We start from the raw sequence: 51,874 nt of genomic DNA on the forward strand, positions 1-51,874 counted from the left end.
TATGAAAAAAGCAATTTTATTTCTGACTTTCATTTTTGGCATCACTTTTGCTTCACTTAGTCAAAAGTACGGGTATATCGATTCCAAATACATTTTGGACAACTTGCCTGAGTATGCCGAGAACAAAGAAAAGCTTAACAAGTTTTCAGAACGATGGCAACAGGATATCGATAACCGATACGAAGTACTAAACAAAAAGAAGGATGCCTTTGCCCGTGAAGAAGTACTGCTTCCGGATGAGGTTCGGGAAAAAAGAAAGGAGGAAATAGATGTATTGGAAGAAGAAATTATGGCACTTCAACGCGGATATTTTGGTGTAGGAGGAGAACTGTTCCAGAAACGTCAGGAACTTATTAAACCAATTCAGGACCAAATCTATGATGCGCTTGAAAAAGTAGCCTCAAAAGGAAATTATAGCTTCGTTTTTGACAAAGCTAACCAATCAAATCTTATATTCGCGGATTCGAAGTATGATTTGAGTGACCGGGTTCTTCGAGAACTGGGTATTTCAACAAAATAAGTAGTATAAAAACCAAAGAAAGAAAAAATGAAAAAGTTACTTTTTATCCTAATGCTTGTGATCAGTGGAACAGCTGTAAATGCTCAATCTAAAATTGCTCATGTAAATTCTCAGCAACTTTTGGATACTATGCCTTCACGTAAGCAAGCTATAAAAGAGATTCAGAAATTCCAACAAGACGGAATGGCTGAACTTCAGGAACTGGAAGAGCAACTGCGTAAGCTATATAAAGAATATGAAACCGCTCAAACGAACGGAGAGTCACCATTAATGCTTGAAATGAAAGCTAAGAAAATTCAGGCTAAAGAGCAGACTTATCAGGAACGTCAGGGAACACTTGAGCAGGATCTTCAAATCTTACAGCAACGCTTCAACGAACCTATTCTGGCTCGTGTACAGGAAGCTGTAAAAATTGTTTCTGATCGTAAAAAACTAAATTATGTTTTGGATGTTTCTTCTGCTTTGTACGCAAACGGAGAGGATATCACAAACGAGGTAATGGTAGAATTGTTAAAACTTGAAAAAGAGTCCGAGACAAAAAAACCATAAGTTATCCCATAAATAAATTAGAAAGGTCTTCGTCGTTACGAAGACCTTTTTTGTACCTTTAAAAGATGGAAAGGAAGAAAAAAATAGGTGTTTTTGATTCAGGTTACGGAGGTCTGACTGTCCTTTCCGAATTGCAACGCATCCTTCCTGATTACGACTATATCTATCTGGGAGATAATGCCCGAACTCCCTATGGAAACCGTTCCTTCGAAGTTGTCTACCGGTTTACACTGGAAGCTGTAAAAAAACTATTTGAACTGGATTGCGACCTGGTTGTTTTAGCCTGTAATACGGCATCTGCAAAGGCTCTGCGTTCCATACAACGCAATGATTTACACACTTTAGGTATGGACAAACGTGTTCTTGGAGTTATCCGGCCTACAACAGAAGTCGTCGGAAAATTTACAGCATCAGGACATATAGGGATATTAGGAACCAAAGGAACCATAAAATCTCGCTCCTATCTGATTGAATTAGAGAAATTCTACCCCGATTTATCCGTCACACAGTTAGCTTGTCCCCTTTGGGTTCCCCTGATTGAAAATAATATGCACGAATCAGTTCCGGGGCGCATGATCATACAACAGGATGTTGAAACACTCCTTAGCAAGGATTCTTCTATTGATACAATACTTTTAGGCTGTACACATTATCCTATTGTACAATCGGTTATTGAATCATTTATTTCCCCCGATATTCAATTGGTTCCTCAGGGAGAAATTGTTGCATTAAGCCTTAAAGATTACCTGCACCGACATCAGTGGATGGAGAATAAATTGCGAAAAACCGGGCAAACCGAATACTACACCACAGAAACTCCTACAGACTTCGATGAAAAAGCCGAAATTTTTATGGACTGCCCTATTAATGCGCTAAAGATTCAACTTTAGTGATTATTTAAACCACCCGGAATATTTTACATAATTCGTAGCTATTCGTTCTATCTCCCCTTCTCTCAATCGTTTATCCACTTCTTTTCTGAACTTTGCCGGAACTCCTGCATACAAACTCCCCGCTTTTACATGAGTTCCTTCTGTTAAGACAGCCCCGGCAGCAATAATACTCCCCTCTTCGATATAACAATTGTCCATAACAATCGCTCCCATCCCAATCAATACATTGTCTTCGACTGTACATCCATGTACGAGAGCATTGTGCCCGATAGAAACGTTATTTCCAATAATCGTTTTCGTCTTTTCATACGTACAATGGATTACTGCTCCATCCTGAACGTTGACCCTATTTCCGAACCGGATACTGTTGACATCTCCCCGAACCACTGCATTGAACCAAAACGAACACTCGCTACCGCATTCAAAATCACCAACAAGGGTTGCATTCGGAGCAATCCAACAATTTCCGCCTACTTTTGGCGTTTTCCCGTTACAGGGAATAATCCATCCTTTTTCCATAAAACAAAGATAAAGGAACCATTCAAAAAAGTAACTTCGTACTATGAAACAAAAATTGGCCTACCTATGCGGTTCTATGAGTTGGGGAGGATTAGAAATGAACCATCTCAAATGTGCACTTTGGATGCAGGAAAGACAACATTCGGTTGTTATGCTTTGTCGGAAAGGATCTCCTTTGTACACAGCTGCAAAAAAGGCCGGTATTGACGTTCTTCCACTAAAAAAGCACAGGAAATATTACGATATTCCAGCTGCTATTCGCTTAAAGAGAATTATCAAACAAGAAGGTATTACCCACGTATTACTTCGGGATACAAGGGACATTAGTCTTTCCGTACTTGCCAAACGACTCTCTTTTCGTCCTTTTCATCTCTCCTACTTCATGGCTATGCAACTTGGTGTTTCGAAACGTGACGTGCTACATACGATCAGATACAGAGGATTAGATCTTTGGTCGTGTCCACTTGAGGGACTCGCCAATCAGGTGAAAGTACGAACTCGTATGCCACATGATCGTATACAGGTTATTCCGGACGGAATTGTTTTATCAGACTACATCGAAAAAGATCCGATCAACTGCCGAAAACAACTGGACCTGCCAACAGAAGGAACTATCTTAGGCCTGATCGGACGTTTTGATCAGGGGAAAGGGCAAGACCTTTTACTTAAGGCTTTTAATATGCTACAATCTACTCCTAATCTCTATGTATGTTTGCTAGGTGAACCCACTAAGGGTGAAGGAGAATCCGAAGGACAAATATACTATGAAGGACTTCTCGAATTCATTCAACAAAACCATCTGGAGAATCGTGTTCTTATTCGTCCGTTCAGACAAGATGTTGACGTTTTCTATCACGCTATAGATGCTCTTGTTATGGCATCCAAAGCCGAAACATTCGGAATGGTAACCATAGAAGCAATGGCATCCGGTAAACCTGTTATCGCCAGTAATGCAGGGGGAAGTCCTGAGTTGTTAGAATTTGGACAAAGTGGTTACTTATTTGAATCTATGAATGCAGAAAGTCTGGCAGAAACAATTTCACTATGGCTAGAAAACAAAAACCGCATTCCGAAAGAAATTATCCGGAACGCGGTTCAAAAATTTGACCATCAACTCAGTTGCTCTATCGTCGAGCAAGCCTTATCTCTGGAGAATAACGAGATCTACTAATGGTCGTGTCCATCCATCCCACCCGGCTGACAGCACAAGGGTAATTTAGCCATAGCTTCCGGATCTGCTTTCACATCATCTGCATCGTACCCCAGATCGGAGAGAATCTTACGAATTTCATCAGCCGTAATCTTGTTGGCTTTATACTTAACCGTTAACTGTTTGGTCGGTACATCCAATTCCGAAAAAATAATTCCAGAAGTATAATTGAGTTTTTCTTCAACTCTGTCTTTACACTGTCCGCATTCCGCAGATGTTTGAATAACTATCTGAGGTTTCTTTTCCTGTCCGTACGCTAACGATGTCAGCAATAAACTAAATACAATTATAACTGCTTTCATACCTGTTAATGTTTATGTTCTTCTTTTTTATCTTTTCTCTTAATCTTATAACGCACACCAATATACACATTAGCACCAGCTATCGGAGCATATACACGGGTAGCGTCAAAATAGTTACCAAAAGGCTCATCTGCTCCAACAATAGCATTCTTCTGAATATAATTCGTCAGGTTTTCACCTCCCAGATAAAAATCCCACTTCTTGTACACGTAAGTAATTTGCGCATTAATCGTGCCAAAAACATCAGATCGTTCCGGGAAATCCGCAGCATACGCATCCGGTACCGGATTCAAACGCATCATTCCCATCAATGTTCCCGTAAGGTCAAATTCCCATTTTTTATTTCGGGTTATGTAAGCAAAGTTTACCATTCCACGGTGTACGGGTACCATCATTTTCTGCTGGAACTCTCCCCCAAAATTGGCTTTTACATCGGTAAGTTTATAGATCACTTTGAAATCAAACCCATTAAATGGTTCATAGTTGAATTCCGCCTGCAATGTATTGGAATAAGATGTCCCCTGCATATTGTAAAACTGTACTGTGTACGGATCTTCCAGATCCATAATCAACTGGTCTACAAAACGTGTGTGGTAGTAATCAACTGTTATACCTGCTGTTTTTCCGAACAATTTGAATCCCTGAACAACTGAGCCTCCCATATTCCAGCTTATCTCCGGTTGAAGGTTTGCATTGTTTACCCAGATTCGGTTCGTTGCCATCATGTATACATTATCCGCTACATAATTCGGAACACGCCATCCTCTTCCTCCGGTAATACGAAGGTCTGTATGTTCCGAAAGTCGCCACTTTAAATGAACGCGGGGAGATGTCTGAAAGCCGAATAGATTGTGGTAATCTCCACGTACTCCTAATACAGTTGTAATACGCTGCCCAGTATAGGTATATTCGGCAAAAGCACCCGGAACAATTTCTTCACGGGTAATCGGAACCTGGTTAAACTTCTCATCCATATCCACATACACAAAACTCAATCCGGCATTGATCGTATTATTGGTATTACCAATGATATCAGAGTAGATTGCATTAAAATAAAACCGCTTCTCTAACCCGTCATAACTTTCATTTCCGAACCGTGTATTCATTTCGAATAACTTCGCATTGTAAATAAGTCCGATCGAACCAAAGCGTCGCTTTTTCAGGAAGAAACCTGTTTTCAAATACGCTTCCAGATTTCGGTTCAGAATATCCACTCCGTATCGGGAAAGGTCGTTGCTTCCCGGAGAGTAACCTAACTGACCACCGTACTTCTGATCATAACTACCGGTAATCATAAACTTCATTTCCATTTTTTCTCCGGAATAACTCCATCGATTCATTACACTGGCAGTCTGACTCAAAGGAATATCTCTGAATCCATCTTTGTTGTTATCATTCTCGGCAAAAAGTCCGGAACCATGTACAAACCATCCTGTTGACCACTTATGAGATTTCCCTACATAATGTCCTCCATGGAGATTTACTTCTGCTCTTCCGAATCGATTTCCGTAGGCGTTAAAGTAAAAAGTCTCGGCTGTCTCTGATTTCTTTAACTCTACATTAATCAATCCTGCCATCGATTCATATCCGTTCATTACACTTCCAGTTCCTTTGGTAATCTGTATAGACTCGACCCATGTACCGGGAATACTTGTTAGTCCAAATGTATTGGAAAGCCCCCGGAATACCGGTACATTCTCCAGTTGCACCTGCGTATATACACCATCAAGTCCCATCATTTGTATACGACGGGCTCCGGATACAGCATCCGTGAAATTCACATCTACTGATGCATTCGTTTCAAAAGATTCAGATATATTACAACAGGCTGCTTTTCGCAACTCTCCCTCGTTCAATTGCTCTACCTGAAGTGTCTCCATACGTAAGATTCCGGAAGGTTTCTGCCTACCTTCGGCAACGATCTCTTTGAGGAAAATATTAGAATATAAGGTGACTTCTATTTCAATCGCCTCTTTCGAAGTGATAATCATAGTGTCTGCTTCAAAGCCTGTGAATTGAAATACTAATGTATCAGGAATTTGTTTGGGGATAGCTAAACTAAATTTCCCCTCAACATCTGTTATGGCTCCTGACTGAGCCCCTAAGAAGTAGGCTTGTGCCCCTACCAATGCTTCTTTACTGCCATCTGACTCTCCATAGATCACCCCGGAAACCTGCCCGAAAGATATTTGTCCGAAAGTCAAGACTAACAGTAGTGCAAAAAAATATTTTTTCATTTTACTGTTTTTTAAATACTAAAATCAACTGAACTCAATAAGGTTCGGTCAATTCTAGATTCTCCAAACAGAAATTACAGGAAGTAAGTTTTTTCCGAAATAACGGGGGGGTGGTCTGACGCGAATGCTGCTTTTATCAGGGCAGTTAACCAAATTATACGACGCAACAACTAAAGGGGAAGACAAAGGAGTAAATACAATATCAGAAAATCCAAAAGCAATATACTGCTGACTGAAAGGAAGATCTATCCGAATAGTTATTTCTTCTTCACTACAACACCCGTCTTTTGCACCTTCTTCCACCTTACAAACAGAAGATACTTCTGAACAACATGACGTAAGGTTTTGCTCCTCCATAATGAGGCACAGATCATTACCTGATGTAAGAAAAGTTTCCACTTCTCCCCTCATATCGCAATACGAACGATATAAGTTAACTCCGATACTTCCTGTAAAAACAAAAAGTATCATTAGAGTGGCTAGTATGGCATATACTCTTCTCACAAAGCAAATATCATCAATATTTTGATTCCCTCAAAATAAAAGCACTCTGATTATTGGAAATCTATTACAGCATCTTTATAATCTTCAATCTATCTTTTGGCGTATTATCCTTAACTTTGTATAAAATATGAATACAATGAAAGTTCCGGTAACGATATATGCAGAAATGACCCCTAACCCGTCAACAATGAAATTTGTTGCCAACAAACACATATTACTATCAGGTGAATCAGCAGAGTTTCTGAGTCAGTCAGAAGCTAAAGGATATTCTCCATTAGCTGAAGAATTGTTCAATTTCCCTTTTGTTAAGAGTGTTTTTATTGCGGCAAACTTCATCACGATTACGAAAACGGATACAATCGGGTGGGATTACATAACCATGGAGTTACGGGAATTTATCCGTGATTTCATTGGAGACGGGAAAGAAATTCTTATCCAAATGCCTGCCCCGCGTGAAGTAGTAGAAGAGAAAGAAGATGAACCTCGAAAAGAAATAACACCTTCCGAATATGATGATGCTATTCGTACGCTTTTAGATGAATATGTTCGTCCTGCTGTAGAAGGCGATGGAGGAGCAATTGACTTCAGAGGATATGATAACGGTGTAGTGACTGTTATTTTAAAAGGATCATGTTCCGGTTGTCCCAGCTCAACTGCCACACTTAAAATGGGAATCGAAAACCTTCTGAAACAGCATCTTCCGGAGGTAACAGAAGTTGTCGCTGAAAACGGATAATTACTTTTTTCTTATTTTTTCCCGTTTTTATTTATGGAATAGTGACTCCCCATACATCCCAATACCAAAATCTAAGTTATGAAACGAATTATTTTTGGCTTAGCGTTAACATTGGGAGTAATGGCCAACGCACAGGAAAACTACGGTGAAATCGTCGGTAAAATCATTGAATCGGAGGAAGAACCAATTATTGGAGCCCGCGTATGGGTAAATACGGGAACCGCTATACTGGGATCTGTTTCAGACCACAACGGACGCTTTAGAATTTCTACTGTCCCTCCGGGAACGTATGAGGTAAATATCTCTTTTCTGGGAGATACGATGACGTTACAGAACAACTATGTTAGCCCAAATGGGTATTGCAAAGTACCAGATGTCATTTTTGACCCTAAAATGCTAACAACTGTAATTTTCATCTATAACAATCCCAACGAAATAAAGCTAGATCCGGGAAATGAGCACATGATTACCTTAACCCCATTGGATCTGAAACATAATGTTAACATTCAGAATCCGGCTGACTTGATTTCGAATATGACTTCTGATATCCAAAAAAGTGAGGATGGAGAATTATATTTCAGAGGAGCCCGAAAAGGAGAGATGGTTTATCTCATTGACGGAGTGAAAACAAGAGACATTTCTAAAGTACCCGGAGTGGCAATCGGAGGAGTTTCAGTATACACCGGAGGAATTCCGGCTAAATATGGAGATACAACAGGCGGTGTGGTCGTTATGGAAACGAAGAGTTATTTCGACTTGTACCGCGCCTGGAAGGCTACACAACTGTAACCTGAGATCGCAAGATCAAAAGAAAAGGCCGGATACTCATCCGGCCCGCTTCTGTTTCTATTTCGGCATAATATCCATCTTATCTGCAAAATGATAGCAATAATCCCGGAGATCTTCTACAATTGCCTGTTCTCCTGTCGCTTTCTGAAATGAATCAGCCATTGTAAGTAAGGTCTGATGAAAAAACACCTTCATTTCTTCAACGGACATCTCAGTCGTCCACAAATCAATTTTCATGGTGTTTTGCGAACGGGGATCCCAAAGGGCTAATAACATAGCTCTGGCTTCTTCTCGGTTCACTTTCCCGTCTTCAGCACTCCAGTGAATTTCCTGTGGAACATTATTTTCATTAATTCCGACCTCTATTTCTATCACTGATTTTTTCTTTATAGGATTGCTCATCTTTACTCCGGTTTATACGTTTTTAGAATTGTTTTATAATCTATACTTATCATTTCCTTCAGCTCCACTGTATCGTTTTCGTCCATATACTGTTTTACAATTTTCCAACCAAGAAACTGCCCCAATCGTGGTGGTGCTTTTTCCTCAATGGGAAGTCCGGGCGTGAAGGGACCATCTGAAAAAATATTTCTGGCTACTTTTTGCTCTCTTTTAAACAGGAAATTCTCCTCTACCAAATACTTCCAGAAAGCAATTTCGTTTTCCCCTGCCCACTTGTACTCTTCATCATCATACCTAAGAAGAACAGCTTTTGATTCCTGTGGAAGCATAGCCTCAACCAGATACAATAACTTCCCCCAATGTACCAGTTGCTCTGCTATAACAAGGTTATCATCCACTTCCGTAAAGTGGTTACTTCCTATCCAGCTCATCATTGCATCACGAACCATAAACTTTCGTTCCATCTGCTTTTTTATGTACTGAAAGAAGACCTGTTCAGGGAGTTTCTTTATAAAAGGATCATCAGCTCCCAAATAGCGCTCCAGACCAATCCCGATTTCATGTGGGGAAGATATAACACTATTCGAAAACGCCGAATTATACGTCACCAGCTTTTCAGGAAGCGCACTCTCAGGAAAATAATAGGCATAGTACCTGAATCCGTTTTTTATTAGTTCATACTCAGGAAAATCAGAAAATCTATTCACCAATTCTGAATTCAGCCCGCTCATAAAAGTATCCCGGAGAAACAAATACAAATTTTCATGCACCAGAGAATCTTCCATTCTTCCTGCCTGAAGACATGCTCCCAGGTAATACGCATACAATTCAGGAAACGACTCTTCGTATTGTTCGTGTTTCATCTGCGCATCTTCTACAGAAGCAATTTTCACAAAATCCTGCTCCATTCGAATCAGCTCAATAACAACCTCTTTATCAGGAACTGTAATATCCAGACGATCGGATTTGCAGGCAGTCATTGCCAGTAAAACACACAAAAAGCCTACTTGTTTATACCACCTCATAGTACAGTTTTTAGCAAAACTAATCAATTTCGATCAGCCTGTTTTCATCAAATGCACCATTTTATCGCTCGATTTTACGTCTTTTGGGTAGAGCCGAAGGTAAAAAATCACTAATATTGCAGTCTAAAGTTCTTGCAACCTATTAACGGAATGAAACATCAAAACATGAAAAGAATAGTTTCTTTATTTTTGGGAGCGACCTTAAGTCTTTCCGCACTTCATGCTCAGGATGCTGAAGAAAAAGTTGTTCAGGCAGGTTTTGTGTTTAATGGAGGTATGTTGAGTACTTCTTTTAAAACGAATCAAATCGAAAGTGATGGATTAGGAAGTTCTTTCGGTGTCGGAATGGGCTTGCATTACAACTTTAAACCACATATCGCATTATATACAGGGCTTGAATTTAATTTCCAGAGCTTCTCCTATTCTCCAACTTCCGGAAACAATTTCTTTTACGATTACAGCGATCGGGAAATCTATCTGAACAAAGATGATGAGAGTAATGCAGAAGGTACTTTCCTTATTGCTACAAGGAAACAAAAGCCTATTACTCTGACCATCCCTACGATGCTGATCTTCAGAACTAACTTTATTGGCTACTTCCGGTACTATGGTAAGTTTGGACTCAGAACAAGTTTTGTTATCAACCAGACGGTGAATGATGAAGGAACGAATTTCGAAGGTATTTTACCGCAAACAGGGGCCTCCATTGAAAAGATGAAAGCGAAAAATGATTTGCTTTTCATCCGTGCTGCCGGGGGAATGGCTGCCGGAGCAGAATGGAACTTTATAGGAACGACCAGTTTATTCCTTGAAGCCGGATTTTATTATACTTTCACTCCTTTGTTTTCCGGAAACGGAAAGTCAGACAGAAACGGAAGCTCTTTGTACAATATCAACTCAGATCTCTCCAAGACGTATCGTTCGTTTAAAGCCAGTCAAATGCTGATAGAATTCAAACTAGGAATTCTATTCTAACTAAAAACATCAGTACGATTTGAATTACCAGGGAGTTGAAGAGCATATAGTCGCTTGGCTTAAAGATTATCTGAATCAATCAGGTTTACAAGGTTTCATCATTGGAATATCGGGAGGTATTGACTCTGCAGTCACGTCTACTCTTTGTGCCAAAACAGGAGCTCCGGTAATTTGTTTGAATATGCCTATCCGGCAAAAACGGGAACACTACCGTTTAGCTGCTGCTCACATCAGGGATCTTGAACAAAAATTTCCGAATGTAAGTTCCTTCGAAATTGAATTATCCAGTGTTTTTTCTCATTTTGAAAGTGCACTTCCAAAGGACGTAGCTTCGGATCAATTATCTATGGCCAACTCCCGTTCCCGCCTGCGCATGATGACGTTGTATGCCATCGGTCAAACCAACCGACTTCTTGTAGCAGGGACTGGAAATAAAGTAGAAGATTTTGGAGTAGGCTTTTATACCAAATATGGTGATGGAGGCGTCGACCTTTCTCCTATTGCCGACCTTATGAAAACTCAGGTTTATACCCTGGGAGAGCACATGGGAGTTATCGATGAGATACTCAATTCACCGCCTACGGATGGTCTGTGGGAAGATGACAGAACAGACGAAGACCAGATTGGAGCCACTTATCCGGAACTGGAATGGGCTATGGAGTTTAACGAAAATGGTGAAACAAACAACAACCTTTCAGAAAGACAAAAAGAAGTTCTGAATATCTACAAAAAACTCAACACTATTAATAAACACAAAATGGTTGAAATTCCGGTATGTTTTATCCCGGAACAACTCAAATAACCTTCGAATGAAAAAACTCACTTTAATCCCTTTGTTTACCCTGGGACTGTCTTTATTTGTTACGGCCCAAAAAACGGACTTTAGTAATTTCACTCCGATACAATCCAGAGGAGATATGCCGGATGACTTTGCTTTAATGACCTTCGAAAAAGTCAATGAAGAAAAAGACATCGTAATTGACGGCTTAGGAAAGAAAGAAAGTAAAGAGTTTATCAAGGGAATTCATTATGGCATTGATGAAATCCTACGTTCCGGAAGAGTTATCTACGGCGATGAAATGACCGAATATGTCACACGGGTAGGAGAAAAAATTACAGGAAAAAATTCAGATATCCGCTTCTACATTCTTCGTTCAAATGTAGTAAATGCGTTTTCAACCAAACAGGGAATTATCTTCGTAACGGAGGGACTTTTGGCACAGCTTTCCAATGAAGCGCAGCTTGCCTTTGTACTCGCTCACGAAATTGCTCACTATCAAAAAGAGCACGTTGTTGAAGGGTATAAAGAAAATGTTGAAATTGCACGATCAAGAGTAAACAACGACAGTAAGATTAAGCAACTCAGCCAGTACTCCAAAGAAAAAGAGTTTGAAGCGGATGGTGTGGGAATTGAATTATACAATGCTGCAGGATATTCTAAAGAGGAACTTTTTGATGTCTTCGATGTATTATTGTATTCCTATTTACCTTTTGATCTGAAATCGATTCCTTCAACTTACTGGAATACGGATCATCTGGTTATTCCGGAGAGCTACTTTGAAACTGAGTTTCCGGATATCTCTGTAGAAAAAGATTATGATGACTCCAAAAGTTCTCACCCTAACATTCAGTCCAGAAGTGAAATGATTCTTGACATCATTGAGAATATTAATAATTGGGGCGAAGCCCGATTCCTTCTCCCGGAAGAAGATTTTTATCATGTACGAAACATTGCTCGATTTGAAACTGTTCGTAATGACCTGTACGCATTCCGTTACGGAGATGCTATTTACAGTATTTACCTGCTTGAACAGGAATTTCCGAATAATAAGTATCTACAGATTTGTAAGGCGAAAGCCTGGGCAGGGTTACTTGCTTTTAAAGTAGAAGGCCGGTACACTTCAGTAACAACTTCTCCGTCAAAGGTACAGGGAGACCCTCACCAACTTCATCAACTTCTGAAAAAACTGGACAAAAAACAACTTGTAACCGTTGCGTTCCGACAAGTAGCAGATATAAAGCAACAATTTCCGGAAGATGGTGAAGTTGAAGCGATCTACCAATATGCCATACAGCACCTGGCTCGCGAAAAGAATTTTAAAATCAGTGATTATTATGAAATTAGCTATCAGGAAGCTTACGATGCTTTCCAAAAAAGTCTGGATGAGTTAAACCAGGCTGATAGTCTTACTTCCACTGATACTACAGCAGTTATAAAAGAGGAAAAAGAACTCTCTAAATACGAAAAAATAAAAAGAAGTACAGGAGCAAAAGAAGTAGCAACTTCTAAAGATGATAAATTCGACGAGGATGACTTTTATCTGTATGCGTTAAATGATATCATCAAAGATGACCACTTCAAGCAATCCTACGACTCCCACAAGAGTGATCTGGAGGCGAAAGAAGAAGAGGAAGAGAAAAAACGTCAGCTTGCATATTCAGAAAGAAAACAATTAAAGAAGCAGGAAGAAAAAGAAAAAATTCAGATGGGGCTTGAAGAAATTATCCTTTTAGAACCTCGTGCCATTCAGGTGAAAGGAAATGATATTGATATTGAAAAGTCAGAAAAACTGGAAATTGATCTTCGTGAAGTAGTGGAAAGGTTTCATGGAAATTCAAACGTAAGTGTATACAAGGTTGGATCGCTTGAATATAAATCACACGGAACCTATATGTACAATCAGAAAGCGGCTTTGGTTAACAGTCTTTCTCACCTTATCGAATACGAAGAAGTGAGTGTTTTTCCGGTTGATTACAATCTTAACAAAGAAATTATAAATGATTTTGGAACCGGAAAAGTTGCGTTTATTATTGTTCAATCAGTACACCAGCGCCTATCTCCCCGAAAAATTGTATTCTATAGTATCCTCCCTCCCGTATGGCTGATCGCCGGACCGGTGACTTTTATGAAGTCTTTCTATACTAATTTTGGTGTAGCTGTTTTTGATCTTGATACCTACGCTTTTAACGTATTTACCAATCAGCAGATTTCAGGATTCACCTCTAAAATGGAAATGGAAGCACTTATGTATGACTTCCTTAATCAAATTAATAAAACCACAGATCAATAAAAGCAATGACTACTTTCAATAAATACACACTAACATCCCTGTTTCTTTTTGTTGTTCTTGCCAATATGCATGCACAAAACTCCGGATTTCTGGGAAAAAAGAATATGTTCTCTATTAGCACGGGAGGAGGTATTCGGGTTCTTCCTATTATCCTACCTGAAGTAGGAGATGTTAATAATCTTAATTATAACAAGTATAACGAATCCGATGACAGTTTCGATGAGAAAAAAAATCTGTTTAAATGGAATGTTAACTTTTCATACAAACGTCTGATCAAAAGGAATCTTGCTATCGGTATTATGGGGCAATACACAACTTATCAGGCAGGTAATAACGTTTTCGGCTCCTCAAATAATAATTATTACTATAGTGACTATGATTACTATGGTGATAATATTTACGGGAACTATACTATTAATCCCAATAGAATCAGCTCCCCTAAGTTTAATGTATTTTCTCTTCGACCCGTGATTACATTATCGCCTAAGAAATCCCTGTTACCCATGGGAATCAGCCATACATTTGGATTAGGGTTTTCGGTAATGCAAATGAATACAAATAAGGAGTATTATTTTGCTGGAAGCCCTATACTTCCAGGGGAATATGGAGCGACAGGACCTCTTGAAACACATCAGCTTATAGCTCCCGAAGGGTTTAAAAACAACTACTGGGGTCTTGATTTCTTTTATTCAGCAAGTATTAACTACCCGATCACTCGTTTTATGATGATTGAGTTCGGTTACGACATGCGTGTTGGTTACGCTTTCCCTAATCGGGGAAAAAGAATGGCTAATGAGACATTATTTGATACCAACTCAGATATGGAACGGATATCCGAACGAATTCTGAACACAAACTTTCAGGATGTATTGGCGCGTGAAGGAATGTTCAGTATACTTTCGCTTCGTCTGGGGTTGGTTTTCGTTTTCTAAATCAAGCTTCAGGAGCCAATCGAAGAACAATGCCGTCGATTTTATCGGCTAATTGAATCTGACATCCCAAACGCGAGTTATCTTTCACAAAGAAGGCCTGATCCAGCATGTCCAATTCAGCATCGCTTTGTTCAGGAAGTTCGGTGTCTGATTCAAGGTAACACTGACAGGTAGCACACATTGCCATACCTCCGCAAGCACCTTCTACAGGTAGCTCGTAAGCTTTACATAGCTCCATAATGTTCATATTCATATCTGTAGGCCCTTCCAACTGATGCGCTGTCCCCTCTCTGTCAATTATAGTTACTGTGATTACGTTATCGCTCATGGTTAAAATTTTGTACAAAGATAATCTTTGCTTCCCATTAAAAAACTGAAAAAGCCGTTCATCTTACGACGAACGGCTTCTCTATATATTGTCGGCCATATTATCCGAAACAAGTCGGGAAATAGGATACCGATTTGAAAATGCCTGTTTTAGGATTACATCATTCCCGGCATTCCACCTGGCATTCCGCCCGGCATTCCAGCTCCTGCTTCTTCCGGCTCATCCGCAATCACACATTCTGTTGTCAACAACATTCCTGCGATAGAAGATGCATTCTCAATAGCAATACGTGTTACTTTTGTCGGATCGATTACTCCTGAAGCAAACAAATTTTCAAAAGTTTCCGTACGTGCGTTGTATCCGAAATCATCTTTTCCTTCACGCACTTTTTGTACAATCACTGCACCTTCTCCACCTGCATTAGCAATAATTTGGCGAAGCGGCTCTTCGATAGCACGTTTTACGATAGCAATTCCAGTCGTCTCGTCTTCATTCTCTCCCTTCATTCCTTCAAGAATATCGATAGCACGAATAAGAGCAACACCACCACCAGGTACGATACCTTCTTCAACTGCCGCTCTTGTTGCAGCAAGAGCATCGTCTACGCGGTCTTTTTTCTCCTTCATTTCTACTTCGGTAGCTGCACCGATATACAATACGGCTACTCCCCCTGCCAGTTTAGCCAGACGTTCCTGTAATTTTTCCTTATCATAATCTGAAGTAGTCGTCTCAATCTGAGCACGAATTTGCGCAACGCGAGCATCAATGTCAGCTTTCTGTCCGCTACCGTTCACTACTGTTGTATTGTCCTTATCAATTTCCACTTTTTCGGCAGAACCTAACATGTCCAATGTAGCATTTTCCAATTTCAGACCACGCTCTTCAGAAATTACCTGCCCACCTGTAAGAACAGCGATGTCTTCCAACATTGCCTTTCTTCTGTCTCCAAATCCGGGAGCTTTAACAGCAGCAATTTTCAAAGACCCTCTTATTCTGTTTACTACAAGTGTAGCCAACGCTTCGCTATCTACATCTTCAGCAATAATCAACATCGGACGTCCGGACTGAGCTGCCGGCTCGAGAACAGGAAGTAGCTCACGCATATTAGACACCTTCTTATCTGTAATCAGAATGTAAGGATTCTCCAATTCAGCGATCATCTTGTCTGTATTTGTAACAAAGTAGGGCGAAAGGTATCCTCTGTCAAACTGCATTCCTTCTACAGTTTTCACTTCAGTTTCTGTACCTTTTGCTTCCTCTACCGTAATTACACCGTCATTACCAACCACTTTCATTGCCTCAGCAATCAAAGCTCCAATAGTATCGTCATTATTTGCAGAAATAGAAGCTACCTGCTTAATCTGATCATTGTCCGAACAACCTTGCGAGATTTCTTTAAGCTTTTCAACAACGGCTATAACCGCCTTGTCCATTCCACGCTTAAGATCCATAGGGTTTGCTCCGGACGCTACATTCTTCAAACCAGCATTGATCATCGCCTGAGCTAAAACGGTTGCTGTTGTAGTACCATCACCGGCAATATCAGCTGTTTTAGAAGCAACCTCTTTCACCATTTGTGCTCCCAGGTTTTCAACCACATCCTTCAACACAACTTCTTTTGCTACAGATACCCCATCTTTCGTGATGTGCGGAGCTCCGAATTTTTTATCAATAACTACGTTTCTCCCTTTTGGTCCCAACGTAACTTTTACCGCATCTGCTAACGCATCAACACCTTTTTTCAGTTTGTCGCGTGCTTCTACATCAAAGAAAATTTCCTTTGCCATTTTTTTCGTTTTTTAATTAACCTTCAACAATACCGTAAATATCAGACTCACGCATAATCAGGTAAGTCTTTCCATCTAATTTAATTTCCGTTCCTGAGTACTGTCCGTAGATTACAGAGTCTCCAACTTTGACCGTCATAGGCTCGTCTGTCTTTCCAGGACCTGCGGCTATAACTGTACCTTTCAACGGTTTCTCCTTTGCTGTGTCCGGAATAATAATTCCACTTGCAGTTTTTTCTTCAGCCGGTGCCGATTCCACCAACACTCTGTCGGCTAATGGTTTTAATACTGTTGACATAACTCTTTTATTTGTGTTTAAACTACATTTTGAACTGCTAATCTTTTAAACGAATTTTATGCCAATTCTAAAATTTGCCAAAAAAGCAGACTCGGAATAAAAAAATGTCAGCATTTCTGACATCCTGACATTTTACTGACTGAATGGATCTGAAATTAACCAGTAATAAAATGTCCATAACTGTATTACAAAACCTAGAGAAAAGACAATCCATTTATTTCGCGAGTCTTTTATCCAGTTCGTATAAATAAAAAACAGAGGAAAAATAACCGATATATAACGTGTCATGGCAACCGGTGTTCCTGCCGACAAAGGAAGCAACAGACTGATCCAGATAATGAGATTAAACGATAAGGGAAACTGTTTTCTGTACAAGAAAGCAATAAAGAAAAACAATAAGGTATATACAGAATTAAACTGGACAGTAAAACTCCCGTGGTTAAACAGCGAAAACAAGGGAAAAGTAAACTCTCTGTACCACCCCGCCTTTTGAGCTGTGGAGTAAGCAAATGGATCTCCGGTCATCTTATACTGGAAAAACAGGTAGAAAGACATGGTCAACAAGGGAAGTACAAAAGGTATCAGTAATCGAATAGCTCCCTTTCTGAAACAGGCTATATCAGAAAATTTTAACGCGTTATTTTCAAGCAGGTAAACCAACACAGGAATTAGCATTACAATCCCATTGGCTCTCATAACAACTAATCCTGACAACAAAAATCCCATTAGCCAAAACTTCCGGTAATGAACAGCCAGTAAAGCACCCAACAAAAAGGTTAAGTAGACCGATTCAGAATACAACATAAACAAGTAATACTGAAAGGGCATCAGAATAAAAAGCAACGTTGTTAAATAGGCTTTTTCCGCATCCTGCCACCAAATCATCGATAACCAGTACAAAAGAATAGCCGCCAAAGCTGAAAAGAGAATAGAGATAATAAATGCCGAGTAAGTAAAATCGAATCCGGTCAATAAAGAAACACTTTTAACAAGCAGCGGATAACCAGGCATAAATCCCCACGGAGACTGATAAAAGTTTTCCCCGTCATTCCATCCCAATTCTTTTTCAGAATGCACCTCCGGATAACCGGTATCATGAATTCTCTCGTACCAATAGGAATCGTGTCGCTTAAAAAGACCAATTATCTCAGAAAAGGTTGGATTAAATGCCAGTTCATCCGAGATATTCTGAACCGTAATTGCGAATAACACATACCCAACCCGAATCAGTAGAGTAAGACCTATAATCCGCAGGATGTGTTTACGTAGTAGCATATTTGTTACACTAACCAAAAATGCCGATATACTAACTATATCGGCATTCCCTATTATTCTCTAATTTTTTCTTCCTATTGAGGCTGCTGACCTCCTGCTGGAGTTTCTGTTTGTGTCGCTCCTCCATCATTAGATGGTATAGTCGGCTGACCACCGCTATTCATCATAACCATAACCAATGTCAACACAGCAATTGCACCTGCCAATGTCCATGTAGCCCTCTCAATCACATCATTTGCTCTTTTCACACCTCCAAGCTGACTGGGAGCACCAAAATTTGACGCCAAACCACCACCTTTTGGATTTTGTACCAAGACTACTGCGACTAACAATACACTCGCAATTATAATTAATAGTGTTAATAATAGTTCCATCTTACTTATTGTTAAGCTTTTCCTTTAATTCTGCAATTTGAGTTGCAAAGAAACTCTTTTTTTCCGGATTTTTCAAAATTAATTGCTCATAAATTGCAATTGCTTTTGGATAATTCCCTTGTAGTGCAATAATTCGGGCCAGTGTCTCACTAACCGGCACGCTTCCTTCATTAACACTTTCTTTAGCATTTCTGGCCGGAGAGTAAAACTCTTTACGAGGTTTTGAAATTGTGGGTTCCGCTGCGATAAACTTATCCAAAAGTTTGCTCACATGCTCTTTACGTTCCTCTTCAGGCGGTGTACTCTCTTTAATTTCGGAAGGAGAAGAAGATATTTTGGTCCCTTTCTTTAACCAATCTGAAAAAGAAAGTTCACCTGTCGTCTCATCAGTATATACTTCTCCTGTCTGTTGCTTTTCCTCCCCTTGTTCCTGAATCGCTTCCGTTTCACTATGCGCTTCAATATCAGGAGAAACAGAAACTTCTTCATCCGGAGCAGGAATAACCCTATCCACACGCAGTTCAAATACGGCATTCAAAGCTGTACTTAACACCTCTTCCTCCAGGAGATCGTTTTCTACTTCTCTTTCCTCCTCTACTTCAGACTTTTTCTCTGTATCGTGTTCTTCAGACTCTCCCTCCTGAACGATCTCAGTTGTCCCACTCTCTTCTTCTTGAATCGACTCCACTTCAGGAAGAAAAACAACTGCTTCTTCCCGTTTTTCTTCCACGCCTTCTTCTCTACTCTCCTCTTGAGGAGAAATAGTAGCTTCCTCTTTTCCGTTGTTATCCAACGAATGAATCAGTTGATAAAGAGTGGTTCGATCAGAAACGTGAGAAGCATACTGTTGTAATTCTTCTTCCAACTTCACAGACTGATCCGCAGCAAGACTTTTCAGATACAACAAATGAAAGCTCCCACAATATGGATATCTCTCGCACAAACCTTTCAAATCTGCGATGACATCTCCTCCAACCAACGAAGGCTCTTTAATGATATGTGCTAACTCTGTAAGATTCATTACCAGTCAGACTGCAATTTATTCAAAATATCCTGAAGAATCTGTTGATTTATATCCTCCAGCAATTGGCTCTCTACCGAATTCAAATCCTGATTACTGTCAAAATCAGCAAATCGTCTGGGATTAACTGTAAAGCTTTTCTCCGGTTTTAGCGTATTCTCTACTTCAATCCGCATAGAAATAGTCAGACGGGTAAGTGCAGCCTGACTATCTCCCTGTATAGAAACCGGTGAAATAGAATAGTCAGTAACTACCCCTGAAAAAATTAGATGTGCGGAGGATGTTCCGGATTGGTCCAGTTTCAATTTGGTATTTCCAAGTACACCATCCTTCAGGAACTCTGTAAAACTAATCGGATAGTTAACCGGAGCATTCGGAGCGGATTGTTCAAAGTTAATCACCGTAAACGTTTTCAATTCCGGATCCATAGAATTATCCTTAAAACTGATACTCGTAGGATAACAAGATGTCATCAAAACAAAAACAGTCAATAGACTAAGGTAAAAACGCATATATCCGTTAATTTAGATCGTATTCCTTTATTTTTCGATACAGAGTTCGCTCAGAAATCCCCAACTCTCTAGCTGCATACTTACGCTTTCCCCTATGCTTCTCCAATGCCTTTTTGATCAACTCTTTTTCGCGGTCTTCCAACGAAAGAGACTCTTCTACCTCTTCATGTTCTTCAACATCTTCCACGTCACCATCCGAATATACATCCCGTGATGAACTAACTTCCGGAGAATATGCTGTTCCGGGTTGTAACATGTGCCCCTCGTCAACCGGAGACATCGTTTTATAAAGCTTATTCAGCATTGCTGTCTGATCCTGGTCAAGATGCACTTCTCCATTACTCTGAGCCAGTTCATACACCAGTTTTTTCAATTCATTGAGATCATTTTTCATATCAAAGAGAAATTTATACATCAATTCTCTTTCCGAAAAATCATCTTTTGAATTCCCTCCGATTGTACCCGGAAGTGTTTCCTGTTCAGCCGGAAGATAAGACACTAACTTCTGAACATCCACATCCCGGTTTTCTTCGATAACGGAAATTTGCTCAACAATATTCTTCAACTGACGGATATTACCGGGCCATGAATAATTTTCAAGTACCAATACAGCATCATCTGTAAGACGAATGGGAGGCATACGATATTTCTCTCCGAAGTCATTCGCAAACTTCCGGAACAACAAATAAATATCCCCTTTTCTTTCACGCAGTGCAGGCAATTGAATAGGGACCGTACTCAAACGATACAATAGATCCTCCCGGAATTTTCCCTTGCGGATTGCCTGCATCATATTTTCATTAGTCGCCGCAACAACGCGAACATTTGTTTTCAGTGGCTTTGAAGATCCAACCCGGATATATTCTCCCGTTTCAAGCACACGTAATAACCGAACCTGTGTTTGCATAGGTAACTCGGCTACTTCGTCCAGAAAAATAGTTCCACCATCGGCAACTTCAAAATAGCCTTTTCGAGTACCGGCAGCACCTGTAAAGGAACCTTTTTCGTGACCAAACAATTCAGAATCTATCGTTCCTTCCGGGATCGCTCCGCAGTTAACAGCTATGTATTCACCGTGTTTTCGTGAACTTAAGTGGTGAATAACCTGTGGGATTATTTCTTTTCCCGTACCGCTTTCACCTGTTACCAATACCGATATGTCAGTAGGCGCTACCTGCATAGCTACTTCCAACGCCCTGTTTAAACCAGGATGATTTCCTATAATTCCGAACCGTTGTTTTACCTGCTGTAAATTCATGTAATTTCTTTGATTAACCGGCTACAACCTCTCCTAACAAGGTAGCTGCTGTGCACGATATAACTCTTACTTTCACATACTGTCCTTTCTTCAAGTCCCCTTTCGGGAAAATGATCACCGCATTCTGTGAGTTACGACCGAATAACTGATCATCAGAACGTTTTGAAGTACCCTCAATAAGCACTTCATATACTTTTCCAACAGCCTGTTCATTGCGCATCAGTGAATGAGCCTGCTGCTTATCAATCACTTCCAGCAAACGCTTCTGCTTAACCTCCTCAGGTACATCATCCTCGTATTTTCTCTCTGCTAATGTTTTAGGACGCTCAGAATATTTAAACATATAAGCGTACTCATATTGTACATAATCCATAAGCGATAATGTATCCTGATGATCTTCGTCTGTTTCCGTGCAAAAACCGGTGATAATATCTGTAGAGATGGCACAATCCGGCATATATTTACGAATAGCATCGATACGATCAATATACCATTCCCGGGAGTAACCTCTGTTCATTTTTTCGAGCACACGTGTACTCCCTGACTGAACCGGAAGGTGAATATACTTGCAGATATTTTCGTATTTCGCCATTGTCATCAGAACTTCATCTGTCATATCCTTAGGGTGAGAAGTTGAAAATCTGATACGCAACTCAGGATCTACCAAAGCAACCATCTCCAGTAACTGTGCAAAATTCACGGTTGGTTTTTCCGGATTCTCTATTTCTCCCTTTTTAGTAAGGTTCCAACGATACGAGTCCACATTTTGACCTAACAAAGTAACCTCCCGGTATCCTTTATCAAAAAGCTCCTGTGCTTCTTCTACAATAGTGTGCGGATCACGACTACGTTCACGACCCCGTGTAAACGGAACAACGCAGAATGAGCACATATTATCACATCCACGCATAATTGAGATAAAGGCTGTCACACCATTTTGATCTAATCGCACCGGGCTGATATCAGCGTACGTCTCTTCTCTTGATAAGAGAACATTCACCGCCTTCTGTCCACCCTCTACCTCTATAATAAGGTTCGGTAAATCACGATATGCATCAGGACCTGCAACCAGATCCACCAACTTCTCTTCCTCCAGTAAATTAGTTTTAAGGCGTTCCGCCATACAGCCAAGAACACCTACTACTAAGGATGGTTTATTCTCTTTTCGTTTTTTAAACTCTGTCAGTCTGTTTCGCACACGTTGTTCTGCGTTTTCACGAATCGAACATGTATTTAACAAAACAACATCTGCCTCATCTTCATTTTTGGTTGTTGTATACCCCTCCCGGATAAGAACAGAGGCAACAATTTCACTATCGGAAAAGTTCATCTGGCAGCCGTAACTTTCCAAAAACAATTTTTTACCATTGCTTGCAACAGGCCCTTCCATCTCCATCGCTTCTCCCTGCCGTTCTTCTATAATTGTTTTATCACCAAATAACGCGGTATTGCTCATAATCAAAACTGTTGAATAAAATCAAAAAGCAAAAGTACACAATATGTTTTGGGTGACAAAATGGCAGTTTGTTAAAAAAACAAATAATATAAAACGCCTCCTTACTTCAAGTATCTTTTGAGAACAATATTAAATGTTTCACTGATAAACACGCCCCTTATAAACAAGTTTCACCCGCTTTTACATTGGTCATTCCACTACTAATCTCCTTCTTCTTTTTCTTACTCTGAAAAAACTAAGTTTGCTTTTCGAATTAATTTCAATTTATTTTGCAAAAAAATCCTGAAATCAATCGGATTTCGGGAAAGAATGTATTGAACGCCGAATATGAGCAAAAATTTAGTTATCGTCGAGTCACCCGCTAAAGCAAAGACTATTGAAAATTATCTTGGAAAAGACTTTATTGTCAAATCCAGCTATGGCCACGTACGTGATCTGGCAAGCAAAGGGTTAGCTGTAGATATCGAGAAAAACTTTGAACCTCAATACGAGGTATCTCCCGACAAGAAGGCGTTAGTAACCGAGTTGAAAAAATTAGCCAAGGAAGCAGAAATTGTATGGCTCGCTACCGATGAGGATCGTGAAGGAGAAGCTATTTCCTGGCATCTTTTTGAAACATTAGGGCTAAAAAAGGATAAAACCAAGCGTATTGCATTTAACGAGATTACGAAAACAGCTATACTTCGTGCGATAGAAAACCCACGGGAAATAAACGACAAACTGGTAGATGCTCAACAGGCTCGCAGAATACTCGACCGACTGGTTGGTTTTGAACTTTCTCCTGTTTTGTGGAGAAAAGTAAAACCTTCTCTTTCAGCAGGACGCGTACAATCGGTTGCCGTACGGTTAATTGTAGAAAGGGAAAGAGAAATTCAAAGCTTTGCTTCGGAATCATACTATAAAATACAGGGACAATTCAAAAAAGGGAAAGATCTGATAAAAGCTGATCTGATGCACAATATGGGTACACTTGATGATGCCCGTTCTTTCCTTGAAGATTGCAAAACTGTCGATTTTTCGGTTTTGGATGTACAAACTAAACCTGCAAAAAAATCTTCAGCAGCTCCGTTCACCACCAGTACACTTCAACAGGAAGCATCCCTGAAATTAGGTTTTTCAGTAACGCGAACCATGCAAGTCGCTCAGCGCCTGTATGAATCCGGACGTATCACATACATGCGTACCGATAGTGTAAATCTGTCTAAGGATGCCGTTTCTGCCGCTCAAAGCGCAATTATCTCAAATTACGGAGAAGAATACAGCCAACCCAAACAATACACAACTAAGAGTGCCGGAGCTCAGGAAGCACACGAAGCCATTCGCCCTACGAACTTTAACCAATCAGAGGTAGACGGTGACCGGGATGAAGTCCGCTTGTACGATTTGATCTGGAAACGGGCTATCGCTTCACAAATGACTGATGCAAAACTTGAACGTACGACAATAAAAATAGGAAACGAAAAGTTATCTGATATTTTCCAGGCAAAAGGCGAAGTTATTCTATTTGACGGATTCCTGAAAGTTTACCTTGAATCGAATGTTGATGATGAAGAGGAAGAAGAAACAGCAGGACTCCTCCCAAAAGTCTCTCCAGGTGAACCCCTCGAACAAAACGGAATTACTGCTACACAGCGTTTCTCACGACCGCCCGCCAGATATGTAGAAGCTTCTTTGGTAAAAAAACTTGAAGAGTTGGGTATTGGTCGCCCTTCAACATACGCACCAACCATTTCTACTATCCAAAAAAGAGGATATGTTGAAAAAGTTGACCGTGAAGGAGAAGAACGAAAATATACTGTTCTTTATCTTACCTCAGAAACGATACAGGAAGAAATAAAAACAGAAATAACAGGACGAGACAGGAATAAACTGTCTCCTACTGATATAGGAATTGTTGTCAATGACTTTTTAGTAGAGCATTTTGACAAGGTAATGAACTACAACTTTACGGCAAACGTAGAGAAACAGTTTGACGATATAGCCCAGGGAATGATTCAGTGGACAGAAATGCTAAAGGGATTCTACGGACCTTTCCACGAAAATGTAGAAAACACATTGGAACACTCAGAGCGCGCAACCGGTGAACGTACATTGGGGACACACCCTGAAAGCGGTAAACCTATAATTGCACGTATTGGTCGCTTTGGGCCTATGGTGCAAATCGGAGACAGTGAAGATGAAGAAAAACCTCAATTTGCTTCGTTAAAAGGAAATCAGAGCATCAATACAATTACATTAGAGGAAGCTCTTGACCTTTTTAAACTCCCACGCATTATCGGGGAATTTGAAAACAAAGAACTAAAAGTCAACAACGGTCGTTTTGGCCCTTATATTCAGCATGACGGAGCATTTACCTCTTTAGGAAAAGAGGATGACCCCATGACAATAACCGCCGAACGGGCAATCGAACTCATACAGGCGAAACGAGCGGCTGATAAAGCCAAAATTATTAAAACATTTGATGAAGATAAGTCAATGCAATTGCTAAACGGAAGATATGGAGCCTATCTGAAAATCGGAAAAAATAACTTTAAACTTCCGAAAGATGCTGTTCCCGAAGATCTAACGTATGAACAATGTATTGAAATTAGTCAGAATCAACCCGAAAAGAAAAAGGGAGCACGCAAAACAACTCGCAAAAAGAAATAATTAACCGGATAGTGGTCAGGGACAATGAATGATATTTCAATTTATTTTGAGCCGTTAAATTTTGATAAGGATCAATTTACCGACGGAAGTCTGGGTACACAGATAGAAGTGTATGCAACTTCTTTCCCTGAACTAAACAAAGGTGATATTGCACTGCTCTACGTGCCGGAGTTCAGAGGCATGAATACTAAGGAAACCGGTGTCGGAATACGCGATAACTTTCGCAAACACCTTGCTCACCTAACCCCCACAACAAATTGGAAAAGAAAATTGGTCGATCTGGGAAATATCCGACCTGGAAAAAAAATCGAAGACACCTATTTTGCATTAACCAATGTGATTAGCGAACTCGTCAAAAAAGACATCATCCCCGTTATCATCGGAGGTGGGCAGGACCTCACCTACGCCCAGTTTAAAGGATACGAACAACTTGAACAGGCAGTAAACATGGTTGTCGTCGATAATAGATTTGACTTGGGGAATCCTGAAAAAGCAATTTCGTACAATGGCTATCTTTCTTCTATTTTGCTCCATCAACCTAATTTCCTTTTCAATTTCAGCAACATAGGTTATCAAACCTATTTTGTTCTGCCTTCGGAATTGGATCTTTTTGAAAACATGTATTTTGACACCTGCAGACTGGGTGCTTTTAATCAGGATTTTAAAGTTGCCGAACCTCTCATTCGCAACTGCGATATCTTAAGCTTTGACCTCATGTCTATTCGTGCCAGTGACTTCCGTTCAGAGTACAATGATTCACCCAATGGGTTCTATGGCGAACAAGCCTGTCAAATAGCTCGCTACGCAGGATTCAGTGATAAACTAACTTCCTTTGGTTTGTATAATTTATTTCCCGAATCCAACCCCAACCCAGCTGACGACCACCTGGCAGCACAAATCATCTGGCATTTGATCGATGGGATCAATAATCGTAAACATGATTTTCCAGTTGGCAGCAAATCTGGCTACTCAAAATACCTTGTATCCATTCAGGATTTTAAAGATGAGATTACATTCTATAAAAGCGACAGATCTGATCGCTGGTGGATGGAAGTCCCCTACCCTCCGCAGTCAGGATCCCGCTTTCAACGCCACTTTATGGTCCCCTGCAATTACGAAGATTATTTGACTGCTTCTAAAAATGAAATCCCGGATCTTTGGTGGAAAACCTACCAGAAACTCATTTAAGTCTCAATAATTTCTGACGGATTCACAAAATACTGTGGAAAACTTAAATCATTTTCAAAAAAAATCTTTTTTCTAAATAATTTTATTTATTTTAGTCGCCATATTAGGTGTAAAATACATGCTAATTAATGTGATTTAGCACACTACAATATGTTGTCTATGAAGAAAAAAATACTTGTATTATCAGTGTTTTCACTGGCTATGCTTTCCGGGCTTTTTGCTCAGCAAGACAGAGCGATGACACATTCCATGTATGACAAGTTATCAGTCAACCCCGGCTCTACTGGAATTGAAGAAGGAATTTGTGGTACTCTTTTGTATCGTAATCAATGGGATAAGTTCAACGGTGCTCCCAACTCTGTTGTTTTCAATGTTGAGGCTAACCTCGACAGATGGATCAACAGTGGTTTAGGTATATCGTTTTATCATGATGCGATTGGATTTAACCGTCAAAATAATCTTCTGATTAATTACTCCTATCACCTCGGTCTTGGAAACGCAGGAACATTAGGTATGGGACTCGGTTTGGGAATTGTAAATTTCGCAATGTCTCCAACCTGGGTAACACCTCAGACAGATGTGGATAATTACCTTCCCAATGCTTTTTCCGGTACAAATTTCGACATGAACTTTGGTTTATACTGGAAAGGCTCGCAGAATTACTATGTTGGGATTTCGTCCACGCACATGACGCAATCTATCCTTCAGGATCCGACTTTAAGTACTGTTAATTTCAATACTTCCCGTCACTATTATCTGATGGGAGGATATCGATTCGATCAGTTATTCGGGACAAACCAAGAATTTGACCTGGATTTAAACACGTTGATGCGTACTGACTTCAGAAAGTTCTCTGCTGATATCACAGCACGTCTTTTCTGGAACAAATTGTTATACGGAGGAGTTGGATACCGCACCGGAGAATCTATCCTTATTTTATTGGGAGCTTCAATGAATTTAGGTCCCGGAAAAGCTTCTTTTGGTTACTCGTATGACATCACTGCTAATAAGTATATCAAACCATCATGGGGTACGCATGAAATCATGCTGAAATACTGCTACATTATACCACCACCACCGATCACAAAAAGTGCTCACCCAAGATGGTTGTAAAAAAAAGTTAAAGGGAAATTGTAACCAAACAAAAGGAAATTCCGTTATAACTAAAGAAATTGATCCTGTAGAAAGTTAAAGTTGACCGGAATTTAAATTGAGGTAGAATGAGAAAACTAGTGTTATTAGGTTTAGTCGCAGTGTTTCTGTACTCGTGCTCTACACGAACAGGACACTTGATTGGTGTGCAGGGGAGAGGTCCTTACCATCCGGAGATTCCTCTTGGTATGATTTACGTTCCTGCAGGTTCGTTCCAGATGGGACAAAACGATCAGGATGTTCCTTTTCTTCACCAGACACGTACAAAAACAGTTTCAGTTCAGGCGTTCTATATGGACCAGACTGAAATTACGAACAATGAGTACCGTCAGTTTGTTTACTGGGTAAGAGACTCTATCGCTCGTGAAAAAATCTACGAAACAATCGAAGATGATGACATGGCAAGCGACTGGATCAACTATTCGGATGAGTATTTTGACGAAGGAGCTCTTGAGTATGTTGAATACGATGCATCTGATCGCGCTATAAACAGAGAATTCTTTAATCTGAATTGGGATAGACGACTGGATTATTCAGATCCGGAGTTAGTTCCTCTTTTAGCGGATATGTATTACCCGACTAATGAAAGATTCTACAAAAGAAGAGAAATTGATACACGTAAGCTAAAATTCAGATACTACTGGATTAATCTTAGAGAAGCTGCCCGAAGAGGTCGTATAGAAATTACTCCGAACGGTTACGATAAGGATGGAAACAAACTTGCAGATGAACACCGTGAGCTTAATACCCCTCCGCATCCATTTACCGAGGAACCTCAGGGAGAAGATTCAGACTTCGGTTGGTTCAACAAAATTGGTCAAAACAATGCGATTAGAGGTCATGCTAACCGTCAACGATTCATCATTAACGAAGTGATCAATGTCTACCCGGATACACTTTGTTGGGTTCGTGACTTTACATACTCGTTCCATGATCCTATGACAAATATGTACTTCTGGCATCCGGCTTATGACAACTACCCTGTTGTCGGTATTACCTGGGTTCAGGCAAGAGCATTCAGCGTATGGAGAACACAACTTTTAAATAACTGGTTGATCTCTATGGGTGATATTTTCGTCAACGATTTCCGACTTCCTACTGAGGCCGAATGGGAAAGAGGTGCGAGAGGTGATCTTGATCAATCACAATACCCATGGGGTGGTCCTTACATTAGAAACGCATCCGGATGTTTCCTTGGAAACTTTAAACCAATGCGCGGAAGATACTTTGACGACGGAGGTTTCCACACAGTCAAAGCATACTCTTACAATCCAAATGGTTGGGGACTATACTGTATGGCCGGAAACGTTGCCGAATGGTGTGAAACAGCATACGATGAGTCGATGTACGAATTCTCTCACGATCTAAATACTGAGTACCGTTATGATGCTATGGACTGGGATCCACCAGCCATGAAAAGAAAAGTTATTCGTGGAGGATCTTGGAAAGACATCGGATACTACATGCAGACTGGTACACGTACATACGAATATCAGGATACAGCAAAATCGTATGTAGGATTCAGAAACGTTATGACGCACCTTGGTCGTGGAGGACGTGACTTCACAAAAGAAGGTGGGGAAGAACTGAAAAGTGATATTCAGTTACAATAATTACGTAAACAAATCAAAAACCAAATAGTTAGTTAATTAAGTTAAAAACCAAAAAAAGCAAGGAAACTATGAAACCAGGAAGTAAAGCGTGGAAAGCCTTTATGGCGAAATTGTACGGATTCGGTGCAGCGGTAGTTATTATCGGAGCGATGTTTAAAATCATGCACTGGCCGGGAGCGGGAATTATGCTTGTTGCAGGTCTGTCAACAGAAGCACTTATCTTTATTTTCTCGGCATTTGAGCCGATTCATGAAGATCCGGACTGGACACTTGTTTACCCGGAGTTAGCATTAGGTCATGACGAAGATCACGATCATGATGCATTACCAGCACGAGGAGGTCACTCAAGAGGTGGTGGTACAGGTATTACTGAAGAATTAGACAAATTACTCGAAGATGCAAAAATTGACAGTGCCTTATTGGAAAGATTAGGTGATGGAATGCGCACACTTGGAGAAAATGCTGCACAACTAAAAGGAGTAACAAGTGCTGCTGCTGCTACAGATTCATACGTAGACAGTTTATCTTCAGCTTCTGAGCAAGTGAAAAAACTATCTCACTCGTATGAGCGTGCTTCAGAATCATTGATGGGACTTACTTCAGGAACAGAAGAAGGGCAATCATTTGGTGAACAAATGCAAAAAGTATCTAAGAACCTTTCTGCTCTTAACAATGTTTATGAGCTTCAATTGAAAGGTTCTACACAACACCTTGAAGCAACTGAGAAATTCCAGGGTCAGGTAGCAGATATGATGGCCAACCTTTCTGCTTCAGTTGAAGATACTAAATTGTACAAAGAGAATATGGAATTGTTGAGTAAAAACTTGACAAGCCTTAACCAGGTATATGGTAATATGCTGAAAGCCATGACTATTACTCGCGACTAATAACAAGGATATATATCCTTAATTAGCGTAGGTAATATTTCATTAACTAATTTAAATAACCAAAAAGTTAATTAAACATGGCAGGAGGAAAAGAAACCCCAAGACAGAAGATGATCGGTATGATGTACCTCGTACTTACCGCACTTCTGGCACTTAACGTATCAAAAGAGATTATAGCCGCGTTCATTACAATTAATGACAAACTGGATGCAAGTGGTAACGTTATCAGCAACACAGTCTCTGGATTATACGGTGAGTTTGATAAGAAAAAAGCAGCTTTAGTCGCTACAAAAGGTGACATGTCTACTTTCAACCTTTGGAGTGGAAAAGCTGAAGAAATGAAAAAAGAGACTGCAAAAGTCGTTGGCTATATTCTTTCAGAGAGTAATGAGATGATTAAGCAGGCTGAAGGTGGTAAAGACTGGGTCGCTGACAAGGATAGCGAAGGTAATATTACAGAGTTAAAATCCCTGATGGATATCAGTGCGATGGATAACTACGATATTCCTACCAATATGTTCATCGGAGGAAACCCTGAAAAGCCAATTGAAAGAGGTCTTAACATTCGTAAAACGATTCATGAGTACAGAAACAATGTCTCTATCATGATGGCAGATTACAAGTTGGGAGATAAAAAATATTCATTTACTCCCCCTTCTAGCATAGATGGGTTGAATGATGCTTTAAAGACGGCAAACCCAATTGACACTGCTAAGATCGCTAAGTTTTACAGAAGTATGACACTTCCTGAAAAACTAGAGGTTAAAGATGCTGGGAAAACGAAAATGATGCCTTGGCCATCAGTTATGTTTGACCATGCTCCTATTGTTGCAGCAGCAGCAATGTTTACTGCTTTAAAGGTTGATATTATCAACGCGGAGTCAGTAGCAGCTGAATACATGTTAAGTAAAATAGACGCCCCATCGTTCAACTTTAACAAAATTGAGCCTTTAGCGTTTGCTCGTACAGGGTATATTAATCAGGGAGACTCTCTTGATCTTAGTGTTATGATTGCCGCTTACGATTCGAACGAAGTATCGAAAATTAAGTATGGTATCAACTCTGAAGATCCGGGGACATGGACAGAAACGGCAGGAAAAATTGGTCTTAGAGGTTCTTCTCCGGGAGAATACACTGTTTCGGGTGTAATCGGTGTTAAAGAACGAGGAGAAACAACCTGGAAACCATGGGAATTTAAGTATACAGTAGGTAAACCTACCGGAGCTGTATCCCTTCCTGAAATGAATGTTTTATACCGTGGTTACCAAAATAAAGTAATCGGAGCTGCTTCCGGTTTCCCTGATTACAGACTTGTATCAGGTGGTAACGTTACTATTTCCAAAGGATCAAATGGTATGTACATTGCTAGTCCTGGATCAGGACGTGAAGCAACGATCATTATCCAGGGAGTTTCAGAAGACGGAACTACGGCAAAATTAGGAGACTTTAAATTCCGTGTAAACAACATGCCAAAACCAAGTATCTATCTTGGAAGTCTTGAGGATGGGTCTGATGCTCCTTCAGCGACCATCAAATCTCAGTCTCGCTTGTTTGCAAAATACGGACCGGAAATTCCATTGGAAGCAAACTTTACAGTAAAATCCTGGGAGGTTAACGTAACAGGAGCTCCAAGACCCGAAAATGGGGCCGGAGCAGCACTTACACCAAGAGCTCTTAACCTGATCAAGCAGGCTCGTCCTGGTAACACAGTATCAATCATGTGTACTGTCGTTGGTCCTGATGGTAGAGCACGTAAGTCCGGAGGTACCTTCAAGGTAAGATAATAAAAAACGAATGCGTATGAAAAGTTTAATTGCAAGTGTGGTATCGGTTATGGCGGGAGGCTTGATGTTTGCGCAGGTAGACATCAACGGAGGACCTATCAATAATCCTTCGCCAAACGTAATCGACGGGGTTTATATCCAACAGCACATTCCGACGAAAAGAATGATTCCTTACGAACACGTAAGAGAGGCGGATGTGATTTGGTCAAATCGTGTGTGGAGAGCAATTGACATGCGTGAGAAGATTAACCATTCCATGTACTTTCCATTTGATGAGTACGATGCAGATAATAACTGGGTTCGTCACTCAACAAGATGGTCACTTTGGACGGTAATCAAAACTCACGTACTTAATGGAGACCTTACTGTCTACTCACCATATAACCCTTTAGCTTTTTTCATAAAGGATGGTGATTCATTCAAGTACCCGATCGTTCCTCCTCCCGGAAAGAACTATTATACGGATAGTTTATTCAGAGACCAATTGTTCTATTATTTAGGAACGTTAGGGCCTGAGTCAGATCTTCCGTTGGTTGATATATACGGAGACGACTCATTAGATATAAATGGGAACTATGTATATCCTCCTCGTGATACGAACTGGGTTCTTTCTAAGGATGTTGTTCAATACCGGGTAAAAGAAGACTGGTTCTTTGATAAAGAAAGATCGGTAATGGATGTTAGAATCCTTGGTTTGTGTCCGGTAACATATGACACTGATCCTAATACAGGTTCTATTTCGGGAATGAAAGAGCTTTTCTGGTTGTACTTCCCACAATGTAGATTTGTGTTTAACAATTACTTCGTTTTCAACACACACAATGACGCTCAGTGGTTCTCGTTTGATGACTTATTCTGGAAACGTCAGTTCAACTCGACAATTTATAAAGAGAGTAATGTCTACGATAGAAAAGTGGAAACGTTTAAAGCCGGTGTAGATGCTTTGTATGAATCTCAGCGAATTACTGAAAACATGCGCATGATAGAACATGATGTTTGGGACTTCTAGTCTTACACAATATGAATTAAAAAAACTCCGTTCAGATATGAGCGGAGTTTTTTTTTGTTACTATTCTCTCCCCCCTGCATTCTCATGATGAACCAAAAGCAAAATATCATGGCAGGAGCAAAAGAAACCCCAAGACAGAAAATGATCGGTATGATGTACCTGGTACTTACCGCACTTCTGGCACTTAATGTATCAAAAGAAATAATTGAAGCTTTCGTATCAATTGACAATAATGTACAGGAAGCAAATCAGACGGTAAGAAAAAAAGGAAATTACTCTTTTGACAGTTTAAAAGAAGTTGCTTCCGACACTTCTGATCCTCTTCGTGCTAAATCAGCAGAGCTATGGTTTACCATAGCAGAAAAGATTCGTTCAGCTACTGAAGAAAACATCCTTTACATTGATCAGCTTAAGATACGACTTCTTGAAGAATGTGGTGAAGACAAAAATGAAATTGTCAAAAATGACCAGACTGTCCCATACTTGCTTGACTTATCACTTATAAAAGCAAAAGACAGATATGATGACCCGATGCGAATTCTCATAGGAGAAAGTACTGATATAAAACATCCCTCCGGTGAAGGAATGGAAGTTTGGAACCGTCTCATCCAATTCAGAAACACAATAACCGAATTATTAGGGACCTATACACTTCCCGAATCAAATCTGTCATTCAGTTTTTCATCTTCAACTCCGGATGATTTTTCCAAATCAAATCCGGATGATACCTTACTAATCCGTCAATTATTCTATCAACTCTCCAAAAAGGAATATCGAAAAGTACATGATATAGACAATGTACACTGGGTAGGAGCTACATTCGACCATGCTCCTATCGTTGCTGCTATAGCACAACTATCCAGTTTACAAACAGAGTTTCTAAATGCAGAGGCAGAAGCACTGGCACATATCAGAAACAAGGTCGGTGGTGGACAATATTCGTTTGATAAAATTATGCCTCTTGCCTACGGAAAAAGCTATATTAACCCGGGAGATACACTCAACGTACAAGTGCTCATGGCAGCCTATGATTCCTATAAAATTCCCCGGGTCTCTTATACAGATCCAGTGACAAAAGAAATAGTAAATCTTCAAGATCATGCATATAAAGACGGAAAAGGTCTTTTCAATCTCACGCCACAAAAAAGTGGAGCCGATACCCTGAGTGGAACTATAAGTATTCAAAATAAAAATGGACAATGGGTAACGCAAAACTGGCAACTCCCCTACTATGTTGGTTCACCGGGAGGTGCTATCTCTCAACCTCAAATGCAAATCCTCTACCGGAATTATGATAATTTGCTTACAGGAGCTACATCAGGTTATGCTAATTATAAACTGGTCTCCCGATCCAATGTAACACTGAGTAAATCATCAAATGGGAATTATATTGCACTACCCGGTCCCGGAAGAACAGCTGAAATTGCTATTGTAGGAATAGATGAAAATGGAAAAAGCACACAACTCGCCGTATATGAGTATAAGGTTAGACGGAAACCTACTCCCGATCTATTTGTAGGAGCTATTAAAAGAGATCAGGAAATAACGAAAAATGAACTTTTGGTACAAAACCGACTGTTTGTAAAGTATGACGAATCAATCCCGTTAATCTCCGACTTTACACCTGTACGCTATGAACTCAACACCCCAGTTGCACCACGTTCAATCAAAATTGAGGGAGCTACCATTACACGTGAAGCTCAACGATATCTTAGTCAACTTCGTCAAGGCTCTAGCATTAAAATTACTTGTTATTACAAAGATTCACACAATCATATCGCACGAGTATCATCAGTACTCACCATCAAATAACAACTTCACCTGATTGCCCCGGTACATATAGTATCGGGGTTTTTTCGTTTCTTTGCACAAAAAACAGACAGTACGATCATGGTAAATTTGCAACAACTCAGCGTTTTTCTTCCCCAAGGGTATCTTTTTAAAGATGTAAGCCTGCAAATTAATCCGAATGACAGAATCGGACTAGTAGGGAAAAACGGAGCTGGAAAATCAACTTTGATGAAGCTTATTGCCGGGTGGAATCGTCCTTCTGAGGGAGCGGTTCACAAACCCAAAGATCTCACTGTAGGTTTCCTGACTCAGGATATTGAGATTGATTCAAGCCAATCTGTTTATGATTTCCTCAAGTTTTCCAATGAAGAGTTAAACACCATTCAATCAAGATTGGATGAAATTAACCACCAACTGGTTACCCGTACAGATTATGAAAGTGACAGTTATCTGCAACTTCTGGATGATTTGAATTTGCTCAATGATCGCTTCAAACACATAGATGGATGGAAATGGGAAGAAAAAATCACTGCTGCGTTAAAAGGTTTAGGATTTACTGACGAAGATTTTTCACGTGAACTAAATACTTTCTCCGGTGGATGGAAAATGAGAGCGGAACTGGCAAGAATTCTTGTCAACAACCCTGGTGTTCTTCTTCTTGATGAGCCTACAAACCACCTGGATATTGTTTCCATTGCCTGGCTGGAAGAATATCTAAAAACGTTCCCGGGAGCTATTATTGTTATTTCGCACGACAGACTGTTCCTTGATAACGTTACCAAACGCACCCTTGAAATATCCGGCGGTAAAATTCTTGATTTTCCATATGCTTACTCTAAATATAAAGAAGCAAGAGCAGAGGAAATTATACGGTTAAAAGAAGCTCAGAAGAATCAGGATAAAGAAATTAAAAGAACCGAAGAGTTAATTGATAAATACAGAGCGAAGGCTAATAAAGCTGCTTTTGCCCAAAGTTTAATTAAAAAACTTGAAAAGACAGAGCGTATAGAAGTCGAATCGGATGCGGTAGCAAAAATGAAAATTCGCTTTCCATTGAGTGTCCAACCCGGAAAATGGGTTCTCGAACTGGATCAGGTAGGTAAGACGTACGACGCTAAAACTATTTTAAAGGATATTTCCATTACTGTCGGACGCGGTGAAAAAATTGCTTTGCTGGGACCTAATGGTGTCGGTAAATCCACATTGTTAAAACGTATTATGAAAACCCTCGAAGGAGATGGTGACGTAAAATACGGTCACAATGTAACGATTACTTACTTTGCCCAAAATCAGGCAGAGAGTTTGGACAAAAACAAAACTGTTTTTGAAACAGTCGACGAAATTGCTACGGGTGAAATCAGAAAAGACCTGCGAAGTATTCTGGGTGCTTTTTTATTTAGCGGAGAAGATATTGATAAACAAGTAGGTGTACTTTCAGGAGGAGAAAGAACACGTCTGGCACTATGTACATTGCTTCTCAGCCCGTCAAATTTGTTAATTCTTGATGAGCCTACGAACCATCTGGACATACAGAGTAAGGAAGTACTAAAAGATGCCTTAAAAAACTATGAAGGTACTTTTATCGTTGTATCTCACGACCGGGAATTTTTAGAAGGTCTTACCAATCGAATCTGGGATATCCAGAATAAAACACTTAAAATTCACCATTTCCTTGTAAAAGAATATCTTCAATACAAATTGAACAAGGGAACTGAAGAAACAACTGAACAGCCACAGTCAACAGCGGTTGAGACTCCGGTTGAAAAGGAAGAATCAGTATCTCTATCATTTGAAGAACAAAAAGAACTTAAGCGAAGAAAGAACAAATTGCAAAATCTCGTAAAGAAATCTGAAGAACGTATTTCTGAACTTGAAAAGGAAATCGCCGCTCTCAATCAAAAGATGGCTGAACTTGATTATTCAAATGCTGAAGAAACCGAAAAAAATCTCTCTTTCTTTGATTCCCGTAAAAAGGAACTCGATAAAACCATGCAACAATGGGAAGAAGCCCTGGAAGAATTATCTGAACTGGACGGGTAGTTCTATCGAAAACATATTTTAGGTATATTGGCTAATGGTGTTTGAAAATTTCGATATATGGAAGTTTTTGGCTGGGCTGGGTATCTTCATGTTCGGTATGTTTTTACTGGAGGAATCCATTAAACTTCTTTCGGGAAAAACTTTCAAACGATTTATCAAAACCAGTACAACCGGAAAAATCAGATCCATTTTTACGGGTATGACCTCTACGGCAATTCTACAAAGTAGTTCTGCCGTTTCTTTAATGACTTTAGCATTTGTTGGTGCCGGCATCATGAGTATGCAAAATGCGATTGGTGTCATTATGGGAACAAACCTGGGAACAACATTTACAGGGTGGATTGTTGCCACACTCGGTTTTAAAATAGATATCGAAGGAATAGCACTGCCCCTGATCGGAATCGGAGGACTTGGATTAATATTTCTGAGTAAATCTGTACGTTATTCAGGTTTCAGCAAGCTCTTCGTAGGACTGGGTTTTCTGTTCATGGGATTGGATTACATGAAAATTGCACTGGAGAATTATACTTCAACAATTGATTTATCCACTTTACCTCATTATGGACTCTGGTTTTACATCCTACTCGGATTTCTCCTCACAGCTATCATGCAATCAAGTTCAGCTACACTAGCCATTATCCTTACTGCTCTTAATTCAGGAATCATTCACTTTGACGAAGGTGCATCAATGGTGATCGGAGCAAACGTTGGAACAACAATAACAGTTCTATTAGGAGCTATAGACGGAATTGCTATTAAAAAGCAGGTTGCTGCCAGCCACGTTATATTTAACATCGGGACAGGGATCGTTGCTATTCTTTTTCTACCTGTTTTCACACGCCTGATACATATCTTTGATGGGACAACAGGTCATTCAAATGTCATTGATATTGCTTTATTCCATACCTTATTTAATTTAGTTGGAGTCATATTATTCTTTCCTTTCATAGGTCTGTTAGCTAAAAAATTAATCAAATGGTTTCCCAATAAAGAGACAAAAGTAACCCGATATATCAACAACGTATCTGTGGATTTACCCGAAGCCGGTATGAAAGCCCTTCACCTTGAAACTGAGCATTTATATAAGGAAACCGTCAGCTTTGCAGAAGCTTTACTCAACGAAAAACGGCAAACTCAAAAGGCTCCTGAGCAACGCTTCGAGGATCTGAAGAATCTTCAATCAGCTATTTCTGTATTCGGCTCCAATATAAGGCATGGAGAGCTGGATGCACCGGAGAAAAGCAAAATTCATCAAACGATTTCAATATCACTTCAACTTAGCCAGGTCTCCAAAACACTTTGGTCTATCCACGAAGAAATTACAGAATTAACAAACAGCTCTACCCCGGGAGCAATTAAAGTATTCAGAGAACTTTGTGATGAACACAACCAATTACTTGGAAGAATTCAAAAACTACTTAATGATGATGCTTATCAGGAATTGTCCCTGAGTAACCTGAGAAATGAAATAGAGTCTCAGAATGAATCTCTTATCTCGAAAGTTGCTCATTTACTAAATAAAAATGACATTGAAAATAAGCATGTCTCCTGGCTCATTCTGGTCAATGGACTTATCAGTCATACAAGTCTCCAAATGCTCCTTATTCTTCATGATCTGAAACAAAGCAAATACTAAACGAGAAAAAAACACTCCTTAACCCACTTCAAGTATTCTTTGTCGAATTTAACTTTAAAAAAACATTTACTATTTGTTGTTTTTTGTTAAAAAAATTTCATTTTCGCTTAAAATACTACTTCTAATGAAAACTATTACGCACTTATTCCTTGCAGGGATAACCCTACTTGGAATCACTTTAAACGTAAATGCCAATAACATTCAGGTTGCCAATTGTGGATTGATTAATCAAAATACATCTGCTGGAACGAACAACCCTGCAAATCATACTTTTGTCCGCTTTGATCTTTCCTGGGAAAATTCGTGGCGTGTTTCTTCTGCTCCGGCTAATTGGGATGCCGCGTGGGTCTTTGTTAAATACAGAGTACAGCCCAGCGAAGTATGGCAACATGCATACCTGAGCACAAATGGTCATGTAAGTGGTTCGGGTACTGCCGCTTCGGTACAGGTAGGTCTTGTAAATGAAGGAATACCGCATAACAGCACATCAAATCCTGCAGTAGGAGCATTTGTATACAGAGCCAACAGCGGAAGCGGATCTTTTGGAGCGACCAATATTCAGCTCAAATGGGACTATGTACTTCAAGGAATCAATGATGATGACGTAATAGACATACAGGTATACGCTGTAGAAATGGTTTACGTAACCGAAGGAAGTTTTTACCTTGGTGATGAAGGTGGAGGAATAGGAATGCTATCTGAAGGAGGTACAGCAAGTAGTCCTTTTCAGGTTACTTCGGAAGGTGCTATCAGTATCTCAAACTCAACCGGATCACTATGGGGAGTAAATGGATCCTACGCAAATACAAATACCACTTCTAATTCTTCGAGTTATTGGTACAGTACAGGAGGTACAGGAACCCTTTCCGCAGCATTTCCTAAAGGACATAAAGGTTTTTATTGCATGAAGTATGAAACCAGTCAGCAACAGTATGTAGACTATTTGAATGCATTAAACTCTTCTCAACAGTCCGCACGTGCCTATACAGGTGGAGCGAACCGCAGTGGCATATCACTATCAGGAGGCATCTATATTACTTCTGCTCCTTTCGTAGCCAACAACTTTATGAGCTGGGCAGATGGAATTTGTTTTGCAGACTGGACAGGATTACGACCAATGACAGAGTTTGAATTTGAAAAAGCATCGCGGGGAGCATCTAACCCTTTCCCTAATGAATATGCATGGGGGAATACTACCATTGTACAAAGTCAGGGAATCAGCAACCCGGGAGCCGATGATGAAGCTGCATCCAATACTACAGCTAATGCAACATATGGCCCTCATGCTTCTGTTCCCGGACCTATTCGCGTTGGTAGCCATGCCGGAGCAGGAACTTCTCGTGTAGATGCCGGAGCCTCTTACTATGGCATGATGGAATTAAGCGGTAATCTTTGGGAAAGATGTGTTACAATGGGTCGTCCTGAAGGAAGGGCATATACAGGACTTCACGGAAACGGTGAAATAACAGCACTGGGATCCGCCGATGTTACAAATTGGCCCGGAGACAATGCTGTAGGAAGTGGTAACCGTGGTGGCGCCTGGAATGCAACTGCTACATTACTACGCGTCTCTGATCGTTCACAGGCAAGATATACTTACACAGGCAGATCTGGTTCCCACGGATTCAGAGCTGTTCGTACAGTTCCTTCAACTCCTGCTAATTAATTAGTTCCCATTTTGGGCGCAGTACTACTCATGGTCAGATTACTAAAACGAGTGAACACCGTAATTACTATTTGCCTTATTTTGGCAAGTGTTCAACCTGTTACAGCCCAATTTTCAGGAGGTACAGGACGAGGTGAGTCTGTATGTTATTACGAATCTCCTTACTCTCCTATGTATTTCGGCGGTCGGGGACGGGGAGAAAACGTATGTTCTTTTTTCAGTCCCTCTGCCCCCTTCTACTCAGGAGGCAAAGGACGAGGTGATGCAATTTGTTCAAATTACAATCCAACTATTCCCCTATTTGAAGGAAGTACAGGACGGGGGGATGCTATCTGTTACAAAATAAACGATCCGCTTTCTATTTTCTCCGGAGGAAACGGGCGCGGTGACGCATTTTGTTTTAGCGATGAAATGTTACTTCCCATTACTCTTGATTATTTTAATGTACATTGCTGGAACAATGAAGTTACTATTTCATGGGCTACTTTGTCTGAAAAAGATAATGACTACTTTATTCTTGAAACCAGTATGGATGGAAGCAGCTGGATACCGTTGGATACCATTTCAGGTGCAGGAAACAGCAGTACGTATAATACCTATACTATTTACTCATACGCTGAAAGAGTCAATCAATACTATCGACTCTCACAAACTGATTACAATGGTACAAAAGTGCAATTTGACCCGGTGTTAAGCCAATGCGAAAACGATCCCGAAAATGAGCCGGAAATATATCCGAACCCTAACAATGGTAAATTTACTATTCGCGGATTTGGAGCTTCAGCTGAGTTAGCGATCTTTGATGCTACAGGAAAACTTGTTCTCCAAACAAATCTATATGATGATATATCAGAGATCGACCTGAGCATTCAACAACCCGGAATGTATCTATTGAAAATAGTTACCTCAAGCAAAACACATACTAAGCGGGCAATCATCAAGCCATAGACATCAATACACTGAAAAACAGTCAATAAAAAGTTTACAAACGAATATTTTACGAATACAAATGGTTAAAAGACGGTTTGTAGCGTGAAACCAGTGAATCTTTGCCTCATCAAATTCACTCATTGGTTTATCACTAAAACAAACTCGTATGAATAACTTCGTAAACAAAGTAACCATGACAGGTAGCATCAGTACGCAACCACACATCATTCATTTTGGTAATGGGAAGAAAATTGCCCGTTTTCAGTTTGCCACTCAGGAAAAATATGCCTCATCAAACGGCACCCCACATACAGTAACAAGTTGGCATTCCGTATTTGCCTGGGGAAAAGAAGCCGCTGTAATTGAACTGACTGCCTCCAGAGGAGTCAAACTGGCGATTGAAGGCATGCTGGTAAACCGACCGTATGAAACTCCCGAAGGAGAAAAACGATATAAAACAGAAATCAGAGCCAATAAGATCGTCGTTCTGGACGCATAAAATAGAAAAAGCCTGTCTATGTGTTATAGACAGGCTTTTGTATTACTTTTTATTTTCGAATAATGGTTATAAAACCGGACTTGGATTCACTACCATACTTTAATCGATAAAAATATACCCCTTCTGCCAATTCGGCTCCAGAAAACATATCATTACCAGAGAATGCCTCTCCCGCCTGATCCTGTTTCCAGACAAGATTACCCCATCGGTTTACAATCTCAATTTCGAAAGGAAGACAAGAAGTAAAATAATCATTCATATCCAGATAATCGTTCTTTCCGTCATTATTGGGAGTTATAACATTCGGGAACTCCTCTATTAATGGAGTAAACTGTCCCAGAATGGTTAAAGAAACCGCTGTCCATTGACTCGGACAATCATTCACTTCAATATACAGTGTGTAATCACCTTCTTTTTCTTCTGTCGCAATTAATGTATTCTCTGCACTATTACTAGTGAATCCGTTAGGACCTTCCCAATAATAAGTAGCTCCTTCAACATATTCGGCACTAAAAACAAATTCCTCTTCAGGACAAGCTACCGGTGAATTAGAGAACACGGAAGGAATATCCGGATAGTCGTATACAACAACTGTCTTTTCGATACTATCCGAACAATTTTCTTCCGAATAAACGACTAATGTAACAGTATGTTCTCCTGCAACAGGGAATACAACCTGTGGATCAGTTTGATTACTTGTCAGTCCACTGCCAAAATCCCAATCACTGGTAAGTGGTGAATCATCTTCAATTGTACTGTTATTTTGGAAGGAAACAGGATCATTTAAACATCCCGCATCAAATGTAAAGTCGGCTTCCGGATTTGGATTTACAGTAACCGTTGTAGTATCTGAAATGTGACAACTATATCTATCGAGTACCGAAACAATATACTCTGTAGTTGCAACAGGTTGTACTGTTTGTTGCTGCTGTTGTGAACCGTTCGACCATTGATAGCTATATGGAGAAGATCCTAAAATAGTAGAAGTAACTCCGATAGTTGCCGTTTCACCTTCACAGATTCCTATTGGCGGCGTTACACTTGTTACAGGACAGAGGTTAACTTCAATAATTGATTTTGCATTATTACTGGAACAGGAAAGGTCATTCCACGTCCCGTTTGTATAAATCTGAACACAATCCTCATCTCCTGACTGATTAGGTTCTCCTGCAGCCCAATTTGTATAGGTTACGGGAGATTGGTCGTACCACACAAAGTCTCCTTCTGTTACCTCATCACTAAGCCCTATCCAAATCACATCCTGGTTGGATGTAAACCCGAGTGAAATAAGAGAACTCAGAATACAGTCATTTTCCTCCTGAGACTGAACAGACACCAGGTTAGCTCCGAGAGTCTGAGCAAAACTCTGCGCCTGACTTCCTGTCATGGACTGTGGATTCAAAAAATACATAGAGCAAGGAGAAACACAGTTCACTAGCTCTGTACAACCGGCAGCAGTAAAAGCAGACCGGATAGAATCGATATCGCACTCATAATCATTCGGAAAATCCGGACAGCCTTCAAGCATAACGTTTACTTCTACGGTATCTGCATCCATGCATCCATTACTATCTGTCCCTGTAACAGTGTATGTATTGGTTGAGCTGGCCGGAAGAATATAGCTTCCATTTACAGCCCCGTTATTCCAAACGTATGTATCCGCTCCTGTCGCTAGTAATTGAATTGAATCTCCGGGACATAATGTTTCATCAGCCGGAGCTATAACATCCGGTAACATATTTACAGTTACAACAACTGTATCTGAGGCGGAGCAACCATACCGATCTTCTGTCAAAGCTACATAAGAGGTTGTCTGCGTTGGCCAGACATCCACGCTTTGCGTTGTAGCTACAGATTCCCATTCATACGTATAAGGTGAAGAGCCAAACAAAGTAGTACTGGCGGACAAAGTAACGGTATCACTTTCACAAATTGTCACATCAATTCCCGCATCAATAAACGGGCACAAATTCACTTCAATAATTGACTGGGAATTTGCACTTGTACAGGACAAGTCATTCCACTGCCCGGGATTCGCTCCTGTCGGATAAATCTGAACACAATCCTCATCCCCTGACTGATTTGGTTCTCCCGGAGCCCAGTTTGTATACGTCACCGTAGACTGATCGTACCAGACAAAACTTCCCTCAGTTGCTTCATCATTAAATCCGATCCAGATTACACCAGTTTGGTTGAGCCGTACAAGATCGTCCAACAGGCATTGATTCTCGGCAAGAGACTGGATAGATACCAGATTGGCTCCCAATGTTTGCGCAAAACTCTGCGCCTGACTTCCGGTCATGGACTGCGTATTTAAAAAGTACATACTACAGTCATTCCAACATCCTTCCAGTTCAATACACCCGGCATTAGCGAACTCTGTCCGAATCTGGTCAATGTCACAAGTAAAGGTAGGATCAACACAACCATTCGGATTATTTCCCGGATCACACATACAATCATCGAATGCATCCGAGATCCCATCTCCATCGGTGTCGTTTCCGTTAGCTGAAGTCGCATCGGCTACCAATAACAACCCATAAGGATTATTACCTGTCGGATCAGCACTTGGAACATTATAAACAAGTATATCAATATAATTCGTCCCTACCTGCCAGGGGCCATTGATTGTAATAGAAAGCTGAGACCCCGTGGAAAATCCACCTCCTGAAATTCCCAGTGAAGTATTATTAAGAAATACATCTGTAATTGTATTGTCCACATACCCCAAAAAATTCAGGGTATAATTCCCCGGTTGTGTCACCGAAAATCCATTACAATCAGGAGGCAGATCCAGTGTTAGTCTGAAGAAACGATACCCTGCAGAAGAATTTGTCGCGCAATTTGCCTCATTTCCTGTAATCCAGTTGGCATTATTCATCGGTGGAGTTAACGCTGCGGGATCCACCCAGCTCCCCGGAGCACAATTATTATTGATTAACGCCGGTTGGAAAGTCGCTCCTACCGGAGATCCGGGCTGTGTAACAAACCACTCCGAACAGGTCCAAATAGGATCCAGAGCACCAATCGCGCCCTGTCCGGTAGACAATGTAACCGGATTCGGAAAATTCTGTGCATACCCGATGGCTGACATAAAAAATGCCAGTGTGTAGTAGATAAGTTTACATTTCATAGTAAGTACATTAAGCAATTCAAAACTTAAATGTACAAAATAATTGCTTATTGATTTTCAACAGAATACAAAGCTTAGTTTATGAAAATATAAATTCCTACAAAAATACTATTCTTTCCAACCATACAAGCGGAATTATTTTTCAGAATTCCTTAGCATTTCTTCTGTTACCTGATCTAACTTCTCAGCATTCTCTTCAGAAGGGTTATTATAATGCTCAATCATTGCTTCAACATATTCGGGATTGTTTCTGTAACGGATAGAAAACCAGAATCCGGCTGGAATTACATAGAAAATCCCCCCCAACAACATATATATAATAATACGCTTTATAAGACGTTCTTTTAACAATTGATGAGTTCCGGAAAATATAAAAGCCATCACTAGAGCTATCCCTAAGAATACACTTCCTGAAATAAAAAGGATTTCCCTGCCCGGCCACAACATAATAACAAACAAAATCGAATTGATAATAGCCGCCATTCCTATTCCTCCCAATATTCCAATCAGAATATCCGTAAAGCGTACCGGAGAATACGACTCCTTTTTAAAAACTTTTGCCATTCGAATTCCGTTTAAATGAGCAAATCCCAAATACGCATACAGAGCACCCAACAGACTTAAAGAAAGCATCATGAATAAACTCATCCCGACTCCTCCCAAAAGATAAAGCAGGAAAAAAGATGCACTTACTCCTGATAACAACAATTCAGTTCTTTTCATTTTCTATTTCTTTATTTCGTATTGTTCGACTGCTTCATTACCTACCCCGTCTTTCACAACCAGTTTTACCTGATGTACCCCTGCCTCCAGTTCAGTGATTGACGTAAATAACTGATCTCTCTTGGGTTCAAACTCTAGTACCCGGTACTTTCCATTGATATATACGGCATATTCTGCAACTCCGGAAAGGTCATCTGATACCGTCCATGTTAACAATGTTTTTCCTGTCACCGACCCTCCATTCACAAAATTCGTACTCCTCACTTCGGGAGCTATAGTATCCTCCTGTATTTCAAAAGTCCCCATCTCTTTTGGCATTGTAAGAATCCATCCTTCTCTAACTTCCGATTGGAGTGCTTTTTGACGTCCTCTGTGATCAGTATGCACAATAATTGTTTTATCCCTGTTTCCGAGTGTTTCAGGTAGTTTCATAGCTAACCTATAGGTTCCATCTACCGGTGTTTTTGCATCACCAAATACCACCTTCCCTTCCTCACATTGAAAATTTTTAAGCACCGGTTCATACAACAGGTAATCCCTGAAAAGGATCTGGCAGGAAGAAGATTCGAAAGTGTAGATACTGTCCGGATACATATACCCCGGATTATATACGTCCCATGGAGTATCCTCCTTACGTAATTCTCCTGCTGTAATATCCAATGTAAACCTCATGTCCCGACTATTCCCGGCAATATCTAGTGCGTTATAATGCATTTGGTAGGAATTCCCCGGATACAGTCCCAATATACCGGAGTCTGTATTCGGATATATCGGTAATTTATTGTACGGAGTCCGGAAATACTTTTCAAAACCTAACCTTTTAAACTTAAACTCTTCATAATCCATGTGCGTGTTAATCTGCCTGTTGACAGCAAAATCCAGTTCTTTCATCTGTTGCATATATACCGTATCTGTATTCAGCATAAGTCTACCTTCATAAATCCCACAGACATTTTGAGCTGCATCGTAACGATCAATAACACGAACAGCCAAACCTACACCACCGTTTTCAGAACAAAAATGTGATGGCAGCGTAACTTTTTTCCCGGAAACGGTATATTCTCTACCGGATAAAACAGTTGGGATCACTTTCTCTTTTCCGGGAATTCTGTATCCCATTTTACTCAATGCGTATAACTTCACAGCCCGTATTTCAGGAGCTCTGGCATCTGCCACATCCAGAAAATCAAACAATAACGGGTTTAGCGGGTGCTCTGTTTTCGTATCCCGAATTTCAAAATGCAAATGAGGAGCTGACGAACCTCCCGTATTACCGGATATAGCTATTACCTCTCCTTTTTTTACCGTTAATTTCTCTGTCCCGGGAAATAGTTCAATCTCAAAAAATTCTTGTTTCACTTGTTCCGTGAGAACGTATTCTTCAATTGTCCCGTAAAAGTGTTGACAATGTGCATATACACTCGTTATCCCCAGTGCCGGATGATCGATATAAATAGCTTTTCCATATCCATAAGGAGAGACCTTTATACGGGAAACATACCCATCTGCAATGGCATAGAGTCTATATCCTTCGGTACCTTTTGTTTTGATATCAATTCCCGTGTGAAAATGATTCGAGCGCAACTCTCCGAAATTAGCCGCCAGCACTATTGGAATCCCAACCGGAGAATGTAAAGGCTCATCAAATTGGTACTGACTCAAAAGATTACCGGAACACAAACTCAACAACACAAAAGCGAACAAACATCTCATTTTACAAAGATAGGAACGAAAAAGAAATTCATGAACATTCTCCCTATCTCTTCTACCTATACAATTTTGTACTGAAAATTCCGATTAAAAAAATTTGAAATTCGTCTCCGCTGTGTTACTTTTGTGCAAAGGCAATTAACAAAATGAACGAATTAAACAATTTAATTCAACGAGTAGCTGAAAAGTCGAAAAGCTTAAAATCCGAAGTGGCGGAGAGAGCAATTCAGATAGAGACACTTCAGACTAAAGTTAATTTGCTTCTTTCTGAAAAAGCTGAGTTGGAAGAACAGGTAAACGACCTGAAACAACAACTGACTCAGTTATCAGATAATGTGATTAGTGAATCTACTGATACTATTTTCAATAATCGCATTGACGAACTGGTGAGGGAAATTGATGAATGTATTCATCATCTTAAACAATAAAGATGGCAAAGTTGTCCATAAAAGTGATTGTAGCTGGCAGAACCTATCCATTGATGGTTGATGAAACCGAAAAGGAAAATGTTGAATCTGCTGCCGAAGATATAAACCGTCGGATAAAGCACCTTCAGGACAATTATGCTGTAAAAGATGTTCAGGACCTATTGGCTATGGCCGCATTACAAATTGCAGCCAAACCGGCAACAGGAAACACATCCGAACCCAAAATAAACCTTTCTGCACAAACAAATGCATTACGGGAACTTTTGGAAGAATTGAATAAATAGGCAAGATTTTACCCACCAATGTTCGTGTACTTTTGAAGTGCAGGCATTGGTGTTTTTTTTAACATATAGTACAAACAAATGGATCCAATAGGAATAATAATCGGTATAGTAATCGGTGGTGCGGCAACCGTACTTCTGCTCAACACACTCCTTAAAAAGAAGCGAAAACAAATTCTTGAAGAAGCAGAAAAACAAGGAGAAACGTTGAAGAAAGATAAAATACTTCAAGCCAAGGAAAAGTTTCTGCAATTGAAAGAAGAGCATGAAAAATCAATGAAAGATCGAGAACGAAAGTTTCAATCATTGGAAGATAAAGCACGTGCAAAAGAGCAGTCCCTGTCTCAGAAATTTGAGAATGTAACCCGCAAAGAAAAAGAAGTACAGAACCTTAAATCGGATCTGGAAGAACAAATTGAGGTTATTAATGTAAAAAAGTCTGAGTTGGAAAAGATTCAGAGTAAACGTGTTGCAGAACTTTCAAAAGTTTCAAACATGACTCCTGAAGAAGCAAAAAATCTTTTGATGGAAGCATTAAAAGATGAAGCCCGCACAAATGCGATGCAATCTATCAAGGATATAACGGATGAGGCAAAACTCAATGCTACGAGAGAAGCAAAGAAAATTGTTATCCAATCGATCCAACGCGTTGCAACCGAGCAGGCAATCGAAAATTCAGTATCTGTTTTCAACATAGACAGTGACGAAGTGAAAGGGCGAATTATCGGTCGGGAAGGAAGAAATATTCGTGCACTTGAAGCGGCTACGGGTGTAGAAATTATTGTGGACGACACGCCTGAAGCGATTATCCTTTCTTGTTTTGATCCGGTGAGAAGAGAGATCGCCCGGCTTGCTCTTCACCAACTTGTTTCTGACGGACGTATTCACCCGGCAAGAATTGAAGAGGTAGTTGCAAAAACCAAAAAATCACTGGAAGAAGAGATTACAGAAACAGGAAGAAGAACCTGTATAGATCTTGGGATTCATGGTCTTCACCCTGAACTAACAAGAGCAGTAGGACGTATGAAATACAGATCTTCATACGGGCAAAACCTGCTTCAACACTCGCGTGAGGTAGCCAACCTTTGTGCAATCATGGCTTCCGAATTAGGATTAAACGTAAAACTTGCAAAACGCGCCGGACTACTACACGATATTGGAAAAGTTCCGGACGAAGAGCCAGAATTACCACACGCTATTCTGGGTATGAAGTGGGCAGAAAAGCACGGTGAAAAAGCGGATGTATGTAACGCTATTGGAGCGCACCATGACGAAATTGAAATGACAACGCTTATCGCTCCTATTGTGCAGGTTTGTGATGCCATTTCGGGAGCCCGTCCGGGAGCCAGACGAGAAATGGTTGAGTCATACATCAAACGAATTAAAGATCTGGAGAATCTGGCACTTTCATACGAAGGGGTATCCAAAGCCTATGCTATTCAGGCGGGCCGGGAACTTCGCGTAATTGTTGAAAGTGAGAAAGTATCCGATCAACGTGCAGATGAATTATCTTTTGCCATCTCACAACAAATTCAGGAAGAGATGACTTATCCAGGCCAGGTAAAAGTAACTCTGATACGGGAAAAACGTTCCGTTACTTATGCAAAATAAGCAATCGGATTCTTATATTAAATAAAAAGAGGCACGACATGTGCCTCTTTTTATTTTTACTCCATTTCTTCTATTCAACATCAATTCCACGTCACAACCTTGTATTTGTTCTCAACAACTTGTAACTTTCCATCGCAAAAAAACAGGGATGGATCAATTAGCAGATTTTTTCAAAGATAAATATGTACTTGTCACCGGAGGAGCCGGCTTTATCGGGTCAAACCTTACCGGAAAACTTCTGGAACTGGGAGCACGTGTCCGGGTTTTTGATAATTTGGAAACGGGCCGGATTCAAAACATTGAAGAATTTGAGAACAATCCCCAATTTGACTTTTTCCGTGGAGACATCCGTAAACACGATGATTGTCTGGAAGCTTTGAATGGAATCGATCTCGTTTCCCATCAGGCTGCGCTGGGTTCTGTACCCCGTTCTATTGCTCTCCCCCTGACAACGCATGATGTGAATGCTACAGGTTTCCTTACTTTATTGGAGGCGGTGAGAGAAAAGAATATAAAACGTTTTGTATATGCCAGTTCTTCTTCCGTGTATGGAGACAGTAAGATTTCACCCAAGACCATCGGATCCGAGGGGAAACTGTTAAGCCCTTACGCTGTCACAAAACACCTGAATGAGGAATATGCGGGTGTATACAACAGATTACATCAAACAGAAACAATAGGACTGCGTTATTTCAACGTCTTTGGTCCTAAACAAGACCCCAAAGGCGTATACGCTGCTGCTATTCCTAAATTTATTGATGCTATGCTCAGCGGGGGCGAAATAACAATTCATGGCGATGGAGAGCAAACAAGGGATTTCACCTATGTGGAAAATGCTGTTCGTGCCAATCTTCTAGGTCTTTCGACAACTAATTCTGAAGCATTTGGTAAGGTAGTCAATGTGGCCTGTGGAGATTATTTCTCATTAAACAAAGTGATTGCATCTATAAAAGAAGCTCTTCTGGAAATGGGGAAATATCATCCCGAAACAAAGATCACTAATGGTCCGCCTCGCCCGGGAGACATCAGAGATTCTTTAGCTGCTATTAGTACTACCACCGAATTAATTGGTTACAGTGATCCGATTCTATTCCATGATGGAATGGCTAAGTACCTGAAATCAATCTTTCATTCGTGAAACTCGCAAAAAATGATTTTCTAAAATCTGTCATGATCTTAATGACAGGTACGGTTATGGCTCAGGCCATAGGCTATCTTATATCTCCCATACTCACACGTATCTATACTCCTGAACAAATGGGTGATCTCGGGGTATACATGCGTGCGATCAGTTTTCTTTCAGCGTTAGCATCTGCAAGATATGAGCTGTCGTTACCTCTTCCTAAAAGCGACTCTCACTCTTATCTTTTGTATCGACTTTCATTGCGAATAGCCCTCTATACGCTCGCAGGCTCTGTATTGGTGAGTTTAATTTATCTTATCACCAAGTCTTTCAACCTGAATGAAGTACTGTTTATTTCTATCACGTTAATCAGTTCCTTCTTTCTTGTCTTTATTAACCTCGGAACAAATTGGGCAATTCGCAAAAAACAATTCAGAAAAATTTCCAACTCACGCGTAATTAACTCCCTTACTTCCAACGGACTCAGATGGATTTTTGGTCTTTTCAGTTGGGGCTCATGGGGGCTTTTACTGGGGACACTGATCGGTTATATCGCTTCCAGTCTAACCTTCATGAAAGAGTATTTCAGTATTGATAAAACACATCGTATATCACGATCAAGAAAAAAGACCTTTGCGCTTGTAAGTGAATATCGCCAATTCCCCATGGTGAGCTTACCTCACGTATTAATTGATTTGGGAAGGGATTTGCTCGTTGCCACACTAATCATTTATTTTTTCAGTAAAGACATCTTCGGGTCATACAGTCACTCTTACACCATCCTACGACTACCAATAATGGTCATTGGCACTTCCATTGGCCAGGTTTTTTTCAACCGCTGTTCTGAAATGGTCAACCGTGGAGAGTCTATCTACCAATTGCTACGAAGAACAACTTTGCTTTTGCTTGCCGTATCTATACCAGCCTTCTCCATCATTTACTTCTTCGGAGAACCTCTTTTCGGATTCGTTTTCGGAGACAACTGGCTTACTTCGGGGTACTATTCTGAAATTATGTCTTTCTGGTTAATGACAAACTTTATTGCTTC

The 51,874-nt window shown here is 40.2% G+C and carries 46 protein-coding genes; 28 read left to right on the top strand and 18 right to left on the bottom strand.

Annotation, left to right across the window (positions count from 1 at the left end):
* The 3 genes from AC4PL9_RS07355 to murI form a co-directional block, all read left to right on the top strand.
* On the top strand, positions 1-520 hold a 520-nt coding region (locus AC4PL9_RS07355; RefSeq protein ID WP_343785422.1), incomplete at its 5' end, for an OmpH/Skp family outer membrane protein.
* Positions 521-547: 27 nt separating this feature from the next.
* Entirely contained in the window at positions 548-1,069 is a 522-nt protein-coding gene (locus tag AC4PL9_RS07360) for an OmpH/Skp family outer membrane protein (protein ID WP_491604103.1), read from the top strand.
* A gap of 65 nt (positions 1,070-1,134) precedes the next feature.
* Entirely contained in the window at positions 1,135-1,959 is an 825-nt protein-coding gene (gene murI / locus AC4PL9_RS07365; RefSeq protein ID WP_491604104.1) for a glutamate racemase, read from the top strand.
* A gap of 3 nt (positions 1,960-1,962) precedes the next feature.
* Here murI and AC4PL9_RS07370 read toward each other — a convergent pair whose 3' ends face one another.
* Positions 1,963-2,481 (bottom strand): gamma carbonic anhydrase family protein, encoded by a 519-nt coding sequence (locus AC4PL9_RS07370; protein WP_491604105.1) that lies wholly within the window; start codon positions 2,479-2,481, stop codon positions 1,963-1,965.
* Between the two features lie 43 nt (positions 2,482-2,524).
* Between AC4PL9_RS07370 and AC4PL9_RS07375 the strand changes: the two genes are divergently transcribed.
* Positions 2,525-3,652, top strand: coding sequence for a glycosyltransferase family 4 protein (locus AC4PL9_RS07375; protein WP_491604106.1), 1,128 nt, complete (start codon positions 2,525-2,527; stop codon positions 3,650-3,652).
* Here the strand turns inward: AC4PL9_RS07375 and AC4PL9_RS07380 are convergent.
* The 3 genes from AC4PL9_RS07380 to AC4PL9_RS07390 are packed head-to-tail and all read right to left on the bottom strand — an operon-like array spanning position 3,649 to position 6,734.
* Entirely contained in the window at positions 3,649-3,993 is a 345-nt protein-coding gene (locus AC4PL9_RS07380; RefSeq protein WP_491604107.1) for a cation transporter, read from the bottom strand. The genes AC4PL9_RS07375 and AC4PL9_RS07380 overlap by 4 nt on opposite strands.
* Positions 3,994-3,998: 5 nt before the next feature.
* Complete coding sequence (locus tag AC4PL9_RS07385; protein ID WP_491604108.1) at positions 3,999-6,230, bottom strand: TonB-dependent receptor; 2,232 nt, start codon at positions 6,228-6,230, stop codon at positions 3,999-4,001.
* 54 nt (positions 6,231-6,284) lie between these two features.
* Positions 6,285-6,734 (bottom strand): hypothetical protein, encoded by a 450-nt coding sequence (locus AC4PL9_RS07390; protein ID WP_491604109.1) that lies wholly within the window; start codon positions 6,732-6,734, stop codon positions 6,285-6,287.
* A gap of 127 nt (positions 6,735-6,861) precedes the next feature.
* On the opposite strand from AC4PL9_RS07390, the gene AC4PL9_RS07395 reads away from it, so the two are divergent.
* The gene (locus tag AC4PL9_RS07395; RefSeq protein WP_491604110.1) at positions 6,862-7,470 is read left to right on the top strand and encodes a NifU family protein; all 609 of its coding nucleotides are present in this window, start codon (positions 6,862-6,864) and stop codon (positions 7,468-7,470) included.
* 78 nt (positions 7,471-7,548) lie between these two features.
* Positions 7,549-8,259, top strand: a complete 711-nt coding sequence (locus tag AC4PL9_RS07400) for a carboxypeptidase-like regulatory domain-containing protein (RefSeq protein ID WP_491604111.1) — start codon at positions 7,549-7,551, stop codon at positions 8,257-8,259.
* 57 nt (positions 8,260-8,316) lie between these two features.
* Here the strand turns inward: AC4PL9_RS07400 and gldC are convergent, their stop codons facing one another.
* Positions 8,317-8,661 carry a gliding motility protein GldC gene (gene gldC, locus AC4PL9_RS07405; protein ID WP_343785412.1) on the bottom strand — a complete coding sequence of 115 codons (345 nt, stop codon included), beginning with the start codon at positions 8,659-8,661 and terminating at the stop codon, positions 8,317-8,319.
* Positions 8,662-8,663: 2 nt separating this feature from the next.
* The gene (gene gldB, locus AC4PL9_RS07410; protein WP_491604112.1) at positions 8,664-9,686 is read right to left on the bottom strand and encodes a gliding motility lipoprotein GldB; all 1,023 of its coding nucleotides are present in this window, start codon (positions 9,684-9,686) and stop codon (positions 8,664-8,666) included.
* Positions 9,687-9,851: 165 nt separating this feature from the next.
* Here gldB and AC4PL9_RS07415 point away from each other — a divergent pair, with 165 nt between their 5' ends.
* Genes AC4PL9_RS07415 through AC4PL9_RS07430 form a run of 4 tightly spaced genes read left to right on the top strand, consistent with a single transcriptional unit; the run spans position 9,852 to position 14,664 of the window.
* Positions 9,852-10,661, top strand: coding sequence for an outer membrane beta-barrel protein (locus AC4PL9_RS07415; RefSeq protein WP_491604113.1), 810 nt, complete (start codon positions 9,852-9,854; stop codon positions 10,659-10,661).
* Positions 10,662-10,680: 19 nt separating this feature from the next.
* The gene (gene nadE, locus AC4PL9_RS07420) at positions 10,681-11,463 is read left to right on the top strand and encodes an NAD(+) synthase (RefSeq protein ID WP_491604114.1); all 783 of its coding nucleotides are present in this window, start codon (positions 10,681-10,683) and stop codon (positions 11,461-11,463) included.
* Positions 11,464-11,470: 7 nt separating this feature from the next.
* A complete protein-coding gene (locus AC4PL9_RS07425; RefSeq protein ID WP_491604115.1) occupies positions 11,471-13,732 on the top strand; it encodes a M48 family metallopeptidase in 2,262 nt (753 codons plus the stop codon).
* Positions 13,733-13,737: 5 nt separating this feature from the next.
* Entirely contained in the window at positions 13,738-14,664 is a 927-nt protein-coding gene (locus tag AC4PL9_RS07430) for a hypothetical protein (protein ID WP_491604116.1), read from the top strand.
* Position 14,665: 1 nt separating this feature from the next.
* Here the strand turns inward: AC4PL9_RS07430 and AC4PL9_RS07435 are convergent, their stop codons facing one another.
* From AC4PL9_RS07435 to miaB, 9 genes are all read right to left on the bottom strand, one after another.
* A complete protein-coding gene (locus tag AC4PL9_RS07435) occupies positions 14,666-14,992 on the bottom strand; it encodes a 2Fe-2S iron-sulfur cluster-binding protein (protein WP_491604117.1) in 327 nt (108 codons plus the stop codon).
* 155 nt (positions 14,993-15,147) lie between these two features.
* A complete protein-coding gene (gene groL / locus AC4PL9_RS07440) occupies positions 15,148-16,779 on the bottom strand; it encodes a chaperonin GroEL (RefSeq protein WP_491604118.1) in 1,632 nt (543 codons plus the stop codon).
* A 16-nt stretch (positions 16,780-16,795) separates the two neighbouring features.
* Positions 16,796-17,077: a co-chaperone GroES gene (locus tag AC4PL9_RS07445; protein ID WP_491604119.1), complete on the bottom strand. Its 282-nt coding sequence runs from the start codon at positions 17,075-17,077 to the stop codon at positions 16,796-16,798.
* 132 nt (positions 17,078-17,209) lie between these two features.
* Positions 17,210-18,352 carry a hypothetical protein gene (locus AC4PL9_RS07450; protein ID WP_491604120.1) on the bottom strand — a complete coding sequence of 381 codons (1,143 nt, stop codon included), beginning with the start codon at positions 18,350-18,352 and terminating at the stop codon, positions 17,210-17,212.
* 74 nt (positions 18,353-18,426) lie between these two features.
* On the bottom strand, positions 18,427-18,726 hold the full coding sequence (gene secG, locus AC4PL9_RS07455; protein ID WP_491604121.1) for a preprotein translocase subunit SecG: 300 nt from the start codon (positions 18,724-18,726) through the stop codon (positions 18,427-18,429).
* 1 nt (position 18,727) lies between these two features.
* A complete protein-coding gene (locus tag AC4PL9_RS07460) occupies positions 18,728-19,747 on the bottom strand; it encodes a DUF8458 domain-containing protein (protein WP_491604122.1) in 1,020 nt (339 codons plus the stop codon).
* Entirely contained in the window at positions 19,747-20,259 is a 513-nt protein-coding gene (gene lptE / locus AC4PL9_RS07465) for an LPS assembly lipoprotein LptE (protein WP_491604123.1), read from the bottom strand. The genes AC4PL9_RS07460 and lptE overlap by 1 nt, the downstream gene beginning before the upstream one ends.
* Before the next feature lie 7 nt (positions 20,260-20,266).
* Positions 20,267-21,517, bottom strand: coding sequence for a sigma-54 interaction domain-containing protein (locus tag AC4PL9_RS07470; RefSeq protein ID WP_491604124.1), 1,251 nt, complete (start codon positions 21,515-21,517; stop codon positions 20,267-20,269).
* 13 nt (positions 21,518-21,530) lie between these two features.
* Entirely contained in the window at positions 21,531-22,973 is a 1,443-nt protein-coding gene (gene miaB / locus AC4PL9_RS07475) for a tRNA (N6-isopentenyl adenosine(37)-C2)-methylthiotransferase MiaB (protein WP_491604125.1), read from the bottom strand.
* Between the two features lie 327 nt (positions 22,974-23,300).
* On the opposite strand from miaB, the gene topA reads away from it, so the two are divergent.
* The 13 genes from topA to AC4PL9_RS07540 all read left to right on the top strand — a co-directional run bounded on the left by topA (position 23,301) and on the right by AC4PL9_RS07540 (position 41,817).
* Complete coding sequence (gene topA / locus AC4PL9_RS07480; RefSeq protein ID WP_491604126.1) at positions 23,301-25,622, top strand: type I DNA topoisomerase; 2,322 nt, start codon at positions 23,301-23,303, stop codon at positions 25,620-25,622.
* 24 nt (positions 25,623-25,646) lie between these two features.
* The gene (locus AC4PL9_RS07485) at positions 25,647-26,810 is read left to right on the top strand and encodes a formimidoylglutamase (protein ID WP_491604127.1); all 1,164 of its coding nucleotides are present in this window, start codon (positions 25,647-25,649) and stop codon (positions 26,808-26,810) included.
* Between the two features lie 159 nt (positions 26,811-26,969).
* A complete protein-coding gene (locus AC4PL9_RS07490) occupies positions 26,970-27,923 on the top strand; it encodes a PorP/SprF family type IX secretion system membrane protein (protein ID WP_491604128.1) in 954 nt (317 codons plus the stop codon).
* 107 nt (positions 27,924-28,030) lie between these two features.
* Positions 28,031-29,575: a T9SS ring complex lipoprotein PorK/GldK gene (gene porK / locus AC4PL9_RS07495; RefSeq protein ID WP_491604129.1), complete on the top strand. Its 1,545-nt coding sequence runs from the start codon at positions 28,031-28,033 to the stop codon at positions 29,573-29,575.
* Between the two features lie 68 nt (positions 29,576-29,643).
* Positions 29,644-30,462, top strand: coding sequence for a type IX secretion system motor protein PorL/GldL (porL, locus tag AC4PL9_RS07500; protein ID WP_491604130.1), 819 nt, complete (start codon positions 29,644-29,646; stop codon positions 30,460-30,462).
* A 77-nt stretch (positions 30,463-30,539) separates the two neighbouring features.
* Positions 30,540-32,246, top strand: a complete 1,707-nt coding sequence (porM, locus tag AC4PL9_RS07505) for a type IX secretion system motor protein PorM/GldM (RefSeq protein ID WP_491604131.1) — start codon at positions 30,540-30,542, stop codon at positions 32,244-32,246.
* Positions 32,247-32,262: 16 nt separating this feature from the next.
* Positions 32,263-33,255: a type IX secretion system ring subunit PorN/GldN gene (gene porN / locus AC4PL9_RS07510; protein WP_491604132.1), complete on the top strand. Its 993-nt coding sequence runs from the start codon at positions 32,263-32,265 to the stop codon at positions 33,253-33,255.
* A gap of 108 nt (positions 33,256-33,363) precedes the next feature.
* A complete protein-coding gene (porM, locus tag AC4PL9_RS07515) occupies positions 33,364-35,067 on the top strand; it encodes a type IX secretion system motor protein PorM/GldM (RefSeq protein WP_491604133.1) in 1,704 nt (567 codons plus the stop codon).
* A 78-nt stretch (positions 35,068-35,145) separates the two neighbouring features.
* Positions 35,146-37,086 (top strand): ABC-F family ATP-binding cassette domain-containing protein, encoded by a 1,941-nt coding sequence (locus tag AC4PL9_RS07520; protein WP_491604134.1) that lies wholly within the window; start codon positions 35,146-35,148, stop codon positions 37,084-37,086.
* A 34-nt stretch (positions 37,087-37,120) separates the two neighbouring features.
* A complete protein-coding gene (locus AC4PL9_RS07525) occupies positions 37,121-38,722 on the top strand; it encodes a Na/Pi cotransporter family protein (RefSeq protein WP_491604135.1) in 1,602 nt (533 codons plus the stop codon).
* Between the two features lie 124 nt (positions 38,723-38,846).
* On the top strand, positions 38,847-40,388 hold the full coding sequence (locus AC4PL9_RS07530) for a formylglycine-generating enzyme family protein (RefSeq protein ID WP_491604136.1): 1,542 nt from the start codon (positions 38,847-38,849) through the stop codon (positions 40,386-40,388).
* Positions 40,389-40,439: 51 nt separating this feature from the next.
* Positions 40,440-41,336 (top strand): T9SS type A sorting domain-containing protein, encoded by an 897-nt coding sequence (locus AC4PL9_RS07535; protein WP_491604137.1) that lies wholly within the window; start codon positions 40,440-40,442, stop codon positions 41,334-41,336.
* Between the two features lie 148 nt (positions 41,337-41,484).
* On the top strand, positions 41,485-41,817 hold the full coding sequence (locus AC4PL9_RS07540) for a single-stranded DNA-binding protein (protein ID WP_491604138.1): 333 nt from the start codon (positions 41,485-41,487) through the stop codon (positions 41,815-41,817).
* Positions 41,818-41,866: 49 nt separating this feature from the next.
* Here AC4PL9_RS07540 and AC4PL9_RS07545 read toward each other — a convergent pair whose 3' ends face one another.
* The 3 genes from AC4PL9_RS07545 to AC4PL9_RS07555 all read right to left on the bottom strand — a co-directional run bounded on the left by AC4PL9_RS07545 (position 41,867) and on the right by AC4PL9_RS07555 (position 47,386).
* Positions 41,867-44,950, bottom strand: a complete 3,084-nt coding sequence (locus tag AC4PL9_RS07545) for a lectin-like protein (RefSeq protein WP_491604139.1) — start codon at positions 44,948-44,950, stop codon at positions 41,867-41,869.
* Between the two features lie 135 nt (positions 44,951-45,085).
* The gene (locus AC4PL9_RS07550) at positions 45,086-45,673 is read right to left on the bottom strand and encodes a hypothetical protein (protein WP_491604140.1); all 588 of its coding nucleotides are present in this window, start codon (positions 45,671-45,673) and stop codon (positions 45,086-45,088) included.
* A gap of 3 nt (positions 45,674-45,676) precedes the next feature.
* Positions 45,677-47,386 carry a M23 family metallopeptidase gene (locus AC4PL9_RS07555; RefSeq protein WP_491604141.1) on the bottom strand — a complete coding sequence of 570 codons (1,710 nt, stop codon included), beginning with the start codon at positions 47,384-47,386 and terminating at the stop codon, positions 45,677-45,679.
* Positions 47,387-47,529: 143 nt separating this feature from the next.
* On the opposite strand from AC4PL9_RS07555, the gene AC4PL9_RS07560 reads away from it, so the two are divergent.
* The 5 genes from AC4PL9_RS07560 to AC4PL9_RS07580 all read left to right on the top strand — a co-directional run.
* Positions 47,530-47,811, top strand: coding sequence for a hypothetical protein (locus tag AC4PL9_RS07560; RefSeq protein ID WP_491604142.1), 282 nt, complete (start codon positions 47,530-47,532; stop codon positions 47,809-47,811).
* A 2-nt stretch (positions 47,812-47,813) separates the two neighbouring features.
* Positions 47,814-48,095, top strand: coding sequence for a cell division protein ZapA (locus tag AC4PL9_RS07565; protein ID WP_491604143.1), 282 nt, complete (start codon positions 47,814-47,816; stop codon positions 48,093-48,095).
* A gap of 78 nt (positions 48,096-48,173) precedes the next feature.
* Complete coding sequence (gene rny / locus AC4PL9_RS07570) at positions 48,174-49,703, top strand: ribonuclease Y (RefSeq protein ID WP_491604144.1); 1,530 nt, start codon at positions 48,174-48,176, stop codon at positions 49,701-49,703.
* A gap of 148 nt (positions 49,704-49,851) precedes the next feature.
* On the top strand, positions 49,852-50,841 hold the full coding sequence (locus tag AC4PL9_RS07575) for an SDR family NAD(P)-dependent oxidoreductase (protein WP_491604145.1): 990 nt from the start codon (positions 49,852-49,854) through the stop codon (positions 50,839-50,841).
* Positions 50,838-51,874, top strand: a 1,037-nt coding sequence (locus tag AC4PL9_RS07580; protein ID WP_491604146.1) for a lipopolysaccharide biosynthesis protein, incomplete at its 3' end; no start/stop codon positions are given. The genes AC4PL9_RS07575 and AC4PL9_RS07580, both read left to right, overlap by 4 nt.

It is taken from the genome of Wandonia sp. (assembly GCF_984588085.1).

What these genes read in the sequence shown, in the direction of transcription:
- AC4PL9_RS07360 (WP_491604103.1), top strand. Translation starts at nt 548, where the DNA reads ATGAAAAAGTTACTTTTTATCCTAATGCTTGTGATCAGTGGAACAGCT.
- murI (WP_491604104.1), top strand. Translation starts at nt 1,135, where the DNA reads ATGGAAAGGAAGAAAAAAATAGGTGTTTTTGATTCAGGTTACGGAGGT.
- AC4PL9_RS07370 (WP_491604105.1), bottom strand. Translation starts at nt 2,481, where the DNA reads ATGGAAAAAGGATGGATTATTCCCTGTAACGGGAAAACGCCAAAAGTA.
- AC4PL9_RS07375 (WP_491604106.1), top strand. Translation starts at nt 2,525, where the DNA reads ATGAAACAAAAATTGGCCTACCTATGCGGTTCTATGAGTTGGGGAGGA.
- AC4PL9_RS07380 (WP_491604107.1), bottom strand. Translation starts at nt 3,993, where the DNA reads ATGAAAGCAGTTATAATTGTATTTAGTTTATTGCTGACATCGTTAGCG.
- AC4PL9_RS07385 (WP_491604108.1), bottom strand. Translation starts at nt 6,230, where the DNA reads ATGAAAAAATATTTTTTTGCACTACTGTTAGTCTTGACTTTCGGACAA.
- AC4PL9_RS07395 (WP_491604110.1), top strand. Translation starts at nt 6,862, where the DNA reads ATGAATACAATGAAAGTTCCGGTAACGATATATGCAGAAATGACCCCT.
- AC4PL9_RS07400 (WP_491604111.1), top strand. Translation starts at nt 7,549, where the DNA reads ATGAAACGAATTATTTTTGGCTTAGCGTTAACATTGGGAGTAATGGCC.
- gldC (WP_343785412.1), bottom strand. Translation starts at nt 8,661, where the DNA reads ATGAGCAATCCTATAAAGAAAAAATCAGTGATAGAAATAGAGGTCGGA.
- gldB (WP_491604112.1), bottom strand. Translation starts at nt 9,686, where the DNA reads ATGAGGTGGTATAAACAAGTAGGCTTTTTGTGTGTTTTACTGGCAATG.
- AC4PL9_RS07415 (WP_491604113.1), top strand. Translation starts at nt 9,852, where the DNA reads ATGAAAAGAATAGTTTCTTTATTTTTGGGAGCGACCTTAAGTCTTTCC.
- AC4PL9_RS07425 (WP_491604115.1), top strand. Translation starts at nt 11,471, where the DNA reads ATGAAAAAACTCACTTTAATCCCTTTGTTTACCCTGGGACTGTCTTTA.
- AC4PL9_RS07430 (WP_491604116.1), top strand. Translation starts at nt 13,738, where the DNA reads ATGACTACTTTCAATAAATACACACTAACATCCCTGTTTCTTTTTGTT.
- AC4PL9_RS07435 (WP_491604117.1), bottom strand. Translation starts at nt 14,992, where the DNA reads ATGAGCGATAACGTAATCACAGTAACTATAATTGACAGAGAGGGGACA.
- groL (WP_491604118.1), bottom strand. Translation starts at nt 16,779, where the DNA reads ATGGCAAAGGAAATTTTCTTTGATGTAGAAGCACGCGACAAACTGAAA.
- AC4PL9_RS07445 (WP_491604119.1), bottom strand. Translation starts at nt 17,077, where the DNA reads ATGTCAACAGTATTAAAACCATTAGCCGACAGAGTGTTGGTGGAATCG.
- AC4PL9_RS07450 (WP_491604120.1), bottom strand. Translation starts at nt 18,352, where the DNA reads ATGCTACTACGTAAACACATCCTGCGGATTATAGGTCTTACTCTACTG.
- secG (WP_491604121.1), bottom strand. Translation starts at nt 18,726, where the DNA reads ATGGAACTATTATTAACACTATTAATTATAATTGCGAGTGTATTGTTA.
- AC4PL9_RS07460 (WP_491604122.1), bottom strand. Translation starts at nt 19,747, where the DNA reads ATGAATCTTACAGAGTTAGCACATATCATTAAAGAGCCTTCGTTGGTT.
- lptE (WP_491604123.1), bottom strand. Translation starts at nt 20,259, where the DNA reads ATGCGTTTTTACCTTAGTCTATTGACTGTTTTTGTTTTGATGACATCT.
- AC4PL9_RS07470 (WP_491604124.1), bottom strand. Translation starts at nt 21,517, where the DNA reads ATGAATTTACAGCAGGTAAAACAACGGTTCGGAATTATAGGAAATCAT.
- miaB (WP_491604125.1), bottom strand. Translation starts at nt 22,973, where the DNA reads ATGAGCAATACCGCGTTATTTGGTGATAAAACAATTATAGAAGAACGG.
- topA (WP_491604126.1), top strand. Translation starts at nt 23,301, where the DNA reads ATGAGCAAAAATTTAGTTATCGTCGAGTCACCCGCTAAAGCAAAGACT.
- AC4PL9_RS07485 (WP_491604127.1), top strand. Translation starts at nt 25,647, where the DNA reads ATGAATGATATTTCAATTTATTTTGAGCCGTTAAATTTTGATAAGGAT.
- AC4PL9_RS07490 (WP_491604128.1), top strand. Translation starts at nt 26,970, where the DNA reads ATGAAGAAAAAAATACTTGTATTATCAGTGTTTTCACTGGCTATGCTT.
- porK (WP_491604129.1), top strand. Translation starts at nt 28,031, where the DNA reads ATGAGAAAACTAGTGTTATTAGGTTTAGTCGCAGTGTTTCTGTACTCG.
- porL (WP_491604130.1), top strand. Translation starts at nt 29,644, where the DNA reads ATGAAACCAGGAAGTAAAGCGTGGAAAGCCTTTATGGCGAAATTGTAC.
- porM (WP_491604131.1), top strand. Translation starts at nt 30,540, where the DNA reads ATGGCAGGAGGAAAAGAAACCCCAAGACAGAAGATGATCGGTATGATG.
- porN (WP_491604132.1), top strand. Translation starts at nt 32,263, where the DNA reads ATGAAAAGTTTAATTGCAAGTGTGGTATCGGTTATGGCGGGAGGCTTG.
- porM (WP_491604133.1), top strand. Translation starts at nt 33,364, where the DNA reads ATGGCAGGAGCAAAAGAAACCCCAAGACAGAAAATGATCGGTATGATG.
- AC4PL9_RS07520 (WP_491604134.1), top strand. Translation starts at nt 35,146, where the DNA reads ATGGTAAATTTGCAACAACTCAGCGTTTTTCTTCCCCAAGGGTATCTT.
- AC4PL9_RS07525 (WP_491604135.1), top strand. Translation starts at nt 37,121, where the DNA reads ATGGTGTTTGAAAATTTCGATATATGGAAGTTTTTGGCTGGGCTGGGT.
- AC4PL9_RS07530 (WP_491604136.1), top strand. Translation starts at nt 38,847, where the DNA reads ATGAAAACTATTACGCACTTATTCCTTGCAGGGATAACCCTACTTGGA.
- AC4PL9_RS07540 (WP_491604138.1), top strand. Translation starts at nt 41,485, where the DNA reads ATGAATAACTTCGTAAACAAAGTAACCATGACAGGTAGCATCAGTACG.
- AC4PL9_RS07545 (WP_491604139.1), bottom strand. Translation starts at nt 44,950, where the DNA reads ATGAAATGTAAACTTATCTACTACACACTGGCATTTTTTATGTCAGCC.
- AC4PL9_RS07550 (WP_491604140.1), bottom strand. Translation starts at nt 45,673, where the DNA reads ATGAAAAGAACTGAATTGTTGTTATCAGGAGTAAGTGCATCTTTTTTC.
- AC4PL9_RS07555 (WP_491604141.1), bottom strand. Translation starts at nt 47,386, where the DNA reads ATGAGATGTTTGTTCGCTTTTGTGTTGTTGAGTTTGTGTTCCGGTAAT.
- AC4PL9_RS07560 (WP_491604142.1), top strand. Translation starts at nt 47,530, where the DNA reads ATGAACGAATTAAACAATTTAATTCAACGAGTAGCTGAAAAGTCGAAA.
- AC4PL9_RS07565 (WP_491604143.1), top strand. Translation starts at nt 47,814, where the DNA reads ATGGCAAAGTTGTCCATAAAAGTGATTGTAGCTGGCAGAACCTATCCA.
- rny (WP_491604144.1), top strand. Translation starts at nt 48,174, where the DNA reads ATGGATCCAATAGGAATAATAATCGGTATAGTAATCGGTGGTGCGGCA.
- AC4PL9_RS07575 (WP_491604145.1), top strand. Translation starts at nt 49,852, where the DNA reads ATGGATCAATTAGCAGATTTTTTCAAAGATAAATATGTACTTGTCACC.